The organism is Chitinophaga eiseniae (assembly GCF_900167135.1).
GTDB lineage: Bacteria > Bacteroidota > Bacteroidia > Chitinophagales > Chitinophagaceae > Chitinophaga > Chitinophaga eiseniae.
In genome coordinates this window covers 590,046-647,716 of the sequence record NZ_FUWZ01000005.1, presented here as the reverse complement: position 1 = coordinate 647,716, position 57,671 = coordinate 590,046, and the positions used below count along the sequence as shown (strand labels likewise).

The following is a 57,671-nucleotide window of genomic DNA, read 5'->3' as shown; positions in this document are numbered from 1 at the left end:
TTCCATGGAAGATCTGATGCCGCTGTTATACATGTCCTCTGCTGTAGTACCCGCCATGGTCACCTTGCCGGACTGTATCGCTTCCGCGATAATGAAACATACTTCCGCATACAACATCAGGCTGGCTTTGTAGGTGGCCGGCTTATTCTGTCTGAAGAAAGAAGACAAAGTAGACTGGTGTGCTTCACCTCCGTTATAATCGCCCGGGTTCGTATAGGCGTGCGGGATACCTACGTATTTATTTTTGTCGATGGTGGCGCCTTCTGTACTGCTCACCGGAGCGATCCACAGTTCCAGCCTGGGGTCATTACGGGACAACAACGCATCCACCAGTTCCTTGCTGGCCTTCGTTTTCTGAAAATCATTATCAATCATATTCAGCGGTCCGCCGGCCCAGCTGTCATCTTTTTTCACTCCCAGATAACCTACTTCAGCATTATCGGCGTTACTTTCCATGACCGGGTAGTCTGCTTTATTGTTCAGGATGGTCTGCATCTCTGTCCAGGCAGCGGGATAGTTTTTGGAGCAACGGAGCAGCATCCGCAAACGCAGGGAGTTAGCCAGTTTACGCCACTTCAGGGCATCTCCCGCGAACATGGCGTCAGCCTTTGTGTCAATACCGGCGCCATTGTTTTTCAATTCAGCGTTGGCTTCTTTCAGCAGATTCAGGAGACTGCCGTAGATATCTTCCTGTTTGTCGTAGGTAGGTTTGATGTTACCGTTCTCCACTGATTGCAGTGCTTTCGAGTAAGGCACATCTCCGTAGAGGTCCGTCAGGTAGGCGATGTTAAATGCCATCAGCACTTTGCCCGCCGCCACGTAGGCCGGTTGTTTCATATCGGCAGCTTCCTTTTGCATAGTCTTCACGATCATTGCGCGCTGGTAGATGTCCGACCAGTCTACGGCCGTCCAGCGGAACAGTTCATAATCGTTATTCCTGATCAGGGTGATGTACCTGCCCAGCGCTGCCGGTCTTCTGGCAAATCCGTTCTCCGCATACGCATAGGCTGTTTGGGTGATCGCTTCTGTCAGATGGTATTCCGGCCGGGTAACGGACGGATTGTTGGGGTTGGTATTGATATCCCCGAAGTCTTTCGTGCAGCCGGTAAACGTTAGTACCGTCAGCAGACCTATCATTATTTTATATGGTTTCATGATATGAATGAATTAAAAATTGCAACTCAGTTTAGCGCCATAAGATCTTGTTCCCGGCAGCGTCCAGTGGCCTACGCCCTGATAGCGCTGGTTGGAGAGGCTCATCGTAATTTCCGGATCATAGCCGTTATTGGCTGCGGTCCAGGTGTACAGGTTATTACCGATCAGGGAAAGTGACAGGTTGCTGAGGAAAGGAATACGACGCATCACATTACGGCCGAAGGCATAGGTAACGGACACTTCTTTCAGCTTCACGTAAGTGGCGCTGTAGGTTTCGTTCTCGTAGTATTTCCAGTATTTGTTATCGTAATAATCGGCAGCGGCGATGATGACATCGTTGGGCTTGTAGGTACCGTTTCCTTTGTCGATCACCCCTTCCATGAGCATACCGTCGTCGCGCTTAACGCCGTTGGCGTCTGTCCAGGTAAGACCGCCATGTGCTGCATCCCTTCCATACAGCGTATTCGTGGTACGACCGTCCTGTATAAGGCTTTTGGCCACATAAGAGTAATAGGACCCGCCCTGGCGCCAGTCGATCAGGAAGTTCACCGTCAGGTTTTTATAATGGAAGTTGTTGTTGAAGCCCACCATAAAGTCCGGGTTATAGTTACCGATCTTCACCAGTTCCGGGTCTTGTCGCTGCAACCCGTTACTGTTCAGCAGGGCTTGTCCGGCGTAGGGGCCTTCTTTTACTTTCACCCAGCTTCTGCTATAGAAATCTCCCATTTTGGTGCCTTCTTTTATCAGGTAGACGATATTGCTGCCGTCGGTGCTGCCCAGCATGTAGCTGGTCACAGCGGGTGTGAGCGAGATGACCTTGTTCTGGTTACGGGTAAAATTGATATCAGACTTCCAGGTGAACCTTCCCTTTACGGGCACGGTGTTCAGTGCTATCTCCCAGCCGCTGTTCTGGATATTGCCCGCATTGATGAGCATACTGCTGGCGCCGGAGGCGATGGTGGTGGGCACCTGGATGATCTGGTTCCTGTTGTTGGTTTTATACCAGGTAACGTTCAGGCCTAAACGGTCTTTGAAGAAGCTGACGTCCAGCCCTCCTTCGTAGGAAGTGGCGATCTCCGGTTTCAGCAGGCTGTTACGCTGGCTGAAGCTGATGGTGGCGCGTTTTACGGTGCCCCAGTCGGTATCGAAAGGTACGGTATTGAACAGCTGATAAGGGTCGGTGTCAGCGCCTACCTGCGACCAGTTGGCTCTTAATTTAAGGTAAGACAGTTGCCGCCATTGGATGTTCAGCATCTCTGAAAGAATAGCGCTCACAGATACGGAGGGGTAAAAATAGGAGTTGTTGGACGCAGGCAGTGTGCTGCTCCAGTCATTTCTCGCAGTAAGGTTCAGGAAGAGATAATCATTATAGCTGATCTCACTCATCCCGTAGATGCTGTTGATACGTTTATGCGACCGTGACTGTGTGTTGATCACCGATCCGGCAGCTGCATTTGAGAGGTTGTAGATGCCCGGCAGGGTAAGGCTTCCGGCTGACTGCTGGTTGGACTGCTGCTGCTGGTCCATGCGGTTGCCGCCTACGGCGACAGAGAGTTTAAAATTATTTTTCAGTTCCGGTTTGTAAGTCAGCAGGAAGTCGCTGTTCTGTTCCCTGAACTGACTGTTTCCCAACACGAAAGCGCCTTTAGGGTTTCTTTTCGCGCTGAACGGCCGTTTCTGGTCTTCCGACAGGGAATAATAATCCAGCCCGGTGCGCAGCATCAGGCTCAGGTCTTTCCGGAGGTCCAGCTGCACCTGTACGTTGCCTGTGATACGGTTACGGTTATAACTGTTGGTTTCTTCGTAGGCGATCAGGTATGGGTTATCGTCGCTGCTATAGGGATTGTACTGCTGCAGGTCTTCTTTTCCCGGTACCCAGTAGTTGCGCAGGGCGTGGATATCTACGTTGGGCGCCAGTTTATACGTTTGCATGGTCACGCTTTCCGTGTAGGCAGAGGGGCGGTTATCGCTGGTGCTGTTCGTATAGGCGATGTTGCTGCTGACATGGATGGATTTATTGAGATGGTAGGTGCCGGAGAAAGTGAGGTTATTGCGTTTCAGGTCTGTATTGGGAACGATGCCCTGGTTCTGCATGTTGGCGTAGGAGATCCTGAAGTTGCCGGCGTCGCCGCTTTTAGACACGGCGATATTGTTGGTGATGGTGCGGCCGGTGCGGAAGAAGTCTTTCACGCGGTTGGGATAGGCTTTCCATTCCAGGGGCACTGGTTTACCGTTTTCATCGAGGGAGCTGTTCCACTGTACCAGTTTACGGCCGGTGTTCAGTTTGGGTCCCCATGCGGAAGTGCTGAGGGTATTATCTGTTCCGGCCCAGTCGCCGCTACCGAATTCGTTCTGGAAGTGGGGGAACATCCACGCTTTATCGAACATCGCGGTGGAGTTAAAGCTGACGCCGAGGCCCTTTTTGGCGGCGCCGGATTTGGTGGTGATGAGGATCACGCCGGAACCGGCGCGGCTGCCGTAAAGCGCGGCGGCGCTGGCGCCTTTCAGTACGGTGATGCTGGCGATATCGTCGGCGCTGATGTCGCTGATAGGGCTGCCGTAGTCAACGGTCTGTTTGCCGTCTACCGCCTGTGCGGGGTTCTGGATGGCGGGCGCCACGGGCACTCCGTCGATCACGTATAAGGGTTGGTTGTCTTTGCTGATAGAGGATTGTCCGCGGATGGTGACCATCACGCTGGAGCCGGGATCGGAGCCGGTGCTGCGGATGCTGACGCCCGGCACGCGTGCGGCCAGGCTGTTCATCACATTGGGCTGTGGTACATCGCTCACCTCTTTTGAAGAGAGCTGGGAGATGGAATAGCCCAGGTTACGTTCTGCTTTTTTGATGCCCAGCGCCGTTACCACTACTTCTCCCAGCGCTTTGGTGGAAGGTGGTGGCAACTCCATAGCAGGCGCAGCTGGCGGCGCATCCTGTTTTTTAACGGTAGGGGCTACACTGAGGATAGCGTAGTTATTCACGATGCGGCATTGTATGGACACGTCCGTAGCCAGCCAGCCGAGGGCTTCTTTCAGGGTGGCGGTGTGTTTACGGACGTTGACGGTACGGGATAGCAGGGCATTGACTTCTTCATCGAACGTTACCTGCAGTTGCTGCTGGCTTTTCATCTGCTGGATAAACTGCCTTACCGTCAGTGTGCCGCTGCTGAAATTCAGCGTGCGGTCCTGCTGCGCCAGCAGCCGGCTGCTGACCGACAGGAGAAAAAACAGCATCAGTATCCGATGCAATAAAAATGTTTTCATTATTTTACAATTGATTTTAGGTGCAGGTGGTTTATGCCTGCATTTCAGGTTACTTGGCTGACAAACCCGTCAGTTGCTATTTTAAGCGCCCCGTTGCACCGGGGCGTTTAATATTTCAGTAGATCACGATGGTATCTTTTTCCTGCCGGTACCGGAACCCTGCGGTCTGGGAGAGGATGTCCATTACCGCGGGCAGCGGCAGCTGTTTGAACTCTGCGGTGATACGCTTTTGCAGTAGTTCTTTTCCGGTGATACGGATTTTTACGTTATACCATTGCTGCAAGTCCTCGCAGACGGCATTTAATTTCTCCTGATCGAAGGTGAGCTGGCCGGTGGTCCAGCTGGTGGCTGCATCGGCGGCTACAGCAGCCAGGCGGAAGCTTCCGGCCTGTTTGTCGACGATGACCTGTTGCTGAGGCTGGAGATCGGTGAGCCGTTGACCATGGTAGCCTAACAGTCTTACTTTTCCGGAGAGGAGCGTTACGGTAAGCCGGCTCCGGTCATCTACCTCAAAAGCGGTACCCAGCACCTGTGTGGTATATTTCCCGGAGGTGACGAGGAATGGCCGGTCAGCAGCGGAGGTGATATTAAAAAAAGCGCGGCCGGAGAGGCGGACCTCGCGGATGGCGGCATTAAATGCAGGAACATAACTAATAGCGGAACCGGGGAAAATGGTGGCCTGGGAGCCGTCCGGCAGCTGCACCTGGCGGGGTGTTCCCGGCGCTGCGGTGATGGTGTGCCAGGCCAGTGCCGGCTGCCGGGGCCTGGGCTTAAAAAACAGCCATGTGGCCACTGTTACGAGCAACAGCAGCGTAGCGGCTGCCGCGATCTGCGGGTATAGCATCCGGCGTTGGGCAGTGATGCCTGCCAGGCGGCGGAACTGTTGCCAGTCATTATCAGAAGCCTTGTCAGGCGTTGCGGAACTGGCGCCGGCCCATGCTGCTTCCATACAGGCTTGTACAAACGCCGCGTCTTTACCGCTGACGATATATGCCTCAATAACCGCGCGGGTAGCGGGATCGGAAATCTTACCTTCGAAATAGCGGGTCAGCAGGAGGCTGTCCGGTTGAAAATCTGCCATAGTGATCGATTCATCCTTAAGGACGCCGGCCGATGGCTGGTCAAACTATTGAAGCAACCGGAATTAATATTCAGTTAACATTGGCACTAGTACAACGGCTGCCAGCATCAGGAAATCGGCGTAGTCGTGCAGTTCTCTCCTGATGAACTTCAGCGAGGCGGCGATATGATTCTGCACGGTGAAGATGGATACGTTCAGGCGCGCTGCGATCTCTGCATAGCTCATGCCCCGTTCACGGTTAAGGATAAACGCTTCCCGGCGGCGGGGCGGTAGCTTGTCGAGGCAAGCGTGGTAGCGGGTGAGCAGTTCCCGGTAGCTGACCGTTTCGCTGATGTTCTCGGTGGCGGGCGCCTCTTCTTCCCGGACGCTGAGTGTCATCAGCGTTTTTTTACGGCGCAGCATGCTCACCGTCTCATGGCGCATCATGGTAAAAAGGTAGCTGTTGAAGTCGTTGAGCGTGGCGATCCTCGATTTCTGCTGCCATACCTTCAGCATGACATTCATGGCCAGTTCCTCGCTGATAGCCGGATCATCGGTATAACTCATGGTATAGCGTTTCAGCCGGGGGAAATAATACTCGAAGAGTGGTTTAAATTGCAGGTCATTTCCGGCCAGCCAGTCGTGCAACAGTATTGGAATCAGCGTGGAGTCTTCCATCAGACAGCTCATTTTTGATGGAAGCAAAAATAACAGTGGAATATTAAGGGATTATTAACTCCCTTTTTTTAGCATTGCTGCCAATATATGTTCCCGGTATATGCCGGCCTATAATTATAGGCGGCTCCAAAGAGCAGCACCAGCCGCCTTTCCCCATTACCACACGGGTGCGTATGCTGCACAACCGGATAATGCTGTGATGAAACTACTACCTTGCGGGGCAGGAACAACCGATTTTTTTATTATCTTTAACGGATATATAAATATACTATGCAGCGTTTTTTCTCTTCCAATACACCTCCGCCGGTAGCCTAAGGGCTGAATAACCGGATAACGCATGATATTCCCGTTTGTATGACGGGAACAGATTTCCGTATGTTTTCCTTTCTGATATTTCAGGGTTGTTTAGCCTCTGCTCAGCACGTGGTTATTCTTTAGTATTTATCAGACAAATCCTGAAATGAAAAATTTTAAATATTCGCTCATGGTCTTGTTGGGAGGGATCATGTACGGAACGATGTCCTCGTTCGTAAAACTATCCTATGCATCAGGCTATCATGCCGCCGAGATTGCTTTTTCTATGTCCCTCATATCTGCGGTGCTGCTGGGGGTGGCCCTGTTGTTCTCCAATCGCAAGATTAACCGGGTGAAGTTGCGGGGGAAGTCAGCGATCTCATTGTTGTTAGTAGGAAGCCTTATAGGGCTGACGAATTTCCTGTATTACCTGTCGGTAAGTTATATTTCTGCGTCGCTGGCGATTGTGATCCTGATGCAGTTCACCTGGTTCAGTTTATTGCTGGAATGGCTTATTTTCCGGCAGCGGCCGGGCAGGCTGGAGCTGGCCATCGTGCTCTTTATCCTGGTGGGTACCGTTATGGCGGGCAACCTGTTCCAGGCGGAGGCTTTGTCCTTCTCCTGGCGGGGAATGGCTTTTGCCCTGGCCTCATCTTTCACCTATGCGGTGTATATTGTGGCCAATAGCAGGGTGGGCAAAGAAGTAAAGTGGCAGTCCAAAAGTACGCTCATTATGATCGGTTCCGCGTTGATAATTTTTATTGTCAATGCCCGCACGATCGTATCCGACAGTCATCTGAATTACACGTTCCTCTTGTGGGCAGTATTCCTCGCTGCGGTGGGAACCACTATACCCACTGCCCTTTTTGCCGCCAGTATTCCGAAAATCGGCGCCGCTACCAGCGCCATCCTGATGACGGTAGAATTTCCGGTGGCCGTTTTATGTGCCTATATTGTGCTGCATGAAGCCATCAGCCCGGTGCAGATAGCGGGCATTATCATGATGCTGGCTTCCATTGCGGCTATGAACTATTACAAATCGTCAAAAACAAAAAAAGAAAGTTGAGCATGTTTTATATCAGTGAAGTAAAAACTACGCCACCGGCGACCTTTAGGACAACTTTACAAGAGATGGTCTACCGCCTGTTGCAGGAGCAAAATGTACCGTTTGAGCGGGTAGACAACGATGAAGCCATTACCATGGAAGACTGTCTCATCATCAACCGCCAGCTGAACATGAAAACAGTAAAGACGCTGTTTCTGTGCAATCGCCAGCAGACAGCTTTTTACCTGTTCGTCACCACTGCTGACAAACCCTTTATCACCAAGGACTTCAGCCGCGTAATGGATATCCCCCGGGTATCTTTTGCCCCGGCGGAATTATTGGATAAGATGCTGGGCACCACCGTCGGCGCCACCACCATCTTCGGCGTACTGCTGGATAAAGACAACCAAGTACAGGTAGTCATTGACAAGGACGTGCTTTCCGAAGAAGGGTATGGCTGCAGCGACGGTACCACGACAAGTTATATGAAAGTCAGCATGGACTGGATCATGCAGGATTTCCTGGCATATGCCGGGCATGTGCCGAAGATCATTGAGATATAAGTAAAAAGCAAAAGGTTGTAAGTGCTACCTTACAACCTTTTCTATAAAAATATAACCCTTGGGCCTACCAACTTGTTAAACAGGGCAGCTATATACATAGGGGGTCTTTTTTAAATGCATACTTTTTTGTATTTTAGAAGTATTCTAATCCATTTTATCAACCCTTCACTATGACTACATTTAAAGGCGCGATCAGATCCTATACTGCTGCTGTCCGCAAAGCTGAAAGAGAACAACAAAAAAGAGCCCGTGAAATTGCTAAACAATATAAAATACAGCAACAGCAGCGTGAAATTGCAGATGTATCAACAGCAATAAGAGATTATGAAAATTATATTCTATTTATAAAGTCCATTCACAAAAACGCCTCTGAGAAACTTGACTGGTACATGGTACGACAAGAACCAGCCCCCGTCAAACCTCTTATGACCAAAGATCATGAAATAGCTGCAAGCCAAGATTTACAGCGGTACAAGCCATCTTTTTTCGATAAACTGTTCGGCACCGCCATCAAAAAAACTAAAGCACTGGAGTCAGCGGTAGCGGCTGCGAAAAAGAAAGACGCCGAATTATTCGCAGAAAATCTCAAACAGTATGAAACCGACCTAACAGACTGGCATGCGCTTCAAAGAATCTCCAATGGAATTTCAAACAGAGAAAGCAGCGCTTTCAGAGAAGCCTTACAGTTTTTTAAACCATTTGATGAAATGGACGAACTTGGATCCAGACTAACATTCAGTGTAACCCCGGACAATATCGTTGTAGATCTTCATGTAAACGGAATAAACATTATCCCCAATTACGTTTTATCACAAACCGCCAGGGGTAAACTATCAAAAAAGAATATGCCAATCGGTAAATTCAATGAGTTATATCAGGATTATGTGTGTAGCTGCGCGTTGAGAATAGCCAGAGAGGCCTTTGCGTACCTCCCTTTAAATCTCGTAGTGGTAAATGCCTCTACACAATTACTCAACACCAGCACTGGCAGGGAGGAAGAGCAAACAATTCTGGCAACGGCTATCAATCGGGATACACTGAACAAACTTAGATTTGAAATGCTTGACCCTTCAGACTCTATGACTAATTTCATTACAAATATGAAATTCTCAAAAACCAATGGCTTTTCTCCGGTTTCCAGAATAGAAGCTAGTACCTTACTGCAATAACTATCGCCCGGGACTGCCTGCAAACTTAAAGTAAACTTGAAGGGAAAGTTTGCTCATGAGACTGTTGACGGTCTACCTGCTGGCTCAGTCTTTCTAATATTACCATTGTTTCTCTATATTCTCTGGCTTCAGCCAGCTTTGTAAACATGATATCCGCATTTCCTTGCTTCTTTATAAATTCTTCTATTTCATCCAGACTCACATTAAAAAACTCTTTTCTATTATTCACTTTATTTATGCGCTTATCCTTAAACTGCTGATGCAGATCGTATTCAAGTTTTGGTGCATTCTCCGAGTAAATGATAGCATGAATATCAAACTGAAAAGGAACTGAAGCATCGCTAAGCTCTCTTACCCTGTCATGCGGATCTAAACGGCGAGTCATTCCAATTTTGAATATCTCTTCCCCGAAGGAGCCAATATTAGAGATAATATAAATATGTCCGGCTTTTGTCATCTGAGCCATAGATATTGCCCGTTCTTTTCTTTCATGCGCCTCTCTGAGCTGGTCTTCTAACTGCCGGACCTTATCATTTAAGGCGTTTAGCGCCCGAGGATCGTTGTTATTATTACTTATCTCCTGTCGAGCCTTTTCCAATGCTTTTTCAAAGCGCTTTTCTTCGTCTTCTGCGTCACGTTGTGCCTTCTCATAATCCCGCTGGGCCCTTTCCTCATCTCTTATCTGCTCTTTTATCCTACGCTGCTCCTCTTTTTCATCATTCTTTCGCTGCTCGTATTCATAATTCAGATAAAGCTCCTTCAATTTTAGCTCCAGATATCCTTCAGTAATACGGGTATGATGAGTTGCAGCCAACTTATTAATGTTTATGAAAGCAGCTTTAATGCGCTGCTCCATTTTAACGACGTTGTTCCATTTAACCTTCGCAATGTTAGCGTCAGATTCTCCATTAAATGCATACAACATTAGTTTGGAGTATTGTGCTATTAACTTTTGACCTTCTGCAACACTTCCTCCTACCGTCCATTGCTTACTACACAATACCGCCTTATCTTTAGCAATCAGCTCCTTTTGTTTCTGGTAGATGTGTTCCAGCTCCAGTTTATATTGTTCAGGAAACTCAAAACCATATTTAGGAACATACAATCCATAGTCTGCCAAATCAAGTGTATCCTGATATAGTAATACTTTTCGCTCCAGTTCAGCGTATACACCGCAGGCTACCTTATATTTTTCATTTAAGGCAGTTAATTTACCTTGAACATCTTCTAAACCCCTTACGCTCTCCGCAGATGCAAGCTGCCCGCCCGCTTCAGGAATGGAGCTTTCCATTAATCGTTGATTCTCTTCCCGTAATTTTGCATTACTATTCCGGATTAACAGCAACTTGTCTTCTACTTTCTTCAATGCTGCAGCGGAGGTTAGTAACTCAGCTTTTGTAGCATCCAGTTCTGTCTGGGTAATTCTTAAATCATTTTGTGCTATTTTGAGTAACTCATCATTATTTAAAGACATACCTTCAATACATATAGGTGGATAAATATTCCGGTTAATAAAATTGGGTAGATAACGAACTCGATAATCAAGTTAATGGAAAATTTGCAGTTCTCCAAGAGACCGTATTATCATCTCCACCCATTCTCCGTTACCTTCTGCCACAATAATTGTCCTGAAACTGTGTCGCTCCCCTGCTATGGCCACTCCGGGATTTACTGAAACGAGGCTGAAAATACGGCCTTTTTATGATTTACCGTTATAACTTCTCCCCTTCCACGATACTCACCTCGGTGATATCGAGGTCAATGACACGTGTGAGCCGCAATCCGGAGCGGCGGAACAACGCTTCAAACTCCGCGGCGGTCCTTTCTTTGCCGCCTGTCACCACCAGCATGTTCACGTCCATGAATTTGGCGCCATGCAAAGTGTTGCCTTCGGGAACGACGCCGTCTACAATCAGGATTTTGCTCTCCGGCTTCATCGCTTTGCTTACAACGCTCAGGATGCGCACGGAGTCTTCATCATCCCAGTCATGGATGATCATTTTCAGGAGATAGGCATCTGCGCCCGCCGGCACCTGTTCGAAGAAGTTGCCGCTGACGGCAGAACAACGATGGTGTAACAACGGGTCAGCCGCCAGCAGCGCAGTGGTTTGTTCTACTACATAAGGAACATCGAAGACAATCCCCGACGGCCCTGGCGTACTTTTCAGGATAGCGGACAACAGGGAACCGTTGCTACCGCCGACATCGATAATCGTTTTAAAAGCGGAGAAATCATACCTGTCCAGGATGGCCGGACTCAGGAAGCTGGTCACCGCGGTCATGGCTTTCATAAAATTCAGCCCTCTGTCCGCATGTTTTTTATAATGGTCCCAGAGATTTTCTCCATAGTGTTCATCAAAAGCCGTCTTTCCTGTTCTGACACTGTCAACGAGGTTCCCCCAAGGAAAGTAGAATTCTCCCATCTCTGCCAGCAAAAAGGCTTTCATACTGCCTTGTATATCGCCGATCAGCGCGATGGAATCAGGGGTATTCGCAAATACACCAGGTGTTTGCTCTTCAAAAACACCATTGGCCGCCAGCAGTCTCAGCAGGCGGTGAAGCGACGGTGGATGTGTGCCCGTTTGAGTTGCCAGCGCGTTTAACTCCATGGGACCGGAGGATAGTATATCAGCAATGTTCAGCCTGGCGGCGGTGTATACACAACAGGAAACCCAGTGATTGGTTATATGGCGGAGGATGTTTCCCGTATGTTCAGCGGTGGCATGTAAGCCGGAGAAATCAGTGTGCATAGGATGATTTTTTCAGAAAAACATGGTTATCTTAAATTTAATCATACTGCCTGTAGCTCCCATCGCAGTGACGGTAGTTATTTTTCAAGAACATCGCCTTTCACCCAAAACAATCTTAGCTATCTTATGAAGAAATCTCACTGGGCAGAGCCCTACAAAATCAAGATGGTAGAGCCGCTGCGAAAAACCTCCCGCGAAGAACGCAAAAAGCTGATTGAAGACGCCGGATTTAACACTTTCCAGCTAAAATCTGCGGACGTCTACATCGACCTGCTGACCGACAGCGGCACCAGCGCCATGAGCGACCGCCAGTGGGCCGGCCTGATGATGGGCGACGAAGCTTATTCCGGCAGCCGCAACTTCTATCACCTGGAGACCGTGGTACAGGAATACTACGGATACAAGTATGTGGTCCCTACGCATCAGGGCAGAGGAGCAGAACACCTGATCGCCCGCCTGCTGATACGGCCGGGCATGTATGTTCCCGGTAACATGTACTTTACTACTACACGGCTGCACCAGGAACTGGCAGGCGGCAATTTTACCGACGTTATCACCGACGAAGCCCATGATCCTGATTCAGACTTTCCCTTCAAAGGAAATATAGACCTGCAGAAGCTGGAAGATATCATCCGGAAGGCAGGCGCAGCCAATATCGCCTATCTCAGTTTAGCCACCACTGTGAACATGGCCGGCGGACAGCCCATATCACTGGAAAACATGAAACAGGTGCGAAAACTCACGCAACAGCATGGTATCCGCATCATCCATGACATGGCCCGCGTAGCGGAAAACGCTTTTATGATACAGCAGCATGAAGCCGGTTACGCCGACAGGACCGTCGCTTCCATCGTAAAGGAAATCTGTTCGCTGACAGACGGCGCCGTCATGAGCGGTAAAAAAGATGCCCTGGTCAACATCGGCGGTTTCCTTGCCCTGAACGACGAAGGCCTGTACGAGGAAGCCAAAAATCTGGTGATCGTATACGAGGGTATGCATACCTACGGCGGCCTTGCCGGACGTGACATGGAAGCCATGGCCATTGGTATCACCGAATCTTTGGAAGAAGCGCATATCGCCGCCCGCGTGTACCAGGTGCATTACCTGGGCAACCTGCTGAAAGAAGCCGGTATCCCGGTGTTGAACCCTATCGGCACCCACGGCGTGTTCCTCAACGCCCGCAGCTTTTTGCCGCATATCCCGCAAACCCATTTTCCCGCCCAGGCACTAACCGTAGCGCTGTATGAAGCAGGCGGGGTACGGACCGTGGAAAGAGGCATCGTGTCTGCCGGTCGTGATAAAGAAACCGGCGATCACCACTATCCATCACTGGAACTGGTGCGGCTGGCCATACCCAGAAGAGTATACACCCTTTCTCATATGGATGTGGTTGCGGATGCCATCATAGAAACATATGAAAACAGGGACAGTATACCAGGACTGGCGTTCACCATGGAACCCAAATACCTGCGTTTCTTCCAGGCGCGGTTCAGGCAACTGGCACCCGAGCCAGCGCTAACAACACCTTAACTGATGTCCCCGATAATGAAGATGATAGCCTTCCCATAAGGAAGGCTATTTCGTTTCTAAATCCTGATGATACGGTCTCCGTTGTCCGGCGTGCATAAACCGGTTTACTGTTTCCTGATGATCACCGGGTATATCTGGCCTTTTCACCTATACCGGCCCGGTTGTGCATACCATAGAATAAAATTGTAAGTTGCAGGGCGATGACCGATTTTACTTCCTTACTCCAGCTCGACAAAGAAGCGCTGACCACGCTGGCCAACGCCTACAGCAGCTATGCTACCTACCTCGATGCGGGACAGTCAGACGACCTGCCGACGATCGCCGGCAGCTATATGAAGGCCGCCGGCTACGAAATGCTGTTCGATCAGACTGCCGCCAGGAAGTGGTTCTCCCGGGCGACAGACTATTTTATGCGCGCCGCAGACACCTACGGCATCATCGCCGCGATCTGCTGTAACCAGTCCCCGGAGATGGAAGTGGGCCCCACACCGACACCAGACCTGCAGTTTTACCAATTATTAAGCGGCTATTTTAAAGATACTCCTGTAGACATCACCGCCTGGCAGGAACCCGTAGGACGCCTGCAGATCCCTATGCGACTATACCTCGAAGCCTTCGATGCCACCGAAGAATGCACTACCGCCGCAGACCTCACCGCTGCCTGGAAACCGCTTCTCACGCGTATGCACACACGCCCGCGGTTGCTCAGTAAAGACACCAAACGGTGGCGCAGCCTCGAAGGGACCATCAACCCGATAGAACCGGAAACCATCGCTGCGTGCATAACGTTGCTGACAGTCGCACACCGGCAGGGTATTACGTGGGAGCGCATAGAAGAAGTGATGCAACAGCAGAAGGATGTTGCGTTTATTGCGGTGAAGCTGGCATTATCCCTCCTGAACTCCACGCTACTTCCACATACCGGCTACAATCATTCCTGAGCTCATCATACTGCTCTATTAACAACGCGGCGCCCCCCGGCTGACATGCTGCTTTACCAGATCATGGATAACAGATACCGCCTCCGGCCCTACTGCACGCATATCATATGCCACATAACGACAACGGGACAACGCAGCATATAATGTTAACAATTTCCGGTGACCACCCAACAGTGTATCTACCTTCGTATCTGGTTCAATACGACGGTTAGCAACGAACATATCGAAGTGCTCATAAATTTCACCTGCGTATTCATTGGCGGGATCGATATTCTTTTTCAGGTAAGTCGCTACAGTCATGGGATTAAACCGCCGGCGGAGCCAGGACTGCCGGAACGAGGGCACAAAGGTCAACGGATGATGTACTGTTATCAGAGTGGGTCGTTTTACCTGTAATAAGGTTTACGAAAAAGTCCTGCACAGCGGTACCATGGATGGGGTTCTTCAGGTTTAGTATCACGAGCTCTCCCTCTTGTACGTGAAATGGCGGAATAAACCATTCCGCCGTTCTGATACCTTTATTTTCCAGGAGAAGTGGACCTTTCATCCTTTACGATATTCTTTTTATCCGTCGCACAAACGTATAGTCACCGGTGATCTCTTCCTCGTAATGCAGGTCTTCATCGAAAATGCTGCTATCGCGGAAATACGTGCTTACGCTCAGGTATCCCAGGTCCAGCCCACCGCCACCGCAAAGGTTACAACCGCCATCACCGCCTTTCAGGAAGTATTCACTGTCCATCATCACTTCATAGCGGTAGGGGTTATTGGCGATCACCAGCCCAAACTGATTGGGGATGTCGAGGTAAATTTCAGGGTGATCATTTTTTTTGAAATACAGATAATCCTTGCCGTAGTCGATGGCATCACCCCAGGGGTACAGCGTGCGGGAGCCGCCGCCACAGAGGTATTCCCATTCGTCTTCCGTGGGCAACCGGAAACCGGTAGCCTGTATTTCCTGCAGCAGTTCTTCCCGGGAAGCGCCCTGGTACAGCCATGCTGTTATGTTATCCCCACTTTTTACCAGCCGGAAAGCGTCATTAACGGTATAGTTCCAATGCTCACGGGGAGAAGCTTTTACTTCGGCATATGTTTTCTCAAAATAGTCATCGGATGTAAGGCGCTCATCTGTCAATTCCACAGGAAAATAACCCGTTTGACGATACGTCCGTTCCACGATCATCGGGCCGATAGTCACGGTGCGTACCGGCGACAGCCGCTCGCGGATGTAGTTGTCCATCTCCCCGAAATTATCATCAAACATTCCCGCCATATTGTTCCTGTTTTCGGTCGCCATGTTCCAGGAATCGAGGCCCAGCACGACAGTATCACCGGGTACAAAAACGAATTCCGCACCTTCATAATCCAGGACAGCGGTATAGGTATGCTGACAGAATTTTTCGAAGGTCTCAAATCGTTTGATGGTGAATCCGGGAAACTGTGCATCAATCAACTGCTGTAAAATGGCCGCTGCCTCCTGCTTCGGCAGTGCATTCCACGCCTGGCGGTCGTATAATTGGGTTACGCTCATGACAAATAAAGGGTAATTTCTGACAGCTAATGTAGCTAAACTTTCACGATTTCTGCAGCGAAGCGTAATGTAATGTTTGCAGGCGGCCATTGCCTATTACATTAAATTCTACCTTCTGGGTATTGCCCTTTCCTTTGAGCGTGAGCGTGATTTTATTATCTCCCCTTTTCAGCGGGATGCGCGAATAATAGATTGAATGCGGCAGGCTTTGCCAGTTACGGGTATCCGCTTTTTCTGTCAGCAGAGCGAAGAGGTTAAACAGCTCTCCCGCTACTTCGTCGTTTTTCCGGATCTCGTATTCCGCCAGCTTTTTGATGGCCAGCCGTGTGAGCGCCAGTCCCATCTCTTTCAGGAAACGTTCCTGCAGGGTGCGAAAAGCCAGCTGGTTCACGTCTTCCACTTTTTCGAGGGTGGTGGAGAAAGTGCTGTCGCGCTGTACGTCGGCGGTGGTATAGTACAGCGGTTGCTCTATGTAGCTGGGAAAGGCCACCCGGAAGGCTTCGAGGTGGCGGCGCAAGCGGTCGCAGGAATCCCGCGGAAAGAGGTTAAAATCGAAGGGAATGAAGATCTGGGTGTTGGGATCTGTAAACACAAAATTTCCCGGTCCTCTTTCAGTGAGGGTAAAGAAAAAATTGCTTTCTGCTTTTACAGGCGCCAGTCCGTTTTCCCAGATCACCAGTACCGAGCCACCGTCGTTGTCGGCAGAGCGCTGATGTACACGGCCAAACTGCTGTTCGTAATATTGTACTTCCTGCTGAAAGCCCAGCTGATCAGCCGTACGCAGGAGATCTACCTGTAACTGCGCAGGCATGTCCACGCCGTAATAACGCCGGTCGGGAGACTTCAGGAAGATATCAGCGGCGTTGCGGTAAGCAATAAAAGCGTTGTTCACATCGCCGGCGCTTTCGTATACGATGCCTTGCACGATCAGGGAAAAAGCGTCGTTACTGTATTTCTTATCATTGTTTTTTTTCCGGTCGTTGAGGGCATAGTTGCCCAGGGAAATACGCCGGGCTTCCACCTCCGCGTCTTCCAGCTGATGTAGTTGCAGATAGTTGACAGACTTATAGTAATGAATCAGTAATCGTTCAAAATCTTCTCCCTGGTAGATCTGCATAGCGGGATTCACCACCAGTCCCAGCGTCTGGTCCAGTACCCTGCTGCGGCTGCGGCCCGACAGGATGGAGTCCGCGGCATTAAAATACAGGTTGCTTTCATGATAGCGTCCCTGCAGAAAAGCGGTCTTGCCTTTCTCCATGTTAAACAGCAGTTTGTTGCGGTTATAGCGGAAAAAGCGGGCTTTGTCCAGCTGTGTCGAAGCCTCCTCGAAGCGGCCCTGTGACACGGCCTCGTAATACGGCGCCACCGCGCCGTTATAAGTACGGCATGAGCAAAAGAAAGGTATGGCCAACGCCAGTGGCAGCCACCACTTCCATTGACGATCGGAAATAAACATGATATGCGCTTGAGAAAAAAAATGTGCGCCGGCAACACAGACAACCGGCGCACGGTCACCACAGTGGTAACGAGTATGTAGGTTCTAATTCTTCACATATTTGGCAATCTTCTTATTGCCTATCCATTTTACTTCGTTGCTTTGCAGGTCGGTCAGTTCCAGGTCTACCTGATAATATACCACCATTTGCCTTTTATGTGAATCTACGATAGAGTTGATGCTCCCTTGCAGCATATAATCTGCTCCTACTTCGAGTCCCCATTTTTTCATGGTAGACACAGAAGCATTTTTCTGCTGATCTGCCCGTTCACCGCGCAGTTCCTCTCTTTTGGCGCCGCCCTGTACCAGCCTTACTTTCTGGGTGGTGACAAACGTGCGTTCCATATCTTTGATGAACGTTTCCGCATCGATGTGTTCATGACTTTTGTTGGCCACCATACCTACGATCACGACCGGTTTCTTGCCTGCATGTTGCTGGGTAAATTCTGACAACCAGTTCTCTCCGAGGGCGCTGGCGATCATTTCTTCCGCCGTGAGCCGTGAGTCGGTATTATTCCAGCGGCCACTGATATCGATCTGTTGCTTTTCGTCTACCCGCGTCACCTGGCGGGGAGCACATCCTTGTATGAGGGCAGCGGACATAAGTATCCCGACCAATGCGGGAGCATTCATTTTAAACATCAGGTTGAAATTTTTTATACGATGATTTATTAGCGGAAGAGCAGGTAAGTGCCCATGGCCAGGGCGGTAACGGTCGCCAGGTCGTACCACTGGAAGCCCGGTGAATAGTTGTGGCGATGGCCGTAATGGCCGAAGCTGTACGACGGATAACCGTATCCATAAGTATATGCCGGATATCCCCAGGTGTCCCATGATGATCCCCATCCATAGCCATAGGCATAGGCACGCCGGCGCTCACGACGGTCCTGCCGCCGTTGTTCCCGCCGCTCCATTTTCGCTTCCATAAACTGATATGCTTTATAGGTCTGCTGTACGGTGGTACCTTCCCGTGCCGTCAGGGAATCTTCGTTGATCAGGTACAGCTGCATGCTCTCCATGTAACGGGGGTTCTGGTCGGGCAACAGTTTCTGTTGCGCCATCGCAGGCATGGCCATGACAAGCAGACAGGCGGCAAAAGCAGCCCTGAAGCGGTGTTTACTAGTACAGTACCTCATAACATTCGTTGTATTCACTATAGTGACGCAGCCCAAAAGATCTCCCCCTACCGGGCCGGCTGTTAAAAAAGCGTTAAGGTGAACGGCGGAACATTTTACAATGCACGGGCGTTATGCAAGTTATGTCGACCGTATCACTTCGCAGCACTGCCGGAAGATGGGTGGTCACCTCCTCCATCCTGGCGTCTGCCATGGCTTTCATAGACGGTACCGCGCTGAACGTGGCATTGCCTTCCCTTCAACGCAGCCTGCATGCTTCGGGCGCGGAACTGTTCTGGGTGTTAAACGCTTACATGCTGATGCTGGCTGCCCTTATCCTGCTGGGCGGCACGCTGGGCGACCGGCTGGGCCGGCGCCACATTTTTATGACGGGCATTATGATTTTCATCGCCGGCTCTGCGGCATGCGGACTGGCAGGTACCGTCACCATGCTGATTATCTTCCGAATGGTACAGGGTATCGGCGGCGCGCTCATGATCCCCGGCAGCCTCTCCCTGATCTCTTCCGCCATCGATGAAGCTGAAAGAGGTAAAGCGATCGGCACCTGGTCGTCTGTGACCACGCTGGTAACGATCGGCGGCCCTATACTGGGCGGCGCACTGGCCGACGCCGGCCTGTGGCGCTATATTTTCTTTATTAATATACCTATTGGCATTATCACATTGTTATGCCTGTGGTGGAAGGTAGCAGAACAGGAAATACCTGCCGATGCGCCACCGCAGGACTATCCCGGCGCTGTCCTCATCGTAGGGGGACTGGCATTGCTGAATTTTGGCTTTCTCCGGGTGCCGGTCTCCGGCTTCGACAGCCTGGCGGCTTATGGCAGTATCCTCGCAGGAGCGCTGTTGCTGGCGGGTTTTGTTATTACAGAACAGCGCAGCCGTCACCCGATGCTGCCATTGCATCTTTTTAAAAACCGGACGTTCACCGGCGCCAACCTGCTAACGTTTTTCCTGTATGCCGGCCTTAGCGGCAGCATGCTGTTCCTGTCGCTCAATATGGTGCAGATGCAGGGTTACAGTCAGCTGGAGTCCGGCCTGTCTTTTCTTCCGTTTACGCTGCTGATGGTCTTCCTGGCACGGCTGGCTGGCAGCCTGGCCGACAAGTACGGGCCGCGGTGGTTCCTCATTATCGGACCTTTCCTGGCGGGTACCGGTATGCTGCTGATGGCGCTGGTAGGACAAACCACCGGGCCCTCCTCCTACTGGACTACCTTTTTTCCCGGCATCATGGTGCTCGGTATGGGCATGACCATTACTGTGGCGCCACTGACCGCCACCGTGATGGGCTGTGTGAGCAGCCAGTTGTCCGGTACCGCATCCGGTGTCAACAATGCTGTTACGAGGATCGCCGGCGTATTTGCCGTGGCCGTTTTCGGGGCGTTGGCGGTACTGTTTTTTGCCGGATCTATGCAGCCGGCGCTGCAGGAGCTGCCGCTGACAGCTGCTCAGAAAGCAGCTGCCATGGCGCAGACAGCCAACCTCGGCGATGCCGCAGTGCCCCAGGGGTTACCGCATCAGCAACAACAGCTGGTCGCCCAGCTGTACCATCAGCATTTTATCCGGAGTTATGGTAAAATAATGGCGATGTGCGGCGGATTAGGATGGCTCGGCAGTCTCATGGCCTGGATATTTATCAAGTCTCAAAAATCGGAAAGGCGAATATGATTTCCCTGTAGCTTTGGTTCAAATTACACGTATGCGGTATTTGTTATTTGCCCTGTGTATAGGCCTCCCCTTCTCCACCCTTTCCCAAAACCCCGGAAAGATTATTTTCACCAGTCAACCAGGCGTCAACGTTGCCATCAGTGCTACTTACCTCCTTACGCCTAAAAGTGACCTGTTTTTCACCGCTCATATGGACAGTCCGCTGGTCCGCTATCTCCAGGCACTATCACCTGCGATGGACCAGGAAACGGTGTTAAAACAGGGCAACTACCAGTTCAGCCTATACGTAGATAATCGCCTGTGTTATCAGAGCAACCTGCATCCCGGTGCGCCCTCCGCCGCCGCAAAAATCAAAGACACGGTACTGAGCCGGCCGCTGATCAATTACAAGGCAGCTTCTGCCTCCTGGAGCGAATATTACTGGATGCGGTTTCTGCGTAACGGCGGCGACAGCGCCCTTACAGAAGGGCCACATCTGCTCCGCATGGAGATAAGGCCGTACCTCAACGATCCTGTGAAAGGGATAAAAACCGGTGCGCTGATCGCCAGCGGCGAGTTACCGCTGATGGTGGACCGTAAACCTTTCATTGATACGGCGAAGATCGTTTTAAATACACCGGCGCCCTATAACGGTCTGACAGCATCCCGTGGCAACTTTGACCGTAATACCGTCAAACTCCTGAAGGGTAACATTGAAGCAGGCGTCTTCCCGAAGATCACCAGCATTGCCGTGATCCGTAAAGGGCAACTGATCATCGAAGAATATTTCAACGGCTCCGGCCGCGATTCAACGCACGACGTACGGTCTGTCGGCAAATCCTTTGCCGGCGCCATTACCGGCCTGGCTATCCGCGACGGCTACCTGAGAAGCACGGAACAACCGTTATCGGATTTTTATGACCTTCCTGCATTTGCCAACTACTCCACAGAAAAAGCACAGACACCGCTGAAAGCGCTGCTGACGATGAGCAGCCCCTTCGACGGTGATGACAACAATGATCAGTCACCTGGCAATGAAGAAAACATGTACCCTACAGACAACTGGGTGAAGTTTGCGCTGGACCTGCCGGTCAATACCGCACGTCCGGCGGGAGAATGGCACTATTTCACCGCAGGGGTGGTGGTGCTGGGCGATGTGCTACACCAGCGGGTACCGGGCGGACTGGAAAAATACGCCGACCATCAGCTTTTCCGGCCATTGGGCATCACCCGCTATCAGTGGCAGTATACCCCACAGGGTGTGGCCAATACCGCTGGCGGCATCCGTATGAACACCCTTGACTTTGCCAAATTCGGATGGCTGTACCAACAGCAGGGCCGCTGGCAAGGCAGACAGGTGCTGCCGGCCGGCTGGGTGCAACAAACATTTACCCGGCACAAAAACATTCCCGGCCGGCAGGAAGAATACTATGGTTATCTTTTCTGGAACAAAACGTTCCAGGTAAACGGCCAGACTTACGAAGCCTACTATTGCTCCGGCAACGGCGGCAACTATATCCTCGTGTTCCGGAATACGCCGCTGGTCATCGTTATTACAGCAGAAGCCTATAACCTCCCTTATGCGCACCCGCAGGTAAATACCATGCTGCAGCAGTACCTGCTGCCGGCCGTGCTCCGATAGTCACACTATTTTTTTGGCCAATTCAGAACCATTTTCTATATTTACGTAACCAGTTACGAAACCAATAACAAAAATACCAAAATATCAAAATTTCCAACTTCGTAAATTCCTAAATGATGACGGGCTTTTTCGACACTACCGGCAAAATGGCCATCGGCAGCAGGCTGCGGCTGCTGACAGATAAAATCACCGAAGATGCGGCCCAGGTGTATGGCCTGTACGGCGTTCCCATGCAGCCTAAATGGTTCCCGGTATTTTACGTACTGTCGCGCGGAGAAAACAAAACCATCACCGAAATAGCCCGGGAGATAGGACATTCCCACGTATCGGTGAGCAAGATCGTCCGGGAGATGGTACAAAAGGGATTCATCAAAGAAAAGAAAGACAAAACAGACGGGCGTAAGAACCTGGTAGGCCTTTCTGCCAAAGGGTTGGAGATCAATGAAAAAATTGCGGCGCAGTACATCGATGTCAACAACGCCATTGAGGAACTGACGGCACAAACCAAACATGATCTCTGGAAAGCCATGGAGGAATGGGAGTTCCTGCTGGAGCAGAAGTCGCTCCTGCGCCGCGTACAGGAACAACAGAAGTTACGGGAGAGCGGCCAGGTGAAAGTGGTAGCTTATCAGGCTAAATACCGGCAAGCGTTTTACGATCTCAATGAGGAATGGATCTCCACTTATTTTAAAATGGAAGCTTCTGACTATAAGGCGCTGGAAGATCCGGAGGGACATATTCTGAAAAAGGGCGGTCATATTTTTGTGGCGCTTTACAACGATGAACCGGTAGGTGTTTGTGCGCTGATCCGCATGAATGATCCGGACTATGATTTTGAACTGGCCAAGATGGCGGTATCTCCGCGGGCGCAGGGCAAAAGCATTGGCTGGCTGCTGGGTAAAGCCTGCATGGAGAAAGCGCGCGAACTGGGCGCCTCCAAGCTGTATCTCGAAAGCAATACCATCCTGAAACCGGCTATCAGCCTGTATCACAAGATGGGCTTTCAGAAAGTGGCTGCCAGAAAATCGCCGTACGAACGCGCCAACATCCAGATGGAACTGGTGTTATAGGAAACGTTGTTGTATCAGCGCCATAAAATCGGCGCGGAACTTTTCGCTCAGCGGGATACGTTTGTCTGCAATGTGAATGTGGTTATCGAGTATCCGTTCTATCTGGCTGGTATTAACGATATAGGAATTATGCACGCGGATAAAGGGCGGTCCCAGTTGTTCTGCAATTTCTTTCAGCCGCTTATAAACCAACACTTCCTCCTTTACGGTCACCACCCGCACATATTCTTTCTCGCCTTCAAAATACAGGAGGTCCTGTAAGCGGATACGTTGCAGTGTTTTACCTGATTTCACAAAGAAATAATCCTGGTGGTCGTCTTCTGTCTTGTCTGCCTGTGCAGGTGTACGGAAGGCGGCCTCAATTTTCTGGCGTGCGGCCAGGAAACGCGTCAGTGTAATAGGTTTCAACAGATAGTCCAGTGTCTGGTAATTATAGCTGGCGGCAGCAAATTCAGAATAGGCAGTGGTAAAAACTATTTTGACATGGCTGGGCAACAGGCCGGCCAGCTCCATCCCGTTGAGGCGGGGCATATTGATGTCGAGAAACACCACATCCGTTTTTTGTTGTTTCAGGCACTCCAGCGCCTCCAGCGCATTATAACATTTGCCCACGATACGCCAGTTGGTCGTCTGCTGGATATGCAATTCCAGCAGCTTCACGGCATTGGGCTCATCATCCACGATCAGGCAATTTAAACTCATAAGGGAACGGTTAAAGAGGCATTAAAATGGTTATCTGATCTTTCTGTCTTTAGTTCAAAATTGTCTCCATACAATAGTACCAGGCGCTTTCGCAGGTTATCTATCCCTGATCCTCGCTGGCCGGAAACTACGGGATGCAGGGGAAGTTCATTACGGGCGTTGAAAACGAGGTGGTTGTCCCGACATAACAAAGTGATCGCTATCTGATTTTGTGTACTGCTTTTGTCGATACCATGTTTGAAAATGTTCTCCACAAACGTCATCAGTAACATGGGAGGTATGCGATAATCATCATCGGTATCCTTGATAAACGTTAAGCCAATTTCATGCCGGATGCGTATTTTTTCCAGCGCGATATAGTTTTCGATGAAATTAATTTCAGTAGATAAATTGACCTTGTCCTTAGGGCTTTCATCCACAAAATACCGCATAATGTCTGACAGTTTTTCGATGAGCAACGCGGTATGAGGCGCCTCCCTGAAGGCTTCGTAATAGATATTATTCAATGTGTTAAACAGGAAATGCGGCTGCACCTGTGACTTCAGCAGCTCCAGCTCCGTTTGAGCATGTTGCTGCTGCATTTCCTCTGTCTTACGTTTCAATACAAAATAAGCAATAAAAATCCGCAGAATGAAACTCAGGAGAAAAATCGTCAGCAAACCGGATACATTACGTACAAAGATCATGGTAGTCATTGGCGCCGGATGCGGCTGATCATTAAAAAACGTATTGTATATCCAGACCATTCCATAGCTCCGGACCAGGCTGGCCAGCAGCAGCCCGGCTACTACTGCCATGAAATACAGTACCTTCCTCTTTTTCAAAAACAGGCGGGGGTACAAAAAACTGATATTGCCATACACCACCAGTGCATAAAAGGCCGTATTTGTCAGGGCATAGGCGCCCGACTGCCCAAAACCGTCTTCCGGTAGCAGCGTAAAAAACAGCAGGAGCATCAGCAGACACCACAAGCCCCACTGAAGCCGGGTGGTAGCCGGCATTGTTTTAAAAATTCCCATGGCCGAAAATACAAGGTTTAGAAACTGTTCGTCAAATGTACCGGATCGCATTTTCTGCAGGCCGCTTTTTTCAATGGTTGCCTGTTTGGGTTCAACCATTCCCCCTTTTTTTTAAACCACCCGGTCCTACGCGAGATGAATACCAGTGGTTGAATTTATACCGGTAAGGATTGAATAAACTTGATACGCTTACCCGGATGACCAACATTTGTGCTGTCAACAAAATGTACATACGCTTATGACAATGCGCCCTTTCCACCGTCTTTTACCGGTTTTGTTTATCCTGTTGTTTGCCCTGCAACAGGCATCAGCCCAGGCAGACACGATCAGCCCGCGGCATCATGCCCTGAACACCAGCCTGCTGCAGCCAGGGTTACGGCAATACCTTGTTTATTTTCAATTCCCCGACAAACCTAAAATGCTCAACTTCTCCCTCTGGATGCGGGAGATCAGCAAGCGTCAGCACAACCGGCAACCTGTCTTTGAAGTTAAACAAAGTTGGTACAATGCCGACAGCAACTATTTCAGAAGTTTCTATTCCATCAACAGCGCCAGGGACTTCTCCCCGCTGTACCACTCCGATGCCGGCGGTACCGGTATCAGGGCCTATAACTGGTCGGCCGCAGGCGTAAAAGGCGCGGACAGCGTGGCTGGCAATAAAGCCGCCGGTTACTCGCTCAACTTCGATAGTCCCAATTACAACTGGCATCTCGACATCGAAACATTCGAAATGCTTCCCCTGGCGGCCGGCAAAACCTTTTACATCCTGTTCTATGACGCAGGACTCGATCCGCCGGCGTATGTAAAATACACCGTTACCGGCAGCGAAACGCTGACTACGCTGGACAACAGGCAGGTGGACTGCTGGATACTCCACACCGGCGGCACAATGCCACAGGGGGGCACCTATGAGCAGTCTTTCTGGATCAGCAAAGCCGGTCATGAGCTGCTGAAAGAAGCGGACAGTTTCAATGGCATGTTCCGCTACAAGATAAAATTGCCGGGCCTCACGCCCAACTTACCGGAGGTAGTCCGCCAGGTAACGGCAAAAAAGTCCTGATTTCCCGTTTACCGATAAAAAACCCGTTTTCGCCGAAGGGGTAATGCCTTCAACTGAAAAAGCCTGTTCAGTGGTGATCATCTCCAGTAGTTTTGTATCGTCAAAAACAGGTACTATGAACAAAGTAATCGAAATGAAAGCTATCCGGCAGGTCAATGATGAAATTTACCGGTCGTTCGAAACGCTGGATTTCAGAGGCGCCGCTACCCATCTTACGGAAGACTGCGACTATATTACTTTCAACGGCATGCACCTGAAGGGACGGGAAGCGTACATCACTTCCCACGAACAACTGATGAACAATTTTATGTTCCGCGGCGCAAGATTAGAGGGGGAGATAGACCAGATGCGGTTTCTGAACGATCGTACCGCTGTGGTGATTGCCCGTGGCGCTATCCGCTTCCGCTGGCAGAAAAAAGCCCCACAAAGCCGCCAGTCCATCAATACCACCCTATGGATCAAAAATAATGAAGACCAGTGGCAGATGGCCGCCTTTCATAACTGCCGGATCAAAAAGCCCGGCTGGCTGAAAACGGTGATGGCCAGGATCACTGAACGTTGATGGCCATGATTAGATACTGATTCTCCTGATGTGCGGAGATGATACCGATTTTGATTATTTTTACCGGTCTTTTCGTCTGTCAGGAGAGTCAGTAAAATCGTACCGCCATGCTGTTACTTTTTGCCTTCGCCGCGTTGATAATGGTGCTCACACCGGGCCCTAACATGATTTACCTCGTCACCCGGTCGGTGACACAAGGCAGAAAAGCCGCCATGATTTCGTTATTGGGCGTTGCCTGCGGATTACTTTTTCATATCACGCTGGTTTCATTCGGCCTCACCAGCATCCTGATGGCTATCCCCTACGCGTATACGACGCTGAAGACCATTGGCGTGATTTACCTGCTATATATGGCATGGCAGGCTGTGAAGCCAGGAGGGAGAGCGGTATTTGAGACGGCCGGTCAACTGCAACATGACACGCCGCTCCGGCTGTTCAGCATGGGATTGTTTACCAGTATCCTGAACCCCAAGATCGCTGTATTTTACATGTCGCTTTTCCCCCAGTTCATCAAACCGGAATACGGACCGGTATTGCTACAGAGCCTTACGCTGGGCTTTATTCAGCTAACGATCAGTTTCACGGTCAACAGCCTGATCATCTTTTCCGCAGCGAAGGTAACGCGCTGGTTCAGCACCAACCCCGGCTGGGTACGCACCCAGAAATGGCTGATGGGCAGCGTTTTTGCGGGACTGGCACTGAAAATGGCGCTGGATAAGGGCAAATAATTCTAATCGATAAAACTCTTCTGGTCAGTAGGCTTGCCCGACTCCACATGGCGGGAGGGGGCAAAATAATCGTAGTAGTAAAGGTGTGCCTGTTCAAACAGTTCCATCTGCGGTTTCAGGCGTTCGATGAACTTCCCGAAGTTCCGGGTGGCCGGTTGCGTCCATGCCGCCTCAGCGAATGCCGTGATGCGGGGAAACAGCAGGAAATCCAGTCTTTTGGCGTTGGAGATGGTCTCCGACCACAGGCACGCCTGTACGCCCAGTATTTGCCGTTCATACCCTTTGACGGCAGGCAGGCTGCCCACTGAAAATTCATATACTGTTTTCAGGCTGTTGTACTCCCCTTCTTTCCATTTGCGGCCTATTTTGTGGGTGCTGTCCTGTACGAAGTCCAGATAAAAAGGCAGCCTCGGGCAGATGATCACGCTGTAGCCTTTGCCCAGCGCCATCTTCAGGTTCTCCGGTTTTTCCTGTCTCCACCAGCAAACGATGGTTTTATTGGCCGGCAGTGTGGCCGTGGCGATCTCGTCCCAGGCCATCACCTTGTTGCGCAGGCTGAATACGGTATCGGCCATACGCTGAAAGAAATAATCCTCCACCTGTTTACGGTTCACAAATCCTTTGGCTTTCACGAGGCGGATGACAGCCGTATCGGTATCCCATGCTTTGTTACCGAAAGACACTTCATCACCGCCGAGGTGGATCATACCTGCCGGGAAGAGCGATGCTGTTTCTTTCAGGATATCCGCCAGGTACTGGTAGGTGCCTTCTTTGCCGGGGTTAAAGGTGAAGGAAGGATATTTCTCCGTGCCACCGCCGTCGAAGGCCGGATAGGCCCTGTTGGCCGCACTGGCGTGGCCGGGCATGTCTATTTCGGGGACCACTTCTATAAAGCGTTCCTTTGCGTAGGCTACGATCTCGCGGATATCGTCCTGGGTGTAGAAGGCAGCCGGTGCTTTGGGATCGGTGTGGTTACCGATGCCGCCGACGGTGGTGAGCAGGGGATATTTTTTTATTTCCAGGCGCCAGCCTGGGGCGTCCGTCAGGTGCCAGTGAAAGCGGTTCAGTTTGTAGAAAGCCATCCAGTCGAGGATAGATTTTACTTTTTTCTTTCCAAAGAAGAAGCGGGATTCATCGAGCATAAAACCACGCCATGCGTAGCGGGGCGCGTCGGTGATGTTCCAGCAGGGTATATGGCGGGAAGTGCCCGTAGGTATCGTAGTTTCCGCCAGTTGCAGCAGGGTGCTGATGCCGTTAAAAATACCCTGTGGACGTGCGGCGGAGATGGTGGCGCCGGCTTTCGTCATCCGTAGCGTGTAAGCGTCGGGGTTAGTGTCTGTTTTCCCGCGTTCGAGGGTGATAACGGTCACTTTCCCGGAGGCGCGGCCTTTTTCCGCGTTCGTGATATTAAACCGGCGTTGCAGCTCGTGGCTGAGATAGGTAGCCAGCTCCTGCAGGCTGTTGTCTTTGGTGAGAATGGCCACTTCCTCGTTGAGGAGCATTTCACCGTTGGCACGGGAAGACTGTACCGGCGCCGGAATAACAGGGCAGGCCTGTTGCGCATGCAACTGCAGGCAACAGGCCCACATCAGGATACTTAAAAATATTGGCTTCATTGTTCGGTTGATGATTTCAGGTTGATAGTTTCGGAAATGATCAACGCACAATATACAGTTTTGCCTATATTTTTCTGAATACCACGATGCCGTTGTGGCCACCGAAGCCAAAAGTATTGCTGACGGCTACTTTCACGTTTTTCTCTATCGCTGTTTTCAACACGATCTGCAGGCTGGCAGGTATCTGCGGGTCCAGCGTGGTGGTATTGATAGTGGGCGGTATGATACCGTCGGTAATGCTTTTGATGCAGGCGACGGCTTCGATGGCGCCGGCGGCGCCCAGCAGATGGCCTGTCATGGATTTGGTAGCGCTGATATGCAGATGACCGGGTGCGGGGCCGAACAGCTTCGTGATGGCTGCTATCTCGCTGAGGTCGCCCACCGGTGTGGAGGTAGCGTGCGCGTTGAGATAATCCACCTGTTGCAGGTTGATTTCCGCTTCCTGCAGCGCGCTTTTCATAGCCTGGAAGGCGCCCAGTCCTTCAGGATGGGTGGCCGTCATATGGTAGGCGTCTGCCGTCATGGCTGCGCCGGCCACTTCTGCGTAGATATGGGCGCCACGGGCTTTGGCGTGTTCGTATTCTTCGAGCACCAGGGCGGCAGCCCCTTCGCTCATGACGAAGCCGTCGCGGTCCGTATCAAAAGGACGGGAGGCATGAGCAGGGTCGTCGTTCCTGACGGACATCGCTTTCATGGCGCAGAAGCCACCTACGGACGCCGGCGTAACAGGTGCTTCAGAGCCGCCGGTGATCATCACTTTCGCTTTACCGAGGCGGATATAGTTGAGCGCGTCCATGATCGCCGTATTGGACGTGGCGCAGGCGGAGACAGTGGTGTAGTTGATGCCCATGAGGCCATATTTGATAGAGATCATGCCCGACGCCATATTGGTGATCAGGCGGGGCACGAAGTAAGGGCTGAACCGCGGGTTGTAGCCCCCCGTTACGTATTCCGTCACCTGTTCCTCGAACGTCTGCATGCCGCCCTGTCCGGAGCCCCAGATCACGCCGGTATCGAAGGGGTCCATGGCGGAGAAGTTGAGCCCTGCGTCACCGATGGCTTCCGCCGCAGCGGAGAGTGCATATTGTGTGAAGGGGTCTGTCTTGCGGATTTCCGCTTTATCGAGCGCTGTGGCCGGGTCGTAGCCTTTCAGCTCGCAGGCGAATTTTGTCCGGAAGCGGGAGGCATCGAAGCGGGTGATAGTGGCGGCGCCGCTGGCGCCGGCCACGAGGTTGTCCCAGAAGGCGGTCACATTATTTCCCAAAGGGGTTATTGCACCCATACCGGTGATAACAACTCTTTTCATAGTAGCTGATTTTATGAACGTAAGTCTTCCAGCAGCTGCCGGCCGATCCTGTCGAATGCTTCAGGGCCCATGACCCTGGCCAGCAGCAGCGAAGATTGAAGATTGGAAATGACCAGCAGCGCTCTGTCGCCTGCGGTACCTTTAAAGTGAAAGCGTTTGTTTTTGCGGCCCTTCTCCAGGCAGGTCGTCACCCATTCCACGATGGCTTCCGCCATTTCATTTATTTTTTCCTGCATCTGCGGGGTCAGCGTTTCATAGTCCGGCGCCAGTGAGCCCATCAGGCATACGTTGCCTGCATAACAATGTTTGCGGAATACGTCGACCAGCAGGGCCAGCTGTTCCTCTTCCGGCAGCTGCTGCCACTGCTGCACGCTGTGTTGGAACCGTTGCATCTCTTCCCCGATCACCGCCATGCCCAGGTCGGCCTTGGAGGGAAAATGGTAATGCACCGCTGCGTTTTTTACCGACAGCGGGTCGGCGATGTCTTTATAACTGAAAGCATTAAATCCTTTTACCCGGATCAGCTTATCCGCCAGCGTCACTATTTTATCTTTCATGAGCGTCATTTCAGCTGCGTTAAAACCGGCTGCAAGTTACTTACTTACTAGTAAGTAAGCAAATATTTTAAAAAAAATTTGGTGAATTAAAATGAATGTGTACTTTTGCATCCCCTGATCACAATATCAGTTGCCCAGATGGCGAAATTGGTAGACGCACTGTGTTCAGGTCGCAGCGCCTGCAAGGGTGTGCTGGTTCGAATCCAGTTCTGGGCACGTAAAACAAAGGCTTGTAAGTATGACTTACAAGCCTTTGTTCATTTGGTCAAGTGTCGTTTTTAACGGTTTTTACCGCTTTCTCCCACTATTTCCGACACAAATTTGACACACTAAATGACACACCAAATTCACGTGCCAGCTCCAGCACACTACCAGCACGCATCCCCCGTTTCATCAAACGAAAAGTGTCAGTTTTTCCTGCTTTACTGCACTGGTAAAGGTATCCGGCAAAATGTCATCGCTCAAAACTATTATTCCGAAAAAAGATTTCTCCGCTTTTCTCCGGTTTTTCTTGCCTGCGTAAATGCCGTACATGCCATGACTGGCACGGCATACAGATTGATCATCGTTTGTTTTACCTGTCAAAATTGTGATGTATGAATATACTGGAGAGATTGAGCAAAAAAGGAGATAAGATCACTTTTTACTATGACGAAAGGACAGAGACCATCAACCGAAATATTTGTTTATACCAATCCTAAAAGCCGGGAAGAGAAGATTCATAATAAACAGGCCCGTGCACTGATAGCCGTTAAGAAGAGTGAAAAGACGATTGAGCAACAGGCAATCGGGTCGCTTATATCCCACCACATAAATTCAAAGCTAATTTTTTAGATTATTACGATGAGTATGTGAAAAGAAACGAACGGGATGGCAAGCGGCACCTGTCACATGCCTATACGAAAACATTGCGTATATAATTGAAAAAGTCGGTCATCAAAGTATTTTTATTTAGTAAGCACTGCTAATTTATTTATACAATTTATTTTTTTTTGTACAGAGATTGCCATATTTTAGCTGAGCATAAACGGAATTTACTTCTCCGATAGTTGCTATTGTAACGACTCATTATAACCAGTATCCAAAACCAGGATTCCCCCAATGACATGAACAAGCAATTTTTATCTCACCAATTTAATGTTGTGATCTCACCAGGCATAAGTAGGTGTAGCCAGAAATGGCAGCTGCTTTGTCGTGATTGTTATGGAAATGAGGTAGTGCTAAATAATATATACAACTACTAAATATCTTCCAACATATAACCAGATAGATGGCTGTGGATATTTTCGCAGGTGGCGATGCCGTGCTGTGTAATATACGTATGCTTCACTGTAGCTAAAGACTCCATTAGAAATGTTGTTGAACGATGTCCTCCGCATCGGCCCGGTAGCTATGCTCCATAGTTGCAGCAGACTTTCCTTTTTTCTCCATTATTTTTTTTCACATTCCAATATTATTTCACTTTAAAACATTATTAACAAAATGGTTAAAAACACCGAGATTTTTAAGCTCTATGACATGGTTATTTCTATGACGACAGAAACCATTAATGAAGAATTAGAAAACTTACAGAACAAGGGCACAATACATTCCCAGTTGATTATATCGCAGGTACTCAAGGGTGTAGATTATATTTATGCAGTGCATGAAAAGGAGAGCGAAATCCCTGAAGATGCAGCGTTCATCAATGCAGAACTGATCCCACAGATTAGTATTCCAGAGAGCGGGCAGAATATCACGCTGGAACTTCACTTGAAATCCGGTACTGCACGTTTCTGGTCCAGGCGCACTCCGAACGACTATCCGATTGAGGACTGGGTCTATAGTATTAACCTAAACTTAGGACTGAACGACGTAGAGAAAAGTGAAACAAAAATACTACAGCCTGCTGATGTAAAAAAGCGTATAAAAGAATTTACGGATGATAAATTTTCGGTAAATGCTTTGATGATGGATTTTGAGAGTGTTGAAAAATTGCCTTTTTTTTCCGAAAAAACCCAAGCAGGCAAGGCTGGAGATGTAGGTATAGAAGGGATGATACCATTTATGAATTTTTATTTAACGTATCTGCGTAAAACAGGTAACCCCTATATATTAGGCTATGCTATTGAACAGAGAACAGAAAGTAATACATCCAGGGATCATCTGCTTCCTTCCTCACTGACACCGAAGAAAGTAAATTACACGATGTTTAAAGATGAGAACCCGGCTATAAGCACCCTCAACTTTCTGCTCATTACAAAAAATAATGAAGATAAAAAGTTGGAAACACCCGATAAATTTCCCAAAAATTGGATCAGTGCAGCCGAAGGAATTGATGCTAAAATGATCATTTCACGCGCAGACCTATTGGAAAAACTGCTATTGGAGCCGTTGTTTAACAAAATAAAAGAATGGGGTGAGAAGACGCTGGAAGAACTAAAATTCAAAGGAGCTAAGGCTAATTCTTTTGAACAGGCGCAAAAGATCGTGAACGAAACAAACAAAACCAGTTATGTGATTTCCGAGAACACTTCCGGAGATAATCAATACACCAATAAAATAGAGGTATCTTTTAAGCATAAGGTAAATGAAGGAGCGAAGAAGCAGATTACAAGTGTGGAGGTGGGCCTTGACGGTTATATTAAAATCTACATGAGCAGCAGAGAGGAGAACCCTGGGCCATTGAAGGATCATGTTGAATGGGCAAGCACTGAAGTTAAGTGGAAAGGCGGTTTTATTATCAAGGAGGAAAAAGAGGGAGATAATCCGAAGTTAAATGTAGTGATTTCAGAGCCTGTCGTAGATAAACCCATTCACCATCATGGGGAATCTGGCCTTAATCTGAGAAAAATACTCATGGGCCTATTGGAGGGGGTGCTGGGGCCAGGTGGCGCCCTATTTGAGGTGATTTTACATTCGATGTCAGGTGCGACGGACGTCGGCCAAGTGAAGGTTAAAGACGCGTTCGCCAATCTGAGCAATAGCATCAACACCACTATCCTGCTTCCCGGTGGCAACATCTTCTATTTTAAAAATCCCGCGATAGACGATGAAGGCAATTTTTCCCTCCTCCTTACTTACAAATCTGCCCATTAATTTAAAAATTGATTTATGAATACTAATTTGAATGATGTGATAAAGCTTGATACAGTTGGTGTTACAGGTATGGACCACATCCATCTGCTGGTATCAGGTGAACTGATGAAAACCCATATGAAAGCTTCTCCCATTGAACCCAATAAAGATATGTTGGTGACGCAGGATGAAAGTGGACATGTAATGATTTTATCAATTGGTACTGATAATAAATTGCGTCTTATCCGGTTTAGTAATGGCAGTGCAGATGGGTATGAGATACTTGACCTGATGGCCAACTTTGAAGGCTATGAGAAGGCTGTAGCTTTTGATTTATCAGAGAATCACAATAAGACTATCTCCATTGCTATGGCGCTGACCCGAAAGCAAGAAGTATACACAGATATATTTCTGGCGGAGAATATCAGCAGGGATATTGATGCAGCTAAATTTAGGGGCAGCTGTAAAAAAGTGAGTGGCATTGACACTGCTTTTGTAGCAGATAATATTCATATGAGTACCACTGATGAAAAAGATGAAAGTCCAATGGTAGTCATTGCAGGCAAAAAAGGCGAGGCGGAGTATTATTACGAAGTAAACAACGCCGATCTGACAGCCACCGCAGCATCTCTGCCGGAAGCTGCTAATAAAATAACGCAGTTGGAGGTAGGATTAATGTCAGGGAAAAAAGCAAAATTCTTCCTGTACCCACAGAATAAAACTACCACACTGACTTGCCTTGTTCACAATCATGGTAAATCTGTTCATCACGAAAAAGCATTTGATTTTAGTCCCAATAATCCTGATATCCCTAAGAGATACCAACATGCCACATACAAATGTATGGCTGTTGCCGCAGGTTTGAAAACAAAAGGCAAATCACTGTCTTCCGATTTGTACGTGGGGACCGACCAAGGGGTGTTCTTGTTTAAAAGAGGTCAGATTGAAGCAGGTTTTCGGGTAGTAACGGATACCATTCAGGATGTGCACCAATTATATGTGGTAGAGGATGAACACAATATATCCGTATGGGCAATAGGGGGCACAGGAAAAACTGCTAATGCCTTATATTACATTCATGGTGAAAAAGTTGGTGAAGAATATCAATGGGATAAGGCCTATGGATTTGCTAAAGGCATCACCCATGTTGCCCCAATCCGAAATGAGAAGAAGCGCTCCAATGAACTTTACCTGCTTGATCAGCAAGATAATTTGATCCACTGCTGGCAGGACCCTAAATCTGGCGTCTGGAACCAGCGTACCATTAACATTAAAAAGGATGCTTATCTGATAGATCTGAATTCCTTTGTTACGCATATCAAGCTAACAGACGAGTACGGCGGTATACTTGCCAAGACAAAATTCAGGCTTACTTCTTCAGAATGGACATACGTAAATATTAATGGGAAGATATATAGCATAGATGAAAATAGTCCGGCTGAAATTGAAACAGACGAGTTGGGGAGTATCAATATTATTCAGTTGACAGAACATATTGCAGTACCGGTTTTTCACCTGGAGGCCGATTTTCTCAAGAAGACCATCAACATATTTCCAAACGGTAAAATTCTGAATGGTTTATCTGGAATTAAGTCGGGAGATGAACTTCGTGCAGCGATAGGGTCCGGTAAAAAATCAGTGGAAGGTGATCTGAATGATACCGTGGATAGTTTAAAAAGGCTTATGGGTATGACGGCAGTTAAAAGAAGTGAAGGGTGTGTGTTTGTTTCTTTGTCAGACAGCAAGGAGAAAGTGGAGAAGAAGCTAAATCTGGCGCATCTGTCTGATGGTTTCGTGATAGGCATGTCCTTTGAAAACGATAGTTGGCAAAGCCATACAGGTGAAGCCGGGATCATGGAGGTTAGTGTCGTTCCCGACTTCATACTGGCTACGGTAGGGGACGGGTTTAGATATATTGAGGAAAGTATTGGTCAAGCGAAAGATGCAGTAAGATTCGTTGTTAAAAAGGTAAATGAGGCATTGGAATTTTGCGTTACTATAGGTGGCAAGGTATTGACGCTAATGCTGGATACGGCGCTGAAAGTTTTTAAAGCCATTAACTGGATATTGAAAAAGATTGGTATTGACCTGGACGAAATCATGCGCTGGCTGGGGCATGTACTCAGTCTGGATGCCATCTGGAAATCGCATAAAATAATTGCAAAACTGATAGAAAATGGTGCTGCCCATTATATCAGATTTTTAGAGCATAAAGTGGAAGATCTAAAGGAGCTGATAGGTCAATCATTTGATAGCGTTAAAGAGAAAGTTGAAGGTGTATTGTTATCTGAAAAGTTGCCTGAAACTGCCAAAACAAGACTTGATCAGTCATCATCCTTGAAATCTCCGCTGAATTCAGCGGCAGGCAGCTGGATTTTCTCACAGATATTTAATAACGATCTTCTTGGAGGTGGTATAGTAGCGGTGATAAATAAGGATACAGGTAGTGAACAGTACGTACACTTTATAAAAAAGGTGGCAGGTATAGTTGACAATTTAATCCCGAAGCTGCTAAAGGTCTTTCGGGATGTGGGTAATATACTTGCGCTGGATATTAATAGTGCTTTTAATTTAGTGCATGATGTACTTGACCTGTTGCTGGATCCAATGAAAGCGTTAATACTAGAGGCGCTAGATTTGCTGAAGGAGCTGATGAAGGATATTTCTTCGGCCCTGACAAGTACCGTACAAATACCTTTCCTGAATAAAATGTATAATTTCTTTGCAGCGTTAATTACGGATGCTGACAAAAAAGCAGACAAAAAACTGACTGCCGCCGAAGCAATCGCATTTATTATTGCTATTCCATTTACATATGCGAGCAAAATATTGACCGGGAAAGCTCCGTTTGAAGATGGTGACCATAATATGACATCCACCAAATATTTTGAGGAACTTTTTCGTGGTAAGGAGGAGGAACTTTATCCAGTGGCGGGCTGTGATAATCCGGCGATGTGTTATTCACAAATTGGTGGAGGGTTTGCTTCAATAGCTGCCATTCCCGGGCATGTGATATCGCTGATGTTGTTTAAAGCGAAAAAGACCGATCATAAAAACCTGCTGGATTTATTATCATTTGTGCTTTCCTTCTCCACTCCTCCGCTGACTTATCCAGTAAGGAAAGACAATCAGGATATCGTTGCATATAATTTTAAGCGCTCAACGTGGGTATTGTCATTTATTAAAACAATTGTTTCAGCGCGTATACCGGAACCGAGTGTAAGCGCTGGTGTCAGTGCCTTATTCGATGGGGTTATTTTCCCTTTTGCCTTGGCGGCTGACGTCATTGAGAAAGAAGATTCGCTGACATTCATGCAGGATATCTTGTCTAATGTAGGTGGCGCGTTAAAGAATGGCAGTGTAGCGGCTGGTCAGCTAGAATTTGCTTATGTCGCGGCCGGACTGCCTTTGCTGGGAGCTGGCATCGGTTTTCTTCAGAGTACCACAACCGGAGATATTCATCAGTTGATTAATCTTATTTGATGTCCTCGCATTATTACCTCGACAAACAACTAAATAGTAACTGGTGCTGGGCTGCAGTAACGTGTAGCCTGGCCCGTTATTATGGGAGATCTGCCTATACAGACCAGAAAGAGGTAGTATATAAAACCATCGGAACGACATGCGGATGTGATGGAGCCGGCTGCGGCGAATGTAACCGCCCATGGCATATAGGGGAGGTACTGGCTGCGGCAGACTTATTACAAGAAGCTATTCCTGCTGCTGTTGACAAAAATGATTTGTTAGCACAGTTACAGATGCATAAACCTGTAGTGATTGTAGTGATGTGGAGGAATGGCGTCGCCGGCCATTTGTTAGTGATCAGCGAAGTAACTGCTGATGAGCAACTGGTGATATGGGATTCCCGCGAGGCCGGTTTTTCTATGGTGAGCTTTGAGGCATTAAAGATTGGATATCCTGCCAGTACTTCATGGGTAAATACATTCTACACCGGATGATGCTGATATACATCTTAATTTCAATTAGTAATCCTACCAGACAATTACTATCTTATTGTGCATCTAACAATTTCTTATATTAGTAATCAAAAAAACAAAAATTGCATATTATGGCAAGAACAAAAGAACAAGACATCACACTGGCTAATTCTTTAGGGATTAGTTATGACGAGTTACAGCAAACCGATTACAAACTTATTGTAGTTATGGATGATAGTAGTAATCTTGGAGACATGCCCGTTGAGGTAATTGTTAGATTTGGTAAAACATCCCCTAAACATATCTTAGCTAAGATTAAAGGTATTAATAAGGATAATGAGGTAAGCCTTTCCCCGGGAGATGCAGGTGAATAGTTACTGACTGGTATTTTACCAGTATTTTACAATAAGGATGCTGGTAAAATATCAAAAGGGACTATCTCAATAACTGTTTTTTTTACTGCAATCCTTCTTCCTGAATAGCTCTTTCGTAATCACTAAATGAGGAAGTGAGTGGCTTTTTGTGTCCAATACCAGGCTGTATCAAATTTCTTTCTGCCGGCATCGCTTATGTAGATCACTATTTTTTAAACAACAACCCCATAATCACCCTCCCCCGCTCATCTATCAACGCCTTAAACTCCTCTCCCGACACCCCGAACAACTGCTCATAAAGCGGCGCCATGATCAACGGATAAGACAAGAGCGAAAATAAGTTCATCAGGAAATGTGCCGGATTCATCTTTGTGATCGTGCCTTTTTCCATTTCATCCGCAGCCTCCTTTAGATAGGACATAACAGGCTCCGAATGAATATCGGACATCAGCTGCTGGCCTAACGTGTTGATCTCGGTAACCAGGAACGTTTCCTGGTAAGGGAAAGCGATCATATGCCGGAGGAAAACGGCGATGATATTTTCTGTTTTAGCTTTAAAAGGTTGGCCGGCAGTCATGCATGTATTGAGGCGTTGGCTCAGGTCATGCATGGCATCGTGGAAGATGGCGGCAATCAGCTGGTCCCTGGAACGGAAGTAATAATGCAGCGAGGTCCTGTTGACACCGGCGGCATCCGCTATTTCCTGTGTAGTGGCATGGAGCTTCCCTTCTGCAAAAAGCAGGCGTTTGGCGGTATCTTTTATATGCTGTTCCGTCCCTGTATTTTTTAGCGGCATCTTTTTTAAGTTAAACTTATACGATAGTCTATTCCTATTTCGTTGATAAAATAATCATCATGCGAAATTACCAATAACGTGCCCTGGAAATTTTTTACGGTCAGTGTGAGTATTTCCAGGCTTTTAACGTCAAGGTTATTGGTCGGTTCATCCAGGATCAGTACATCGGGCGCCTGTTGACTGGCCGACAAACAGCTCAGCGATAATTTCATTCGCTCTCCCCCACTCAGCCATGCACATTTTTTGTCAAAGTCTTCCGGTTTAAACTGGGAATATACCAGTAGCTCCGCTAACTCATGTTCTTCCAGACCGCTTTTGTTATACGCCTGTATTTGTTCATACACGCTTAGTTCCGGATCTATCATGGAGTAATCCTGGTCCAGGTAACAATAGGAGAAGGCATCGCTGCGGTAGTTGCCTTCAGATGGCAGCAGCTCTCGGGTGATAATTTTCAGCAGCGTGGTCTTCCCGCTTCCATTTGCACCGTCGATCCGTACCCTTTCACCGGATTTGACCTGAAAGCTAAGATTATTCCACAATAACTTGTCACTGTACTTAAAGTTGATAGCTGATATATCGATGAGCAAACGATCTGGCGGCCCTTCCGGCGATTGAATATTGATTTTAAGCGTTTCATATTCCTCGATCTGTGCCTTGATGTCCTCCATATTATGCAGCAGCGTGGCTATCTTTTCTTCATGCGCATGAAGCATTCTCGCCGTACTACGTTCGGCCTTGCTCTTTAAGCCGCCGGCAATAATACGTGGTATGGAATTGCTCAACCCGGCCGACCGGCCTTTCAATTCCTGCTGCGCCCTTTGGCCGGCCATGTCGGAAGCCTTTTTTTCAGATGCTTTCAATACTTTGGAGTGCTCGTTCAACCGGGCACGCAAGGCACTGACTTTCTCCATCTTTTTTTGCTGATAGAACTCAAAATTTCCGCCGAACGTTTCAATTCCCTTTTCACTCAGCTCCAGCGTTTTATTCATGAGGTTCAACAGGGTCCGGTCATGGCTCACGATCAGCATAGTGGATTTAGTTTGAACGATCATCTCATACAGTTTCTTCCTGGTTTTGAGATCGAGATGATTGGAAGGTTCATCAAACAAAATCAGCTTAGGGCTGTTCAGGTCCATCGCGGCCAGAAAGACTTTGGTTTTCTGACCTCCGCTCATACTTCCCAGCAAACGGCTTTCATGGATATGACCAAGGCCCCATTTTTCAAGTACCCGCTTTATTTTGTTTTCGATATCCCAATCGTCGTCCAGCTGCGCAAAATGCTGCGCGTCCGTATCCCCTCCTAAAATAGCCCGGAGCGCATCCAGCTTTTTATCTGCACCTAACGCCTTCGCTACAGACCACGTATCGAATTCCCCCAAATGCTGGGGAACATACCAGGGCATCTCCGAACGGGCAACTTCCCCTGATGTTAATTCAAGTTCTCCCGAAAGGATGCGGAGCAGTGTTGATTTTCCCGCTCCGTTGATGCCCACCAATGCTGCCTTTTCCCCATCATTCAAAATAAAGTTCAGGTCATTGAATAATTCCGCATTGTCCGGATGAACATAATTCAATGATCTTATTATTAAGCCCACAGGATCTGATTTTAAAGTAAAAAGACAAAGATGGTTTTTTGTATTCATTTTTGTTAGACAAAATTGTTAAAATAAAAAAGAAACATTATTGTCACTTTAATACAATTAATTATAAATAATATTATTATTTAATAACTAAAACAGGTGTAGAAAAAACACGATTACCTTTACCTCCAGGCATACTACCTCCAACAACCTATTGTTCCCTATCTTTATACATCCAATCCGGAAAACATGCCCGGAAGAAAAACATCCATCCCGGTAAACATCATGGCGAACGAGTTTGGCCTGGGCATCGTCATTGAAAGGAACATACAGCTAAATTTACCCTCGGTCGGCTTTGAAGAAGCCCTGGAGCCTCACCGTGAAGATGGTCATTCTTTCTTTTGAACGGTTTCCCTGGAGATCGACTTTAAAGCGTATGCCCTGAAAGCCCCTTGTATCATCTACATACACCAGGACCAGGTACACCGCATCCTGGCATTCGAAGATGTCATCGTCAGCAACTGGTCGATAGGCCGCGAAAATCTGCGGCCCGAATACCTGAAATTACTGGAGAGCATGACGCCAGTGGCGCCAATAACCTTAGACGTCAGAAAAATATGGTTTGGTGAAGAAACAGTCTATACACACTTTCTGAACGCCTACTTTTCCATCTCTATTACCAACAAATCACTGATAACGCCCAATACCTGCAGTTTTACAACGTTCCCGGGAAAAGCATATATGTTGAAATGCCCTCGTGGACCAAAGGCAGAGTGGCGCTGGCAGGTGACGCGGCTTACTGCGCCTCTCCCGCAGCCGGGATCGGTGGCTCATTGGCGGTACAGGGCGCTGCCGCACTGGCAGAAGCCTTAGAAAAACATGGTGAAAATTTTGAGGCGGTGTTCGCGGAATACAATAAGAACCTCCGCCCGTTTATTGAAGCAGTGCAGGCCGAAGCGGAGTTGAACGTAAGGGAGCATTTTATACTGCGGACAGATGAAGCGATTCGCAGAAGAAATGTAGAGGGGTTTTAGATATATCAACAAAGCCGAAACTTCTTACGCTTAAAATCTATCACGCTGGGCCCATCTGAACAACCACCCACTTCCGGCGCGTCTTTATCTGCGGGCGTATGCCCTATGATCCATGCACCCGATTTGCGGTGCTTCATGATAATGCCGCTATCAATTATTTCCCCTTTTTTACCCGAAAGATTACCGCCATTGTGGATAACATAGATAGAATCGCCTTTAATTTTTACCAGTACCGTGGCGCCATGAGACCGGCCCCCCCATTCGTCAAAAGCCACCTGGTATACATAAGTACCATTTTTAGGCTTCTGCGCGTAGGCATGGTCCGTACCGGCGACCGTTAAAAGCAGCATGATCAGTATATATTTCATCAGTGATAATTATTCAATAAACTAATGAAAAAGACCGGTACAACAAAACGTTGCACCGGTCCTTTTACTTTTGCAGGCAGTCTATTCTACCCAATACGTTAACGTTACTACGATGTAACCATCAGGGCCTACATTTCCACTGCTGAGTGTCACTGTTTTAGCAACAGCACCATCCCAGTTGCCGGGATATGCACCAAAGGTGTATGTACCGGCAGGAAGGCTCTCAAATTTGTCTTCGTCTTCCTGTCCGCCGGGATAATAATACTCGCCGGTTTCCTCGTTCCGGGCCCAGTAACCGCGCAGACCGCTACCGCCGTTAACAGGCGCTCCGTGAATATCTACCAGCGTTATGCGGACATTAAATGTCGTAGTAACCTTGCTGGCAGATTGTGCCGTTGTAACGGCAGGATTTACAGCGTTTTCATTCACGTCGGCGGCATGGCTTTGTACAAAAAATAAAGCTGACAGGCAACTTAAGATGAGGGCTTTTCTCATGGATTAAAATTTTAAAGTTCAGGTTTTCAAATACCTCTTTAAGATAATTTTTTTTCCCCGGATACGATATTATTTTATGATGAAAAAAGCCGGCCTTATTTGATCATTTTGCAAGTCAGACTCCATAACGCCGTGCTTACCACAGCGACATAAAACCCTTTCACAAAATCCTGCACCTGGAACTGTAGCCGGTTTATTCCCTTATGCAGGCTGATATTTTGCGCAAAGGCCCGTCTGCCGGTCAGGTCCACTATTTCAAACAGCGCTTTCCCTTCATAGGGAGTTAGTACAGTGGCTACAACCGTATTACTACCCAGGAACAGGGAAAACAGGCTGCTGTTCTTTGCCGGTGCCGGCGCTGCATCCACCCGCAGGGTACCGGTGTGATACTGAAAGGTATAGTTCCGGGCGGTGGCGCCGGTGGCGGTAATCGGGTACCGTCCCGGAACAGACCACTGCGTGGCTGTGGAATGCAGGTCCGGCCGCCGGATGATGACCGTTGTGTCATCTTCATACATAAACCCTGTGTAGTACACCGTAAAAAAAGGATTGGCACGACCGTATAGCTTACTGGTATCTTCCGGCGTAACGTTGAGTACTGCGGGGTTAACAACCAACGCCCGTTGTGCGCTGTCTGCCGTCGGATAGTGGTTCAGGTCCCACTGACTGGCCACCAGCGTGTCGGCGCCGGCGCCCAGGATCTTCACTTTCCACAGACCGGCAGTTGTGTCTTTGTACACCTTTGCCACGGCGGTATTCCTGTTGGAGAATGTCACCGGCAACATAGGGTTACTGCTGGCAGCACGCAGCACAAAATCCGCTTCTCCGTATGTTTTCATCCCGATGGAGTCCATTTGTAAGATGCCCGGCGTAACGACCTTATAAGCGTTTACGCTGTCCGCCAGCGGAAGGAAATAAACTTTATTCCCTTTCCAGGTACCCATCACGCTGTCGCGGTGCAACACCTGGTAGCTGGCAGCCGAGTCAGCAGACCATACGGCCAGTATTTTTGTGCTGTCTTCTCTTTTCTGGAACGCCAGCGCCCATATGTCGGTATTCGTAGCGGAAATACGTTTCAGGAAACGGGGCTCGGCGCCCAGATAACCCGTCATTTCCTTATAACTGTTATACGCAGGCTTAGGACTGAAATCCCATTTCAGCAGGCCGAAATTACCTTCCTTATCCCCGGGCAGACCATTATCACTGTGCAGGTCATACCAGCATATTTTTTCTACCCCTAAAGAAAGATAATTCAGGTAAACCCTTTGCAACAGGTTGGCCTGTTCGGCGGTAGTATATCCGCCGGTGAGCGCGGCAGTGCCCATCAGTATCCCCCCTTTCCAGTCGCCATAGGTAAACAACGACATGGCTTCGCCAACATTAACATTGCTGCTGTTAAAACAGCGTATAATCGGATGGTAGGTATCTGTGGGCTGCAGGTTCTTCGGACTGATGAAACGGTCCACCAGTACGTTGGTCAGTGTCGGCACGCCACCGGCCAGCGCATCCGGCGTCACAGCGATATTGGTGGTGGTAGCGGGCACGCCCGGTTTGGTCCAGGAAGCTTCGTAGCCGATCCGGAAGAAGGGATAATTATATCCCTGCCCCGAAGTACTGGTCCAGGTACCGTCTGCATTCTGTACATTGGTATAATAAAAGGGCAGGATGTTTACTGCCAGCATCAACCCACCCCTGATCACATAGTTACGTAACGGCTCCAGCATGGGCTGGTCCACCGAAGTGGTTTCAGATCCCAGTATTACCGGAAATTCGTCGGGGTCAACGGTCGCCAGGTCGGCAAACGGTATAGGCACCAACGTGATACCCGGCAGCCAGGAGCGCCACGTCTCCACTTCATCCAGGTTCACTATCCTTGGTGATACCGCTATCCCCACTTTGAAAGTCGTAGTATCTTTCCCCAGCTTCTGCAAAGCATATTTGATAGCCTTTACGGCAAACTGCGGCTGCTTCTGGATAGTGGCCGCCACAAAGGAACTACCGCCGGACTCCGTGATCCAGATAGGCATATTGGCCTGTCCGTTCTGTTGCAATACGGTATAGAAGTCGTTCCTTAAACGGATGATCCGGGCGCTTTTATCGGTACCATAACCATAGGGATGTACTGCTATCTTATCGAAATAACCTTTAGCGCCCGCAGCGTACATGCTTCTCAGGTAGTCGGCATTCCAGCCGGTCAGCCCGCCTACCATCACCGTACAACCGGTATCTATGGCTTTAATTTCTTCGTAGGACGCCTTTAACAGCGGTACATATTGTGCCGCATTGGGATTAGGTTTCCAGAAACCGCCATCCTGTTCATTCCATATCTCCCAGTACTTTGTATGGCTGTGATAACGGCTGACCACCGTCCGTACAAAGGCCCTCCATTCCGGCAGGTGATTATATAAAGGCACCATGTCCGGCCGTCCTTTGCTGATCTCCGAATCAAAACCCTGCAGGATAGGCAACCATTGAATACCATATTGCTGACATTTCAGGAGCAGGGAGTCATAACGGGTAAATTCATACTGGCCCGCAACCGCGCACACGCGGGAAAACTGAATATCTACCCGCAGCCATTTGATGCCGGCCTGCTGGCATTTCAACAGCTCATTATCTATCTGCGGCCACTCCGGATCTTTCTGTGCATGAGCGCAAACACCAAACGGGCTACCGGTTTGCGCGGACAAGGAGATCACCACCAACAACATCCCTATGCATAATGCAAAACAACGACTGATTAGATTTGGCATACAATGAGTTTAAAGTTTTGTCAGGGAAATACTGATGAGCTGTTTTAATACCCCGCGTTCTGCGGGAAGGCGGCGGCTCCTCCGGCCGTCTTATCTATCTGGTCCTGCGGTATGGGGCGCAGCACGTGGAAAGACTTTATATTGCGGCTTGCATTGGGATTATGCAGCTTCACTCTCTCCAGCAGCTTGCCGGTACGCACCAGGTCGAACCAGCGGGTATACTCTCCCAGCAACTCCCGCCCTCTTTCGTCGAGGATAAAATCGATGTTGAGATCAGCGGCCGTAATTTCCATCGCTGCCTGGTTAGCGGCAGTTTCGGCAGGAGTGTCGCCGGTTTTGGCGGCCCGTTTACGCACTGCGTTTACATAGGGCACTGCTTCAGCCGGTTGTCCGCTCATCAGCAGTGCTTCAGCGGCTATCAGGTAAGTTTCCGCCAGGCGGAACACGAGGAAATCGCGGGAACCGTTTTCGTTGTTCACATCCGGCCGCTGCGGGTCCAGAAATTTAGTGAGCGTGGGAAAGTAGCTGTTGTTGTATTGACTGGGGGCGATGATCGTATAGTTGGCCCTGTTACGTTCTGCAGCCGTTACTTCATGGCCCGGCAGATAGATGGCCGTATCGCCTGACTGAAGCGTTACAGCACGTCCGTTGATCGTATAGGTACCGGGTTTGTTGCAATAATATACCGTTACGAAACTTTTATCATAGCGACTGTCGTGTACCTTATCAAACAACGTGTCTGTGGTAAAGCGCGTAGGCCGGAAGTAGCTGTAGGTCCTGCCGTTGGCCAGGTCCCGCACCATTCCCGGTAACGCCGTGTAGTTCATGCCGTAGAATAAATGCGCCTGGTTACCGATACCATTGGTCAGTATGTTTTTGCTGTACTGCACGGCAAACACCACTTCCGGATTTTTTTCTCCGGCGCCCTGTGCAAATACATCTGCAAAATTACCCGGCAGCTGATAGCTGTATTGGCTGATCACCGCTTTCGCGAGTGTAGCGGCCTGTTTGTAATCATCTGCTTGTTTGGCGGTACTGCCGGCACGGGTAAGATATACTTTCGCCAGGAAATGCTCCGCTGCAGGTTTGGTGACCCGGCCATACGCTGTGACGGTAGCGGGTAAATTAGCCACCGAAAAATTAAGATCGTCGATGATCGCACGGTAAATACTATCTACGGGTGTACGATGTGCGGAGGTAGTAACCGCCGTTGTTTCCGTGGTGGCCAGATTCACCGGCCCCCATGTCTGCATGAGCAGGAACCAGTACATGGCGCGTAGAAAACGTACTTCCCCGATGCGGATGTTTTTCTGTCCTTCTGCCAGCGGCACCTGTGGCGCCCGGGAGATAACGGCATTACAGGCATTCACCGCCAGGTTAAGATCATTCCACGGGGCGGAAATAAACCCTCTGCCAGGCGTAAGGTTGAAGTTATAGGCGTCCAGCGCCAGTTCTCCGCCACCACACATATAAGTGTCTGTACCGTATACGGTGAGCTGTGCCCCCATCTGGTTGCCGTACCAGGTGCGCAGATAGCTGTAGGCGCTGTTTACCCCGGCATTAAAGCCTTCCGGCGTATTGAGGTAGTTGTCGGGAATAGCGGAACGCATGTCTTCGTTCAGCAATTTGGAACAGGAAGCAGCCAAACAGGCATATAACAAAACGATGTAAAAGATCGGCTTCATAACTTGGATTTAGAAGGTGGCGTGAATCCCAAAAACGTAGTTCACATAGAAGGGCTGGTTAGTGATTTCCGGATCTATCCCCTGATGTCGATGCACAAATGAAGAGAACACGTAAGGGTTTTGAATATTGGCGTATACACGGAAAGACTGCATACCCATGTGTTTCACCGTTTGCGGAGAGAAGCGGTATCCCAGGTTGATATTTTTGATACGCACATAGGTACCGCTGTAATAGGACAAGGTGCTGCCATAAACGGGGCCCTGCGACTGGCCCGCCCGCGGCTGGGGATAACTGTTCACGGGATTGTCCGGTGTCCAGTAATCTACATCCACGGTATTATACCTGCCTGCCAGCGTGAAAGTATTGCCGGTGCGGAGCGGGTCTTTGATCATGCCGCCGATGGCAGCATTCAGGAAGATGGACAGGTCAAAACCTTTATAGGAAAAGCGGTTGGTAATGCCACCGGTCCATTTAGGTCTGGTCTGCCCGAGGATCACCCGGTCACTGGCATCGATTTTTTTATCGTTGTTGATGTCCTGTACTTTGATCTGTCCTACGGCGGAACCATATTGCGCGGCTTGTTGCGCTTCATTTTTCTGCCAGATGCCTGTTTTTACATAGTCGTAAATCACGGACAGCGGCTGACCGATAAAGCGGCCGTTCCCTACATCATTGACTTTTCCCTGTGACAGCTCCAGGATTTTTTCTTTGTTGGTGGCCATATTAAAATCGGTGCTCCATTCGAAACCGCCATCCTTGCGGGCCTGTATGTTTACAGACGATATGCCCAGTTCCAGCCCCGTATTACTGGTGGCGCCTACATTGGAGGTGATGGTAGTATACCCGGAAGATACAGGCAGCAGTTTGGCCAGGAGCAGGTCTGTTGTTTTGGACTGGTATACGTCTACTGTTCCGCTGATCCGGTTACCCAGTATGCCGAAGTCGATACCCGCATTGGCAGAAGCAGTGGTTTCCCATTGGAGGCTGCTGTTACCCAGTGTGGCCGGTCGGTAGCCGAAGGCCGCCACGCCGTCCCAGTCGTAGGAAGTACGCGATAGCAGCGCTCTTGTCTGGTAGGGGGCCAGACCGGCATTCCCGTTCTTGCCATAGCTGAGTCTCAGCTTCAGGTTGCTGAATAATTTGCTTCGGTTTAAAAAAGGTTCGTGGGTGATGTTCCATGCCACGGCCACGGCGGGAAAGAAGCTCCATTTGTTGCCGGGTGCAAACTTGGAAGAACCGTCTGCCCTGCCGGTGAGCGTCAGCAGGAAGCGGTTGTCGAAGGCATAGTTGATGCGGCCCATCCACGACAGGATGCTCCAGCTGCTGTACCCGCTGCCTACCCCGGTGATGGTAGCGCCGGCGCCGGTATTGTAGTACAGGATAGAGTCCAGCCCTACCGGCAGGTCTTTGGCGCTGCCGCTGCTGCTCTCCGTGGTAAGGTTTTGCACGCTGTAAAGTCCTGTTACGTTCAGGCGATGTTTGCCGGCAAATGTTTTATTATAGGTGAGCATATTCTCCCAGGTATAGGACAGCGTGAAGGATTCACTGTTGCTGGCCGCCGGCGCGGCCCCATTCTGGAAGGTGGTGATAGCACCCCTGTAATTCCCGGTCCTGCTCTGGGTGAGGTCGGGCGCGAAGTTCATGCGAAACTTCAGTTCCGGCAGCAGGTCCGCTTCGCCATACATGCTGCTGAGCAACCTGAATCGTTTGTTACGGTTTACTACGGCGCCAGGTTCCAGGTCTACCAACGGATTCACCTGCAGGGCATCGCCCGAAGGGCGCATATTAATATTCCCTTCGTTGTCATATGCAGGGCTTAGCGGAGAGGTGGTGAGCGCCGCATAAAAAGGATTTACATCCATTCCATTGGAGATACTGAAAGCCCCAAGGGTAGACATCCCCACCTTCACTCTTCTCCCTATTTTCTGGTCTAAATTAATGCGGGTGGTGTACCTGGTGTAATCCTGTATACTGATATAACCTTTGTCTTTAAAATATCCCAGGGAGATGTTAAACAACGTATTTTCATTTCCACCCGATACGCTAAGTTCATGATTCTGTGCAATGCCTGTGCGTACGGTCAGCGACTGATAGTCCGTAGAACTGCCTTTGGCGATGGCTTCCAGCTCGGCAGCGCCAAATATTCTCTCATCCGCGTGAGGGTCATTATCATCGTAGGCGCCTATCGCGCGGTTGGCCTCACGGCGGTAGCGGGCAAACTGCGGGCCGTCCATCATATTCGCCAGGCGGGTCACATCTTCCACATTCAGATAAGCATTATAACCAACAACGGTGCGACCTGCCTGTCCCCTGCGGGTAGTCACGATCAATACGCCGTTGGCCCCACGGGAACCATAGATAGCCGTGGCGGAAGCATCTTTCAATACTTCAATGGATTCAATATCATCCGGGTTGATGTCATTCAGTCCGCCTGTCAGCGGGACGCCGTCTACCACATACAGCGGCTCATTACCGGCGCTGAAAGAACGAACGCCCCTGATCAGCACCGATGGCTGTGAACCGGGCCTGTTGCCGGTATTGTTCACATACACACCGGGCACCCTTCCCTGCAACATTTGCTGTACATTGGTGACAGGCACTTCCCGGAGGGCTTTGGAGGAAACGGAAGAAACGGCGCCCGTCACATCTCCTCTCTTTTGTGTACCGTAACCGACTACCACCACGGCGTCCAGCCCGGAAAGAGACGGTGTCAGCGTGATGGTGAGCGATGTCTCCCCGTTGAGCGGCCATTCTTTGCTATCGTAGCCGATGTAGCTGAAAACGAGGGTAGCGCCGGGATGTACGTCTTTCAGTTCAAACGCTCCATTCTCTCCGGTCACCGTTCCGTTAGCGGCGCCTTTTTCTTTCACCGTGACACCGATCAGCGGCACGCCGGTAGCTGCAGTGACAGTGCCCCGTATCACTTCTTTCGGAGCGGCGGCGATGACTTCAGGCGACAGGCGCCTGCGTTTGATCACAATAGTTTTCCCGGACACAGTATACCAGAGGGGCTTATCTTTCAGGCACAACTCCAGCAGCTGCCGGATGGACGCGTTGTGCACGTCCACGTCTACTTTGCCGGTCTGCCGCAGGAGCCCGGCATTATACCAGAAAAAGTAGCCGGTCTGCTGCTGGACCATGTCAAACACCTCTTCCAGCGATACCTTCTTTTTAGAGATGGTGACCGACTGGGCAAACACATAGGCGTTGACATGAAGGCTTAATCCAAGGATGAGTACGAAGACCATTTTCATAAACAGGAATATTTTAGGCAGCGGCCAGCCAGGCAAAGGCGCTCCTTTACACTTAGTGCAGAATTTCATAAATTTGTTCAGTTTGGGTTTCCCCGTTAGTAATCGTTGACCAATGATTTTAATGGATCGCCCGAATACCCGCCAGGGGCGTCGTAACCGCTCCTGGCTTTTTCATGACAATCTTCCTTTGTGTGTTTGTGCTGGTGTTACTTCTTCATAAGTGGAAATTTTTCATTTAGACGTGGACAATAGTTTGTGGAACTGTTACAGGGCTGATACGATCACCTTCCTGCCTTCTATCTTAAAATGGATATCTTCTGTTAATTCCAACATGTTAAGCACCTCCCGGATGGCCGACCCGCGGGAGATAGTGCCGGAGAAATCTTTACCGGCCATATTGCCTTCAAATACCGGTTCAATATCATACCAGCGTGCCAGCTGCTGCATGATAGCGACAATGTTTTCATCTTTAAACCGGAACACGCCGTCCTTCCAGGCAACCACCTGTTCCAGGTCGGGACGGGAGATGGTAATGCCCGCTCCGCTTTTAGGCAGGTCTGCCTGCTCTCCCGGTCGTAGCTGCAGGCTGCTGCCCTGCGCGTTTACACGGATGCTGCCTTTCAACAGGGTAGACCGGATCGCCGGTTCTTCCTCATAGGCCATGACATTAAAACGTGTGCCCAGCACCGTTATATCCACCGCTCCGGCCTTAACTATAAAAGGCTGCGCCGCGTTACCCGTTACTTCGAAATACACCTCCCCGCTTACCGTCACCTGCCGTTCTTTGCCGTTGAAGGCCGTCGGAAACGTAATGGACGATGCAGCATTGAGCCATGCGTTGGTGCCATCAGGCAGCGTAATGCGGAACTGGCCCCCACGGGGAGTGCGCAGGGTATTCATGTGAACCGCGGCTTCAGTGCCGCCAGCAGCATAGGTCAACCGCCCGCCGGTTTGCTGCACGGTCGTACTACCTTGTTGTATCACCTGGCTACCGGTGCTGTCCAGCATCACGGTAGCGCCATTGGCGAGCGTAAGCACCGCCTTGCTGGAACCGGGCACCACTGCTGCGGACGACGGTGGTGTATTATCTGTTGGCAACAGTTTGTGAGAAGACGGGGTAACAAACAACAGGTAAGCTCCGGCCGAAACCAGTATCAGTATAACAGCGGCAGCCTGCCAGCCGCGCAGGAAACGTTTCTTCTGCACCACCTCCAACGCTCCTGTCGAAGCGATCTTCCTGCGGATGCCCGCCAACATGCGTTCACGATGCGCTGCTTCCCCGGCGACAAAAGAGGCAGGGACCTCCACGTCTTCCTCCTGCCCCTGCCGGTACCATTGTTCCAACAGCTCCTTTTCCCGGGGCGTAATGGTCCCTTCCAGCCATTTGTTGGCCAGTGCTTCATAGTAGGCTGTATCAAAAGACTGATCTTCCGGCATGGGCGTATTATTTACCATACAGGTATAAAAAACACAAGTCATCCCCTACGCCGGAGAAAAGATTTTTTTTCAGAAAGAAAAAAACTGGGAGAAAAAGAAACGGAAAGTGGCCCGCAGATGTCTGAGGGCTTTGGTGAGCTGGTTTTCAACGGTCTTTTCTGAAATAGCCATGGCGGCGGCGATCTCCTTGTTGGAGAACCCATTTTCCCTGCTTAGCTGATACACCAGCCGGCACCGTTCGGGCAGGTCTGCCGTGGAATGATACAGCTGTTCCTGCAATACTTTAAAGTTATATTGTTCCTCCACCGGGGAAACATTGACAAGATCAGGCTCAAACCCCTCCATCCTGGCTCTTTGCCGGTGGTTACGAGCCATCACGGAGTATACCTGGAACTTAATAGCGGCGGCAAGAAAAGCTTTCAGCGATTGTTTGATGATGATCTCCCGGCGTCGCTTCCACAAGTCGGCAAATACGTCCTGTACAATTTCTTCTACATCCGCCAGGCATTCGAGCTTGTTGGCCGCCACAGAAAACAACAGTTTCCAGTACCGGTCATAGATCTCGTTAAATGCCATCTCATCGCTGTTTTGCAGCAATGGCAATAACGCTTCATCAGTATAACTCCGGTACGGCAACATGGTTGATAAAATGGCGGCTCTTCGTTTAAAGATAAAAAAATTACGATTCCGCCAGGGAAAATTTTAGCGCCCGCTACTCCTTCTGCGGAGATGGCAGCACACCAAAGCTAAATATGCCTTCCCCTTTGTTTACCGGTGGTGTTTTAAGCATATACACGATCACGCCGTCCACAGGCGCTGTTATCTCCTGCAATACCCTCCCGGTGAAATCCGACACCGTGGCCAGCTTCATGCCTTTGCGCACCAGCATACCGGCATAGGCTGCTGTTTTAAGAATGCCGGTATGTTCACTCTTTACAGTGGCCCGTTCGGTGACGACGAACGGCTGATTCGCCTTCAGCGGTTCCCCCGGCTGCATTTTCAAATGCCGCATGATACTTAACAAGGCGGTAGTTATCCTGTTCACGCTTTCTGCATCTGTTTTTCCCAACCGGCCACATTCCAGCGTCAGCGACGGAATCTCCTGTAACGCGGCCTCCCTGTTACAATATAATGCCTGTTCCCCTTTCGCCAGGTGCGCCGGCGCCGGCATGATCCAGTCAAACCCGGTAACATAGGCCATTGCACGGGAGGCAGCAGCCTGTTTACCATACTCGTAGTAACCGGCATACGGATGCAGGTCTTCATTGCCGTCACCGGAATGGTTATCCACCACGTAATTACACCGGCTGAACAGATCATGTGCAATAAACCAGGCGATGCGTTCGGTAACGGTCCCGTCCAGCTTCCCGGGGAAAGACCTGTTCAGGTTCTTCCCATCGGCCGGATTGTAATAGATACTTCTGCCGGTGAACGCCTGTACATTGGCAATATGCAGCACGATCACCGTTCCCCGTAAAAACGGTACATCCACCATATCCGGCAACTGCTGCAAGGCCAGTATCGGCGTGTATTCGTACCCGTGCACACCGGCAATCAATCCCAGCACAGGCCCCGGCTGCGCACCGTGAAGAATAGTAAACGGCAGCCATATACTATCGCCGGCGCCGGTGGCCAGCGGCACCGTAAACGATGCCCTCGTACCGGCTGGCACCACCTGCCCTTTGAACGTAAATGGTTTTGTTTGCGCATGTGTCGCTGTTATACCCATTAACCAAAGCAGGACAGCGGCTAAAATATTTTTTCTCATAAGGACCGTTTTAATGTTTGTCTGAAATTCCTCACAGCCATTACCGCCAGCAAAGCCGCCAGCAACAGGATGGAACCCTGGCGCCAATCAGGGCGCTGATCGTGCGCTTCAAAATAACGGAGCGCAAATTTGTTCCAGTCCGCCGCCGCTGTTTTACCTTCGCTGAACACCAGGGGATAGAAATACATCCTTACCTCTTCGTGCAACTGCTGCAGCGCTGACTGAAACTGAAGGTACTGCTGCAAGTCAGTGCCCGCCATCGAATTCAGCTGCAGGGTGGCCTGAATGCCAGGCAGCACCAAGGCTGCCGCATTGCTGAAACGTTGCCGTTGCCGTAGTTTTTCACGCATCGCTTTGGTACTCGCTGCAGCTTCATCATCGCCCATTTGTTGCATCCCGTAGTACCAATACCAGCTGAAGGCCTGCGAGGAATCAAACGGATATTTCCGGAACTGCGGGTAGTGCGCAAAAAATTTATCCATCGTCACCGACTTATCCACGTCCCACTTTTCATGATATCCTTCCCGCTGCCGCATCGCCGTTTCCATGGCTTCGGGCACGGGATAACGCCAGCTGGTCCAGATATTGACGAGCGCCGGCACCAGCATATTCAGCAACACCCAACAGGCGATCAGCGCCGCCAGGTTAAAGCCGGATGACCGCCCGTAAGATATCACCCAGCAGGATAACGCAAACCAGAACAACAGGTAGCTGAGCAACAAAATACTTACCCATACGAGTCGCCCGTCCGGCGGCAGGCGTAAATACACCACGGCCGACAACAGCAGCAAAAGAGCTACGCCCAGCACCACCGCAATTCTTACCAACAGTTTGCGTAGTATCAGCCGCTGCGGCCGGTCCGCCTGCGCGCTGATGATACGCCATACACCGGACTCCTGCTCAGCAGACAGTACGTTGTAGGTAAAAGCGATGATCACCAGGGGAAACAGGAAAACAAATACAAACGCCAGGTCTATATTTCCATAGAGCAGGTTGACAGGGTTATTCAGATCGGTATCATACATCTGACCCTGCAACCCCAGCATACTCACGGTAAGCATGACCGGGTTGATATCCCGCTGCCCCGTGGCAAAAGCCGCCCAGGGGTCTGGCTGGTTTACCAGCGTATACTTGTTATGGTATAACATCAGCCCCAGTTCGTTCCCGAAATAACGGAGATTGCGTTGTGTATTTTCGGGTTGCAGTACGGCGGCTTTCTGTATCACCGATCGTTGTTTGTCAATAAAGGATTTACCGAGATACAATCCTGCCGCGCCACTCAGCAGCAATATCAACACACCCCACCACGCCGCTTTGGTCCTGAAAAAAAGTATACATTCAAACTGATATAGTCTTTTCATTTTTCCACATTTAAAGGGTCCTTGCCCATTTGGAGGCAGTCAACAATCCGGCTGTCATCAGTCCCAGCCAGCAAACCAGTGCCATAATGGTGGCTACCTGGTCCCGTAACACCGCTCTCACCGCTTTGAACCGGTATTTGAAGTCCGGCATTTCCGCCCAGTGGTCGTGACTGATGACCTCCGGTTTATCGTTACTGATATATTCCATCTGTAAACGGTTCATCCGTTGCGCCAGCTGGTACCTGTATTGTTCGACCTGTTCCTGGAAACTGGCATAGGTGGCAAAATCAGCTGCTGTTAATGCCATCGATAAGTTCCGGATAGCCAGGTAGGGATTGATGTAACTGGCCGCTACGGTAAAACTGTTTTGTTGTTGGTAAATTTTTGTCAGCCGGCGCAGATGGTCCGCATAAATACCGGCAGATATTTTCTCTCCTTCCGCCATCACATATCCGCCATAGTTAAACGGCAGGTCTTTTACATCTTTCACGTGATACTTTTGCAGCACCGCCGCTTTCATGCCGGCGTAATGCGGATCGTCCGGGTTGTGGCTGTCGCCCTGTTTATGCAGGTCTTCTTCAACGGCGGCCGCAAACGCTATTTTAGAGGGCGCCGGATAGATGTTGGCGCCGGCTGCCTGCGTCAATCGCGGCAAAATGACCAGGAAGAAAATCCAGCTGCCCAGTAAAATCGTCAGCGCCCCTTTGGCGCTGCGGCTCACCGCAGACACCAATACCGTAATACCGGCGCAGATGGCGAAATAAACAGCATAAGCGGCCAGTAAAAATAACAGCCGCAGGGCGGCGTCAGCAGCGACCTGTCCCTGGCTCAATACCGCCCATAACACGATGGTCAGTACAATCACCGGCAGGAAGAGGGTAAAGCTCACCGCAATAAGGCCCAGGGTTTTACCGATCATGAGCTGACGCCAGCTAACGCTCTGGCATAAAAGTATTTTCAGTGTGCCCGACTCCCGCTCCCCGGCGATAGCATTATATCCCAGGAAAAAAATCAGCAGCGGCACCAGCAGCTGTAGCACCATTGCTACGCTCATCTCACCGAAACGCAGTGTGCCATTGGAAAAACCGGCTTCGCTGAAATTGACGGTGTTCTGCTTATGCGCTTCCAGGAATACCGATACGCCGGAGAAACTTTCTATGCCGAAGTCAAAAAAGCTGAGCGGATGTTTATCCCGGAAAACAAGATAACCATAGTGCGCCATGCGATGCGGATGTTTATCGGGTTTGGACACCCATTTCTCGCGCACCGCTTTGCTGTACTGCAACCGTTGCTGTTGTTGCGTTTGATAGTGCTGCCAGCCTATCCAGGTAGCTACGCACAAGGTGATTCCCAGTAAGACCGTCAGCCAGAGCGATGCCTTGTTCCGGAGAATGGTTTTCCAGGTTTGACGGGCGATCAGTAAGATGGTCTGCATATCAGAATTTATAGGTTACGTTAAACATCACATTTCCGGGCGTCCCGGGAAACAGGCGCAGGTAATTCTGCGCGCCTACCCAATACGTTTGATCGAAAATATTATTCACGTTTACCGCGAGCTGTACTTTAGACTGCGGCGGCGTGTAATAGAGGGCCACGTCTGCTACGGTGTACCCGGGAATAATAAAATCGCGCGTGTACCACGGAAGTTTAGAACCGCTGTATTGTACGCCGGCGCCAAATCCTATGCCCTGCAGTATTTTAATGCCCCGCATATTGTAGCGGGTCCATACGGCGGCGGCATGCTGTGGCGTATTCTGTACACGGGTGCCCATCAGTTTGGGATCGTTATCATCGGTGATCACGGCATCGATGTAGCTGTAGCCGGCATTGAACTGCCAGTTTTCCATCACATAACCCGAAGCCTCCACTTCAACGCCCCGGCTGCGCTGTGCGCCGCGTTCTATCAGTTTATTCACATCTACCGGGTCGTTGGCGTTCATCAACAGATTTTTCTGATTGATTTCAAAGGCCGCCAGGTTTACCTGGAGTTTGTCATTCAGCCAGCTGGATTTAACACCGATCTCTTTCAGATCGCTTTCCAGCGGTTTGAAGTTGGCGCCTGCCGGCGGTGGCACCACTACCAGCGTAGCAGTGTTGCCTTGCGGCTGATAGCCTCGCAGATAGGTGCCATAGACATTAATATGGGCCGTAGCTTCCCAGGTAAGGCCCACACGGGGAATCAACTGCTGATGGGATATTTTCGTCTGGCTGGCCTGTTTGTACTGGTTATAGTCTTCATACCATTCCTGCCGCAACCCAAGGGTCAGCAACAGTTGGCCATACCTGATCTGGTCCTGCAGCCACACGCCGTTGACAAGGTAATAAGCCGGTGGGATTTCATTTTTCGCAAAAATGTATTCATTCAGGTTGGCAACAAAATACCCTGGCCGTGCGAGGTCAAAATGCGACACGTTGGGAACAGGCATGGTCACCCCGTTGACGGTTTTAAGCAGGTAGAGGTCCTTTTTGGCCGGATCGTATCTGGCGGCTATAGTACCGTCTTTCAGGCGGTAGCCGGCGGCGGTGTTTTCGCCACCGCCTCTGAACTTACGGGTGTTGATCCTGTCGTAGCCCAGTACCAGCTTATGCTCCAGCCGACCGGTATGTTGTTTAACGGTGAAGTATATACTGAGATTGTCCGTGTTCCAGCGTTGCTGCCGGATAACAGCGCGCATACCTGCCAGCGTGGGGATAGCGGTACCGTTTTCATCCACCGCAAAGGCATTGGTGGTGCGGTGCTCCTGTAGGTCTTCATCCCAGGTTTGTTTCATGTAGGCTACGTTGAAGCCCACCTTCTCTGAAAAGGAATGTGAGAAGTTGGCCATCAGCATCAGGTCGCGGGTATTGAAGTGGTCGTTGCTACTGCCCATGTTAAAATTGATGCCGGTGCTGTTCAGGTCCGTTTTACCGGCAATAGCGCCGAAAATAGCCTGTCCCCTGTCGAGACGGGTATTGTTATTCGTCATTACCATCTCCACGTTCAGGCTGGTGCCTGCCGCGGGCACATATGAAAAGGACGGCGCTACCAGGAGCGCTTTCCGGTACTGCATGTCGCGGAAGCTCTTGCTGTCTTCATAGCCTACGTTGAGCCGGTACAGTAAGGTCTTTTCTTTGTTCAGCGGACCGGTAAAGTCCAGGGCGCCGCGAAGGGTGCTGAAGCTGCCTGCGGAAATACTGACTTCTTTACGGTTTTCTTTCAGTGGCTTTTTCGTGACCAGGTTAATGCTTCCGCCGGGGTCCACACTGGAAAACAT

Annotated in this window: 47 protein-coding genes and 1 tRNA gene (2 of these 48 cut by a window edge); 18 read left to right on the top strand and 30 right to left on the bottom strand. The window is 49.6% G+C overall.

Annotated elements, in window-relative coordinates; genetic code table 11:
* From B5D63_RS28775 to B5D63_RS28760, 4 genes are all read right to left on the bottom strand, one after another.
* On the bottom strand, nt 1-1,155 hold the 5' portion of the coding sequence (locus B5D63_RS28775) for a SusD/RagB family nutrient-binding outer membrane lipoprotein (RefSeq protein WP_078672313.1). The gene continues 315 nt to the left of window position 1, outside the view; only the first 1,155 of its 1,470 coding nucleotides appear in the window; the start codon lies at nt 1,153-1,155; the stop codon falls past the left edge of the window.
* 12 nt (nt 1,156-1,167) lie between these two features.
* Entirely contained in the window at nt 1,168-4,416 is a 3,249-nt protein-coding gene (locus tag B5D63_RS28770; RefSeq protein ID WP_235021646.1) for a SusC/RagA family TonB-linked outer membrane protein, read from the bottom strand.
* Between the two features lie 115 nt (nt 4,417-4,531).
* On the bottom strand, nt 4,532-5,497 hold the full coding sequence (locus B5D63_RS28765) for a FecR family protein (RefSeq protein ID WP_078672312.1): 966 nt from the start codon (nt 5,495-5,497) through the stop codon (nt 4,532-4,534).
* Nucleotides 5,498-5,560: 63 nt separating this feature from the next.
* Nucleotides 5,561-6,154, bottom strand: a complete 594-nt coding sequence (locus B5D63_RS28760) for an RNA polymerase sigma-70 factor (protein WP_159456206.1) — start codon at nt 6,152-6,154, stop codon at nt 5,561-5,563.
* Between the two features lie 460 nt (nt 6,155-6,614).
* Here B5D63_RS28760 and B5D63_RS28755 point away from each other — a divergent pair, with 460 nt between their 5' ends.
* The 3 genes from B5D63_RS28755 to B5D63_RS28745 all read left to right on the top strand — a co-directional run bounded on the left by B5D63_RS28755 (nt 6,615) and on the right by B5D63_RS28745 (nt 9,225).
* Nucleotides 6,615-7,514, top strand: a complete 900-nt coding sequence (locus B5D63_RS28755; protein ID WP_078672310.1) for an EamA family transporter — start codon at nt 6,615-6,617, stop codon at nt 7,512-7,514.
* Nucleotides 7,515-7,516: 2 nt separating this feature from the next.
* Complete coding sequence (locus B5D63_RS28750; protein ID WP_078672309.1) at nt 7,517-8,056, top strand: prolyl-tRNA synthetase associated domain-containing protein; 540 nt, start codon at nt 7,517-7,519, stop codon at nt 8,054-8,056.
* A gap of 170 nt (nt 8,057-8,226) precedes the next feature.
* Complete coding sequence (locus B5D63_RS28745; protein ID WP_078672308.1) at nt 8,227-9,225, top strand: hypothetical protein; 999 nt, start codon at nt 8,227-8,229, stop codon at nt 9,223-9,225.
* A gap of 25 nt (nt 9,226-9,250) precedes the next feature.
* On the opposite strand, the gene B5D63_RS28740 is transcribed toward B5D63_RS28745, so the two are convergent.
* Both B5D63_RS28740 and B5D63_RS28735 read right to left on the bottom strand, forming a co-directional pair.
* The gene (locus B5D63_RS28740; protein ID WP_078672307.1) at nt 9,251-10,699 is read right to left on the bottom strand and encodes an SNIPE associated domain-containing protein; all 1,449 of its coding nucleotides are present in this window, start codon (nt 10,697-10,699) and stop codon (nt 9,251-9,253) included.
* A gap of 238 nt (nt 10,700-10,937) precedes the next feature.
* Nucleotides 10,938-11,975, bottom strand: a complete 1,038-nt coding sequence (locus tag B5D63_RS28735) for a methyltransferase (protein WP_078672306.1) — start codon at nt 11,973-11,975, stop codon at nt 10,938-10,940.
* A gap of 126 nt (nt 11,976-12,101) precedes the next feature.
* On the opposite strand from B5D63_RS28735, the gene B5D63_RS28730 reads away from it, so the two are divergent.
* Complete coding sequence (locus B5D63_RS28730; RefSeq protein WP_078672305.1) at nt 12,102-13,505, top strand: tyrosine phenol-lyase; 1,404 nt, start codon at nt 12,102-12,104, stop codon at nt 13,503-13,505.
* Between the two features lie 200 nt (nt 13,506-13,705).
* On the top strand, nt 13,706-14,446 hold the full coding sequence (locus B5D63_RS28725; RefSeq protein WP_078672304.1) for a hypothetical protein: 741 nt from the start codon (nt 13,706-13,708) through the stop codon (nt 14,444-14,446).
* A gap of 18 nt (nt 14,447-14,464) precedes the next feature.
* Here the strand turns inward: B5D63_RS28725 and B5D63_RS34820 are convergent, their stop codons facing one another.
* The 6 genes from B5D63_RS34820 to B5D63_RS28700 all read right to left on the bottom strand — a co-directional run bounded on the left by B5D63_RS34820 (nt 14,465) and on the right by B5D63_RS28700 (nt 18,608).
* Nucleotides 14,465-14,746, bottom strand: coding sequence for a hypothetical protein (locus B5D63_RS34820; protein ID WP_143313155.1), 282 nt, complete (start codon nt 14,744-14,746; stop codon nt 14,465-14,467).
* A gap of 4 nt (nt 14,747-14,750) precedes the next feature.
* A complete protein-coding gene (locus tag B5D63_RS28720; RefSeq protein WP_078672303.1) occupies nt 14,751-14,993 on the bottom strand; it encodes a hypothetical protein in 243 nt (80 codons plus the stop codon).
* 3 nt (nt 14,994-14,996) lie between these two features.
* Complete coding sequence (locus tag B5D63_RS28715; protein WP_078672302.1) at nt 14,997-15,977, bottom strand: SUMF1/EgtB/PvdO family nonheme iron enzyme; 981 nt, start codon at nt 15,975-15,977, stop codon at nt 14,997-14,999.
* Nucleotides 15,978-16,020: 43 nt separating this feature from the next.
* The gene (locus B5D63_RS28710) at nt 16,021-17,433 is read right to left on the bottom strand and encodes a COG3014 family protein (protein ID WP_078672301.1); all 1,413 of its coding nucleotides are present in this window, start codon (nt 17,431-17,433) and stop codon (nt 16,021-16,023) included.
* Between the two features lie 84 nt (nt 17,434-17,517).
* Nucleotides 17,518-18,114, bottom strand: coding sequence for a penicillin-binding protein activator LpoB (locus B5D63_RS28705; protein WP_235021645.1), 597 nt, complete (start codon nt 18,112-18,114; stop codon nt 17,518-17,520).
* 29 nt (nt 18,115-18,143) lie between these two features.
* Complete coding sequence (locus tag B5D63_RS28700) at nt 18,144-18,608, bottom strand: hypothetical protein (RefSeq protein ID WP_078672300.1); 465 nt, start codon at nt 18,606-18,608, stop codon at nt 18,144-18,146.
* Between the two features lie 113 nt (nt 18,609-18,721).
* Between B5D63_RS28700 and B5D63_RS28695 the strand changes: the two genes are divergently transcribed.
* The 3 genes from B5D63_RS28695 to B5D63_RS28685 all read left to right on the top strand — a co-directional run bounded on the left by B5D63_RS28695 (nt 18,722) and on the right by B5D63_RS28685 (nt 22,966).
* Nucleotides 18,722-20,275, top strand: a complete 1,554-nt coding sequence (locus tag B5D63_RS28695) for an MFS transporter (protein ID WP_235021644.1) — start codon at nt 18,722-18,724, stop codon at nt 20,273-20,275.
* 31 nt (nt 20,276-20,306) lie between these two features.
* A complete protein-coding gene (locus B5D63_RS28690) occupies nt 20,307-21,896 on the top strand; it encodes a serine hydrolase domain-containing protein (protein WP_078672298.1) in 1,590 nt (529 codons plus the stop codon).
* Between the two features lie 116 nt (nt 21,897-22,012).
* Complete coding sequence (locus B5D63_RS28685) at nt 22,013-22,966, top strand: bifunctional helix-turn-helix transcriptional regulator/GNAT family N-acetyltransferase (protein WP_200817122.1); 954 nt, start codon at nt 22,013-22,015, stop codon at nt 22,964-22,966.
* Here the strand turns inward: B5D63_RS28685 and B5D63_RS28680 are convergent.
* The gene (locus tag B5D63_RS28680; protein WP_078672297.1) at nt 22,961-23,668 is read right to left on the bottom strand and encodes a LytR/AlgR family response regulator transcription factor; all 708 of its coding nucleotides are present in this window, start codon (nt 23,666-23,668) and stop codon (nt 22,961-22,963) included. The genes B5D63_RS28685 and B5D63_RS28680 overlap by 6 nt on opposite strands.
* Nucleotides 23,665-24,786 (bottom strand): sensor histidine kinase, encoded by a 1,122-nt coding sequence (locus B5D63_RS28675; protein ID WP_078672296.1) that lies wholly within the window; start codon nt 24,784-24,786, stop codon nt 23,665-23,667. The genes B5D63_RS28680 and B5D63_RS28675 overlap by 4 nt, the downstream gene beginning before the upstream one ends.
* Before the next feature lie 139 nt (nt 24,787-24,925).
* Between B5D63_RS28675 and B5D63_RS28670 the strand changes: the two genes are divergently transcribed.
* The 3 genes from B5D63_RS28670 (at nt 24,926) to B5D63_RS28660 (ending at nt 27,037) form a co-directional block, all read left to right on the top strand.
* Nucleotides 24,926-25,747, top strand: a complete 822-nt coding sequence (locus tag B5D63_RS28670; RefSeq protein WP_143313151.1) for a DUF3108 domain-containing protein — start codon at nt 24,926-24,928, stop codon at nt 25,745-25,747.
* A gap of 115 nt (nt 25,748-25,862) precedes the next feature.
* On the top strand, nt 25,863-26,309 hold the full coding sequence (locus B5D63_RS28665; protein ID WP_159456205.1) for an SgcJ/EcaC family oxidoreductase: 447 nt from the start codon (nt 25,863-25,865) through the stop codon (nt 26,307-26,309).
* 107 nt (nt 26,310-26,416) lie between these two features.
* Nucleotides 26,417-27,037, top strand: coding sequence for a LysE family translocator (locus B5D63_RS28660; RefSeq protein ID WP_078672293.1), 621 nt, complete (start codon nt 26,417-26,419; stop codon nt 27,035-27,037).
* Nucleotides 27,038-27,039: 2 nt separating this feature from the next.
* On the opposite strand, the gene B5D63_RS28655 is transcribed toward B5D63_RS28660, so the two are convergent.
* From B5D63_RS28655 to B5D63_RS28645, 3 genes are all read right to left on the bottom strand, one after another.
* Nucleotides 27,040-28,653, bottom strand: coding sequence for a beta-N-acetylhexosaminidase (locus B5D63_RS28655; RefSeq protein ID WP_078672292.1), 1,614 nt, complete (start codon nt 28,651-28,653; stop codon nt 27,040-27,042).
* A gap of 64 nt (nt 28,654-28,717) precedes the next feature.
* Complete coding sequence (gene fabF, locus B5D63_RS28650; protein WP_078672291.1) at nt 28,718-29,959, bottom strand: beta-ketoacyl-ACP synthase II; 1,242 nt, start codon at nt 29,957-29,959, stop codon at nt 28,718-28,720.
* A gap of 11 nt (nt 29,960-29,970) precedes the next feature.
* Nucleotides 29,971-30,516: a TetR/AcrR family transcriptional regulator gene (locus tag B5D63_RS28645; RefSeq protein ID WP_159456204.1), complete on the bottom strand. Its 546-nt coding sequence runs from the start codon at nt 30,514-30,516 to the stop codon at nt 29,971-29,973.
* A gap of 132 nt (nt 30,517-30,648) precedes the next feature.
* Between B5D63_RS28645 and B5D63_RS28640 the strand changes: the two genes are divergently transcribed.
* The 5 genes from B5D63_RS28640 to B5D63_RS28615 all read left to right on the top strand — a co-directional run bounded on the left by B5D63_RS28640 (nt 30,649) and on the right by B5D63_RS28615 (nt 37,885).
* Nucleotides 30,649-30,732 (top strand) — tRNA-Leu (locus B5D63_RS28640).
* A gap of 1,266 nt (nt 30,733-31,998) precedes the next feature.
* Nucleotides 31,999-33,594 (top strand): hypothetical protein, encoded by a 1,596-nt coding sequence (locus tag B5D63_RS28630; RefSeq protein ID WP_078672288.1) that lies wholly within the window; start codon nt 31,999-32,001, stop codon nt 33,592-33,594.
* Nucleotides 33,595-33,609: 15 nt separating this feature from the next.
* Complete coding sequence (locus B5D63_RS28625) at nt 33,610-37,056, top strand: hypothetical protein (protein WP_078672287.1); 3,447 nt, start codon at nt 33,610-33,612, stop codon at nt 37,054-37,056.
* On the top strand, nt 37,056-37,532 hold the full coding sequence (locus tag B5D63_RS28620) for a papain-like cysteine protease family protein (RefSeq protein ID WP_078672286.1): 477 nt from the start codon (nt 37,056-37,058) through the stop codon (nt 37,530-37,532). Before B5D63_RS28625 ends, B5D63_RS28620 begins: the two co-directional genes overlap by 1 nt.
* Before the next feature lie 110 nt (nt 37,533-37,642).
* Nucleotides 37,643-37,885 (top strand): hypothetical protein, encoded by a 243-nt coding sequence (locus tag B5D63_RS28615; RefSeq protein ID WP_078672285.1) that lies wholly within the window; start codon nt 37,643-37,645, stop codon nt 37,883-37,885.
* Nucleotides 37,886-38,090: 205 nt separating this feature from the next.
* Here the strand turns inward: B5D63_RS28615 and B5D63_RS28610 are convergent, their stop codons facing one another.
* Both B5D63_RS28610 and B5D63_RS28605 read right to left on the bottom strand, forming a co-directional pair.
* A complete protein-coding gene (locus tag B5D63_RS28610) occupies nt 38,091-38,681 on the bottom strand; it encodes a TetR/AcrR family transcriptional regulator (protein ID WP_078672284.1) in 591 nt (196 codons plus the stop codon).
* A gap of 5 nt (nt 38,682-38,686) precedes the next feature.
* On the bottom strand, nt 38,687-40,255 hold the full coding sequence (locus B5D63_RS28605; protein WP_235021643.1) for an ABC-F family ATP-binding cassette domain-containing protein: 1,569 nt from the start codon (nt 40,253-40,255) through the stop codon (nt 38,687-38,689).
* 255 nt (nt 40,256-40,510) lie between these two features.
* Here B5D63_RS28605 and B5D63_RS35175 point away from each other — a divergent pair, with 255 nt between their 5' ends.
* Both B5D63_RS35175 and B5D63_RS35350 read left to right on the top strand, forming a co-directional pair.
* Nucleotides 40,511-40,666 carry a hypothetical protein gene (locus tag B5D63_RS35175; RefSeq protein ID WP_159456203.1) on the top strand — a complete coding sequence of 52 codons (156 nt, stop codon included), beginning with the start codon at nt 40,511-40,513 and terminating at the stop codon, nt 40,664-40,666.
* Between the two features lie 344 nt (nt 40,667-41,010).
* Nucleotides 41,011-41,295: an FAD-dependent monooxygenase gene (locus B5D63_RS35350; RefSeq protein WP_078672282.1), complete on the top strand. Its 285-nt coding sequence runs from the start codon at nt 41,011-41,013 to the stop codon at nt 41,293-41,295.
* 5 nt (nt 41,296-41,300) lie between these two features.
* Here the strand turns inward: B5D63_RS35350 and B5D63_RS28595 are convergent, their stop codons facing one another.
* The 11 genes from B5D63_RS28595 to B5D63_RS28545 all read right to left on the bottom strand — a co-directional run.
* Entirely contained in the window at nt 41,301-41,663 is a 363-nt protein-coding gene (locus B5D63_RS28595; protein WP_078672281.1) for a hypothetical protein, read from the bottom strand.
* An 81-nt stretch (nt 41,664-41,744) separates the two neighbouring features.
* Nucleotides 41,745-42,158 (bottom strand): hypothetical protein, encoded by a 414-nt coding sequence (locus tag B5D63_RS28590; RefSeq protein WP_078672280.1) that lies wholly within the window; start codon nt 42,156-42,158, stop codon nt 41,745-41,747.
* A gap of 95 nt (nt 42,159-42,253) precedes the next feature.
* Nucleotides 42,254-44,911 (bottom strand): MBG domain-containing protein, encoded by a 2,658-nt coding sequence (locus tag B5D63_RS28585; RefSeq protein WP_143313149.1) that lies wholly within the window; start codon nt 44,909-44,911, stop codon nt 42,254-42,256.
* Between the two features lie 44 nt (nt 44,912-44,955).
* A complete protein-coding gene (locus B5D63_RS28580; RefSeq protein WP_078672278.1) occupies nt 44,956-46,596 on the bottom strand; it encodes a RagB/SusD family nutrient uptake outer membrane protein in 1,641 nt (546 codons plus the stop codon).
* 9 nt (nt 46,597-46,605) lie between these two features.
* Nucleotides 46,606-49,920: a SusC/RagA family TonB-linked outer membrane protein gene (locus B5D63_RS28575; protein ID WP_078672277.1), complete on the bottom strand. Its 3,315-nt coding sequence runs from the start codon at nt 49,918-49,920 to the stop codon at nt 46,606-46,608.
* A gap of 195 nt (nt 49,921-50,115) precedes the next feature.
* A complete protein-coding gene (locus B5D63_RS28570) occupies nt 50,116-51,288 on the bottom strand; it encodes a FecR family protein (RefSeq protein ID WP_159456202.1) in 1,173 nt (390 codons plus the stop codon).
* 69 nt (nt 51,289-51,357) lie between these two features.
* Entirely contained in the window at nt 51,358-51,927 is a 570-nt protein-coding gene (locus B5D63_RS28565) for an RNA polymerase sigma factor (protein WP_078672275.1), read from the bottom strand.
* 73 nt (nt 51,928-52,000) lie between these two features.
* The gene (locus tag B5D63_RS28560) at nt 52,001-53,056 is read right to left on the bottom strand and encodes a M14 family metallopeptidase (RefSeq protein WP_078672274.1); all 1,056 of its coding nucleotides are present in this window, start codon (nt 53,054-53,056) and stop codon (nt 52,001-52,003) included.
* Nucleotides 53,053-54,417: a DUF3526 domain-containing protein gene (locus B5D63_RS28555; protein WP_078672273.1), complete on the bottom strand. Its 1,365-nt coding sequence runs from the start codon at nt 54,415-54,417 to the stop codon at nt 53,053-53,055. The genes B5D63_RS28560 and B5D63_RS28555 overlap by 4 nt, the downstream gene beginning before the upstream one ends.
* Nucleotides 54,418-54,427: 10 nt before the next feature.
* Complete coding sequence (locus B5D63_RS28550; RefSeq protein ID WP_078672272.1) at nt 54,428-55,852, bottom strand: ABC transporter permease; 1,425 nt, start codon at nt 55,850-55,852, stop codon at nt 54,428-54,430.
* A 1-nt stretch (nt 55,853) separates the two neighbouring features.
* Nucleotides 55,854-57,671 carry the 3' portion of a TonB-dependent siderophore receptor gene (locus tag B5D63_RS28545; RefSeq protein WP_078672271.1) on the bottom strand. It continues 468 nt past the right edge of the window, so the window shows 1,818 of its 2,286 coding nt (coding positions 469-2,286); its start codon lies beyond the right edge, outside the window; it ends in the stop codon at nt 55,854-55,856.

Bases quoted from the DNA above. Each gene is read 5' to 3' on its own strand.
- B5D63_RS28770 (WP_235021646.1), bottom strand. From the start codon at position 4,416: ATGAAAACATTTTTATTGCATCGGATACTGATGCTGTTTTTTCTCCTG.
- B5D63_RS28765 (WP_078672312.1), bottom strand. From the start codon at position 5,497: ATGGCAGATTTTCAACCGGACAGCCTCCTGCTGACCCGCTATTTCGAA.
- B5D63_RS28760 (WP_159456206.1), bottom strand. From the start codon at position 6,154: ATGGAAGACTCCACGCTGATTCCAATACTGTTGCACGACTGGCTGGCC.
- B5D63_RS28755 (WP_078672310.1), top strand. From the start codon at position 6,615: ATGAAAAATTTTAAATATTCGCTCATGGTCTTGTTGGGAGGGATCATG.
- B5D63_RS28750 (WP_078672309.1), top strand. From the start codon at position 7,517: ATGTTTTATATCAGTGAAGTAAAAACTACGCCACCGGCGACCTTTAGG.
- B5D63_RS28745 (WP_078672308.1), top strand. From the start codon at position 8,227: ATGACTACATTTAAAGGCGCGATCAGATCCTATACTGCTGCTGTCCGC.
- B5D63_RS28740 (WP_078672307.1), bottom strand. From the start codon at position 10,699: ATGTCTTTAAATAATGATGAGTTACTCAAAATAGCACAAAATGATTTA.
- B5D63_RS28735 (WP_078672306.1), bottom strand. From the start codon at position 11,975: ATGCACACTGATTTCTCCGGCTTACATGCCACCGCTGAACATACGGGA.
- B5D63_RS28730 (WP_078672305.1), top strand. From the start codon at position 12,102: ATGAAGAAATCTCACTGGGCAGAGCCCTACAAAATCAAGATGGTAGAG.
- B5D63_RS28725 (WP_078672304.1), top strand. From the start codon at position 13,706: ATGACCGATTTTACTTCCTTACTCCAGCTCGACAAAGAAGCGCTGACC.
- B5D63_RS34820 (WP_143313155.1), bottom strand. From the start codon at position 14,746: ATGACTGTAGCGACTTACCTGAAAAAGAATATCGATCCCGCCAATGAA.
- B5D63_RS28720 (WP_078672303.1), bottom strand. From the start codon at position 14,993: ATGAAAGGTCCACTTCTCCTGGAAAATAAAGGTATCAGAACGGCGGAA.
- B5D63_RS28715 (WP_078672302.1), bottom strand. From the start codon at position 15,977: ATGAGCGTAACCCAATTATACGACCGCCAGGCGTGGAATGCACTGCCG.
- B5D63_RS28710 (WP_078672301.1), bottom strand. From the start codon at position 17,433: ATGTTTATTTCCGATCGTCAATGGAAGTGGTGGCTGCCACTGGCGTTG.
- B5D63_RS28705 (WP_235021645.1), bottom strand. From the start codon at position 18,114: ATGTTTAAAATGAATGCTCCCGCATTGGTCGGGATACTTATGTCCGCT.
- B5D63_RS28700 (WP_078672300.1), bottom strand. From the start codon at position 18,608: ATGAGGTACTGTACTAGTAAACACCGCTTCAGGGCTGCTTTTGCCGCC.
- B5D63_RS28695 (WP_235021644.1), top strand. From the start codon at position 18,722: ATGCAAGTTATGTCGACCGTATCACTTCGCAGCACTGCCGGAAGATGG.
- B5D63_RS28690 (WP_078672298.1), top strand. From the start codon at position 20,307: ATGCGGTATTTGTTATTTGCCCTGTGTATAGGCCTCCCCTTCTCCACC.
- B5D63_RS28685 (WP_200817122.1), top strand. From the start codon at position 22,013: ATGACGGGCTTTTTCGACACTACCGGCAAAATGGCCATCGGCAGCAGG.
- B5D63_RS28680 (WP_078672297.1), bottom strand. From the start codon at position 23,668: ATGAGTTTAAATTGCCTGATCGTGGATGATGAGCCCAATGCCGTGAAG.
- B5D63_RS28675 (WP_078672296.1), bottom strand. From the start codon at position 24,786: ATGGTTGAACCCAAACAGGCAACCATTGAAAAAAGCGGCCTGCAGAAA.
- B5D63_RS28670 (WP_143313151.1), top strand. From the start codon at position 24,926: ATGACAATGCGCCCTTTCCACCGTCTTTTACCGGTTTTGTTTATCCTG.
- B5D63_RS28665 (WP_159456205.1), top strand. From the start codon at position 25,863: ATGAACAAAGTAATCGAAATGAAAGCTATCCGGCAGGTCAATGATGAA.
- B5D63_RS28660 (WP_078672293.1), top strand. From the start codon at position 26,417: ATGCTGTTACTTTTTGCCTTCGCCGCGTTGATAATGGTGCTCACACCG.
- B5D63_RS28655 (WP_078672292.1), bottom strand. From the start codon at position 28,653: ATGAAGCCAATATTTTTAAGTATCCTGATGTGGGCCTGTTGCCTGCAG.
- fabF (WP_078672291.1), bottom strand. From the start codon at position 29,959: ATGAAAAGAGTTGTTATCACCGGTATGGGTGCAATAACCCCTTTGGGA.
- B5D63_RS28645 (WP_159456204.1), bottom strand. From the start codon at position 30,516: ATGAAAGATAAAATAGTGACGCTGGCGGATAAGCTGATCCGGGTAAAA.
- B5D63_RS28630 (WP_078672288.1), top strand. From the start codon at position 31,999: ATGGTTAAAAACACCGAGATTTTTAAGCTCTATGACATGGTTATTTCT.
- B5D63_RS28625 (WP_078672287.1), top strand. From the start codon at position 33,610: ATGAATACTAATTTGAATGATGTGATAAAGCTTGATACAGTTGGTGTT.
- B5D63_RS28620 (WP_078672286.1), top strand. From the start codon at position 37,056: ATGTCCTCGCATTATTACCTCGACAAACAACTAAATAGTAACTGGTGC.
- B5D63_RS28615 (WP_078672285.1), top strand. From the start codon at position 37,643: ATGGCAAGAACAAAAGAACAAGACATCACACTGGCTAATTCTTTAGGG.
- B5D63_RS28610 (WP_078672284.1), bottom strand. From the start codon at position 38,681: ATGCCGCTAAAAAATACAGGGACGGAACAGCATATAAAAGATACCGCC.
- B5D63_RS35175 (WP_159456203.1), top strand. From the start codon at position 40,511: ATGCCCGGAAGAAAAACATCCATCCCGGTAAACATCATGGCGAACGAG.
- B5D63_RS35350 (WP_078672282.1), top strand. From the start codon at position 41,011: ATGCCCTCGTGGACCAAAGGCAGAGTGGCGCTGGCAGGTGACGCGGCT.
- B5D63_RS28595 (WP_078672281.1), bottom strand. From the start codon at position 41,663: ATGAAATATATACTGATCATGCTGCTTTTAACGGTCGCCGGTACGGAC.
- B5D63_RS28590 (WP_078672280.1), bottom strand. From the start codon at position 42,158: ATGAGAAAAGCCCTCATCTTAAGTTGCCTGTCAGCTTTATTTTTTGTA.
- B5D63_RS28585 (WP_143313149.1), bottom strand. From the start codon at position 44,911: ATGCCAAATCTAATCAGTCGTTGTTTTGCATTATGCATAGGGATGTTG.
- B5D63_RS28580 (WP_078672278.1), bottom strand. From the start codon at position 46,596: ATGAAGCCGATCTTTTACATCGTTTTGTTATATGCCTGTTTGGCTGCT.
- B5D63_RS28575 (WP_078672277.1), bottom strand. From the start codon at position 49,920: ATGAAATTCTGCACTAAGTGTAAAGGAGCGCCTTTGCCTGGCTGGCCG.
- B5D63_RS28570 (WP_159456202.1), bottom strand. From the start codon at position 51,288: ATGCCGGAAGATCAGTCTTTTGATACAGCCTACTATGAAGCACTGGCC.
- B5D63_RS28565 (WP_078672275.1), bottom strand. From the start codon at position 51,927: ATGTTGCCGTACCGGAGTTATACTGATGAAGCGTTATTGCCATTGCTG.
- B5D63_RS28560 (WP_078672274.1), bottom strand. From the start codon at position 53,056: ATGAGAAAAAATATTTTAGCCGCTGTCCTGCTTTGGTTAATGGGTATA.
- B5D63_RS28555 (WP_078672273.1), bottom strand. From the start codon at position 54,417: ATGAAAAGACTATATCAGTTTGAATGTATACTTTTTTTCAGGACCAAA.
- B5D63_RS28550 (WP_078672272.1), bottom strand. From the start codon at position 55,852: ATGCAGACCATCTTACTGATCGCCCGTCAAACCTGGAAAACCATTCTC.